At 51.4% G+C, this 54,128-nt stretch carries 65 protein-coding genes and 1 pseudogene (2 of these 66 running past the window's edge); 15 read left to right on the top strand and 51 right to left on the bottom strand.

The genetic code is table 11. The features are described from left to right. Positions 1-509, top strand: partial view of a universal stress protein UspE gene (uspE, locus tag L3068_RS10185; RefSeq protein ID WP_014883603.1) — the 3' portion only. The gene continues 442 nt to the left of window position 1, outside the view; 509 of the gene's 951 nt are visible here — the last part of the coding sequence; its start codon lies off the left edge, out of view; the stop codon is at positions 507-509. A 40-nt stretch (positions 510-549) separates the two neighbouring features. On the opposite strand, the gene L3068_RS10180 is transcribed toward uspE, so the two are convergent. The 3 genes from L3068_RS10180 to pntA form a co-directional block, all read right to left on the bottom strand. Then, positions 550-1,659 (bottom strand): mechanosensitive ion channel family protein, encoded by a 1,110-nt coding sequence (locus L3068_RS10180; RefSeq protein ID WP_045269495.1) that lies wholly within the window; start codon positions 1,657-1,659, stop codon positions 550-552. Between the two features lie 107 nt (positions 1,660-1,766). Then, positions 1,767-3,155 carry a Re/Si-specific NAD(P)(+) transhydrogenase subunit beta gene (gene pntB, locus L3068_RS10175; protein WP_023330269.1) on the bottom strand — a complete coding sequence of 463 codons (1,389 nt, stop codon included), beginning with the start codon at positions 3,153-3,155 and terminating at the stop codon, positions 1,767-1,769. A gap of 10 nt (positions 3,156-3,165) precedes the next feature. After that, positions 3,166-4,695: a Re/Si-specific NAD(P)(+) transhydrogenase subunit alpha gene (gene pntA, locus L3068_RS10170; RefSeq protein ID WP_023330268.1), complete on the bottom strand. Its 1,530-nt coding sequence runs from the start codon at positions 4,693-4,695 to the stop codon at positions 3,166-3,168. A gap of 535 nt (positions 4,696-5,230) precedes the next feature. Here pntA and ydgH point away from each other — a divergent pair. The 3 genes from ydgH (at position 5,231) to folM (ending at position 8,506) form a co-directional block, all read left to right on the top strand. Beyond that, positions 5,231-6,175: a DUF1471 family protein YdgH gene (gene ydgH, locus L3068_RS10165; protein WP_014883599.1), complete on the top strand. Its 945-nt coding sequence runs from the start codon at positions 5,231-5,233 to the stop codon at positions 6,173-6,175. Positions 6,176-6,360: 185 nt separating this feature from the next. Beyond that, complete coding sequence (locus L3068_RS10160) at positions 6,361-7,743, top strand: amino acid permease (RefSeq protein WP_023330267.1); 1,383 nt, start codon at positions 6,361-6,363, stop codon at positions 7,741-7,743. 40 nt (positions 7,744-7,783) lie between these two features. After that, positions 7,784-8,506: a dihydromonapterin reductase gene (gene folM / locus L3068_RS10155; RefSeq protein ID WP_117581871.1), complete on the top strand. Its 723-nt coding sequence runs from the start codon at positions 7,784-7,786 to the stop codon at positions 8,504-8,506. Here the strand turns inward: folM and L3068_RS10150 are convergent. After that, the gene (locus L3068_RS10150; protein ID WP_117581873.1) at positions 8,503-8,838 is read right to left on the bottom strand and encodes a GlpM family protein; all 336 of its coding nucleotides are present in this window, start codon (positions 8,836-8,838) and stop codon (positions 8,503-8,505) included. The two genes, folM and L3068_RS10150, sit on opposite strands and share 4 nt — an antisense overlap. Before the next feature lie 128 nt (positions 8,839-8,966). On the opposite strand from L3068_RS10150, the gene rstA reads away from it, so the two are divergent. The 4 genes from rstA to tus all read left to right on the top strand — a co-directional run bounded on the left by rstA (position 8,967) and on the right by tus (position 12,558). Beyond that, positions 8,967-9,683, top strand: a complete 717-nt coding sequence (gene rstA / locus L3068_RS10145) for a two-component system response regulator RstA (protein ID WP_032636775.1) — start codon at positions 8,967-8,969, stop codon at positions 9,681-9,683. A gap of 237 nt (positions 9,684-9,920) precedes the next feature. Continuing rightward, complete coding sequence (locus tag L3068_RS10140) at positions 9,921-10,181, top strand: hypothetical protein (protein WP_014883594.1); 261 nt, start codon at positions 9,921-9,923, stop codon at positions 10,179-10,181. 75 nt (positions 10,182-10,256) lie between these two features. Then, on the top strand, positions 10,257-11,555 hold the full coding sequence (gene rstB / locus L3068_RS10135; RefSeq protein ID WP_014883593.1) for a two-component system sensor histidine kinase RstB: 1,299 nt from the start codon (positions 10,257-10,259) through the stop codon (positions 11,553-11,555). Positions 11,556-11,628: 73 nt separating this feature from the next. Beyond that, a complete protein-coding gene (tus, locus tag L3068_RS10130) occupies positions 11,629-12,558 on the top strand; it encodes a DNA replication terminus site-binding protein (RefSeq protein ID WP_023330261.1) in 930 nt (309 codons plus the stop codon). Here tus and fumC read toward each other — a convergent pair whose 3' ends face one another. Both fumC and fumA read right to left on the bottom strand, forming a co-directional pair. Continuing rightward, positions 12,559-13,953, bottom strand: coding sequence for a class II fumarate hydratase (fumC, locus tag L3068_RS10125; protein WP_117581875.1), 1,395 nt, complete (start codon positions 13,951-13,953; stop codon positions 12,559-12,561). 139 nt (positions 13,954-14,092) lie between these two features. Then, a complete protein-coding gene (gene fumA, locus L3068_RS10120; protein WP_014883590.1) occupies positions 14,093-15,739 on the bottom strand; it encodes a class I fumarate hydratase FumA in 1,647 nt (548 codons plus the stop codon). A 199-nt stretch (positions 15,740-15,938) separates the two neighbouring features. Between fumA and manA the strand changes: the two genes are divergently transcribed. Further along, positions 15,939-17,114, top strand: a complete 1,176-nt coding sequence (manA, locus tag L3068_RS10115) for a mannose-6-phosphate isomerase (protein ID WP_014883589.1) — start codon at positions 15,939-15,941, stop codon at positions 17,112-17,114. A gap of 99 nt (positions 17,115-17,213) precedes the next feature. Then, complete coding sequence (locus L3068_RS10110; RefSeq protein ID WP_117581877.1) at positions 17,214-18,746, top strand: YdgA family protein; 1,533 nt, start codon at positions 17,214-17,216, stop codon at positions 18,744-18,746. A gap of 104 nt (positions 18,747-18,850) precedes the next feature. On the opposite strand, the gene L3068_RS10105 is transcribed toward L3068_RS10110, so the two are convergent. After that, positions 18,851-19,879: a Mal regulon transcriptional regulator MalI gene (locus L3068_RS10105; protein WP_014883587.1), complete on the bottom strand. Its 1,029-nt coding sequence runs from the start codon at positions 19,877-19,879 to the stop codon at positions 18,851-18,853. A gap of 177 nt (positions 19,880-20,056) precedes the next feature. Between L3068_RS10105 and L3068_RS10100 the strand changes: the two are divergent. Continuing rightward, positions 20,057-20,251: pseudogene (locus tag L3068_RS10100) on the top strand (PTS sugar transporter subunit IIBC); the annotation flags it as partial. A 139-nt stretch (positions 20,252-20,390) separates the two neighbouring features. Here the strand turns inward: L3068_RS10100 and L3068_RS10095 are convergent. Further along, the gene (locus tag L3068_RS10095; RefSeq protein ID WP_072056587.1) at positions 20,391-20,777 is read right to left on the bottom strand and encodes a HumD family translesion DNA polymerase; all 387 of its coding nucleotides are present in this window, start codon (positions 20,775-20,777) and stop codon (positions 20,391-20,393) included. Positions 20,778-20,890: 113 nt separating this feature from the next. On the opposite strand from L3068_RS10095, the gene L3068_RS10090 reads away from it, so the two are divergent. Genes L3068_RS10090 through L3068_RS10080 form a run of 3 tightly spaced genes read left to right on the top strand, consistent with a single transcriptional unit; the run spans position 20,891 to position 23,656 of the window. After that, the gene (locus tag L3068_RS10090) at positions 20,891-21,253 is read left to right on the top strand and encodes a GtrA family protein (protein WP_236904836.1); all 363 of its coding nucleotides are present in this window, start codon (positions 20,891-20,893) and stop codon (positions 21,251-21,253) included. Further along, complete coding sequence (locus tag L3068_RS10085) at positions 21,250-22,173, top strand: glycosyltransferase family 2 protein (RefSeq protein ID WP_047352435.1); 924 nt, start codon at positions 21,250-21,252, stop codon at positions 22,171-22,173. The genes L3068_RS10090 and L3068_RS10085 overlap by 4 nt, the downstream gene beginning before the upstream one ends. Before the next feature lie 40 nt (positions 22,174-22,213). Then, positions 22,214-23,656: a glycosyltransferase family protein gene (locus L3068_RS10080; RefSeq protein ID WP_236904835.1), complete on the top strand. Its 1,443-nt coding sequence runs from the start codon at positions 22,214-22,216 to the stop codon at positions 23,654-23,656. A 44-nt stretch (positions 23,657-23,700) separates the two neighbouring features. On the opposite strand, the gene L3068_RS10075 is transcribed toward L3068_RS10080, so the two are convergent. The 21 genes from L3068_RS10075 to L3068_RS09975 all read right to left on the bottom strand — a co-directional run bounded on the left by L3068_RS10075 (position 23,701) and on the right by L3068_RS09975 (position 39,353). Next, positions 23,701-26,178 carry a tail fiber/spike domain-containing protein gene (locus L3068_RS10075; protein WP_236904834.1) on the bottom strand — a complete coding sequence of 826 codons (2,478 nt, stop codon included), beginning with the start codon at positions 26,176-26,178 and terminating at the stop codon, positions 23,701-23,703. Beyond that, positions 26,179-26,835: a phage baseplate protein gene (locus L3068_RS10070; protein ID WP_236904833.1), complete on the bottom strand. Its 657-nt coding sequence runs from the start codon at positions 26,833-26,835 to the stop codon at positions 26,179-26,181. Then, positions 26,835-27,071 carry a phosphoglycolate phosphatase gene (locus L3068_RS10065; protein WP_236904832.1) on the bottom strand — a complete coding sequence of 79 codons (237 nt, stop codon included), beginning with the start codon at positions 27,069-27,071 and terminating at the stop codon, positions 26,835-26,837. Before L3068_RS10065 ends, L3068_RS10070 begins: the two co-directional genes overlap by 1 nt. Positions 27,072-27,079: 8 nt before the next feature. Further along, on the bottom strand, positions 27,080-27,835 hold the full coding sequence (locus L3068_RS10060; protein WP_236904831.1) for a hypothetical protein: 756 nt from the start codon (positions 27,833-27,835) through the stop codon (positions 27,080-27,082). Further along, the gene (locus L3068_RS10055) at positions 27,828-29,246 is read right to left on the bottom strand and encodes a baseplate J/gp47 family protein (protein WP_236904830.1); all 1,419 of its coding nucleotides are present in this window, start codon (positions 29,244-29,246) and stop codon (positions 27,828-27,830) included. Before L3068_RS10055 ends, L3068_RS10060 begins: the two co-directional genes overlap by 8 nt. A 64-nt stretch (positions 29,247-29,310) precedes the next feature. After that, on the bottom strand, positions 29,311-29,679 hold the full coding sequence (locus L3068_RS10050; protein WP_236904829.1) for a contractile injection system sheath initiator: 369 nt from the start codon (positions 29,677-29,679) through the stop codon (positions 29,311-29,313). A gap of 40 nt (positions 29,680-29,719) precedes the next feature. Further along, positions 29,720-29,956 carry a hypothetical protein gene (locus tag L3068_RS10045; protein ID WP_236904828.1) on the bottom strand — a complete coding sequence of 79 codons (237 nt, stop codon included), beginning with the start codon at positions 29,954-29,956 and terminating at the stop codon, positions 29,720-29,722. 9 nt (positions 29,957-29,965) lie between these two features. Next, positions 29,966-30,640 carry a Gp138 family membrane-puncturing spike protein gene (locus L3068_RS10040; RefSeq protein WP_236904827.1) on the bottom strand — a complete coding sequence of 225 codons (675 nt, stop codon included), beginning with the start codon at positions 30,638-30,640 and terminating at the stop codon, positions 29,966-29,968. Next, positions 30,640-31,575, bottom strand: coding sequence for a phage protein (locus L3068_RS10035; RefSeq protein ID WP_129328173.1), 936 nt, complete (start codon positions 31,573-31,575; stop codon positions 30,640-30,642). The genes L3068_RS10040 and L3068_RS10035 overlap by 1 nt, the downstream gene beginning before the upstream one ends. Next, on the bottom strand, positions 31,550-31,891 hold the full coding sequence (locus L3068_RS10030) for a phage baseplate plug family protein (protein ID WP_129328174.1): 342 nt from the start codon (positions 31,889-31,891) through the stop codon (positions 31,550-31,552). Before L3068_RS10030 ends, L3068_RS10035 begins: the two co-directional genes overlap by 26 nt. Next, complete coding sequence (locus tag L3068_RS10025) at positions 31,888-32,604, bottom strand: phage baseplate protein (RefSeq protein ID WP_236904826.1); 717 nt, start codon at positions 32,602-32,604, stop codon at positions 31,888-31,890. The genes L3068_RS10030 and L3068_RS10025 overlap by 4 nt, the downstream gene beginning before the upstream one ends. 1 nt (position 32,605) lies before the next feature. Continuing rightward, positions 32,606-34,177 carry a tape measure protein gene (locus L3068_RS10020; RefSeq protein ID WP_236904825.1) on the bottom strand — a complete coding sequence of 524 codons (1,572 nt, stop codon included), beginning with the start codon at positions 34,175-34,177 and terminating at the stop codon, positions 32,606-32,608. A gap of 161 nt (positions 34,178-34,338) precedes the next feature. Beyond that, positions 34,339-34,809 carry a phage tail assembly chaperone gene (locus tag L3068_RS10015; RefSeq protein ID WP_236904824.1) on the bottom strand — a complete coding sequence of 157 codons (471 nt, stop codon included), beginning with the start codon at positions 34,807-34,809 and terminating at the stop codon, positions 34,339-34,341. A gap of 2 nt (positions 34,810-34,811) precedes the next feature. Then, positions 34,812-35,258, bottom strand: a complete 447-nt coding sequence (locus L3068_RS10010; RefSeq protein ID WP_006809752.1) for a phage structural protein — start codon at positions 35,256-35,258, stop codon at positions 34,812-34,814. Between the two features lie 2 nt (positions 35,259-35,260). Continuing rightward, positions 35,261-36,601, bottom strand: a complete 1,341-nt coding sequence (locus tag L3068_RS10005) for a DUF3383 family protein (protein WP_236904823.1) — start codon at positions 36,599-36,601, stop codon at positions 35,261-35,263. A 19-nt stretch (positions 36,602-36,620) separates the two neighbouring features. After that, on the bottom strand, positions 36,621-37,160 hold the full coding sequence (locus L3068_RS10000) for a phage neck terminator protein (RefSeq protein ID WP_129328178.1): 540 nt from the start codon (positions 37,158-37,160) through the stop codon (positions 36,621-36,623). Next, a complete protein-coding gene (locus L3068_RS09995) occupies positions 37,153-37,500 on the bottom strand; it encodes a hypothetical protein (protein ID WP_236904822.1) in 348 nt (115 codons plus the stop codon). The genes L3068_RS10000 and L3068_RS09995 overlap by 8 nt, the downstream gene beginning before the upstream one ends. Continuing rightward, a complete protein-coding gene (locus L3068_RS09990) occupies positions 37,497-37,964 on the bottom strand; it encodes a phage virion morphogenesis protein (protein ID WP_233176671.1) in 468 nt (155 codons plus the stop codon). Before L3068_RS09990 ends, L3068_RS09995 begins: the two co-directional genes overlap by 4 nt. After that, positions 37,949-38,356 carry a DUF4054 domain-containing protein gene (locus tag L3068_RS09985; protein WP_129328181.1) on the bottom strand — a complete coding sequence of 136 codons (408 nt, stop codon included), beginning with the start codon at positions 38,354-38,356 and terminating at the stop codon, positions 37,949-37,951. The genes L3068_RS09990 and L3068_RS09985 overlap by 16 nt, the downstream gene beginning before the upstream one ends. Continuing rightward, positions 38,356-38,559 carry a hypothetical protein gene (locus L3068_RS09980; protein ID WP_129328182.1) on the bottom strand — a complete coding sequence of 68 codons (204 nt, stop codon included), beginning with the start codon at positions 38,557-38,559 and terminating at the stop codon, positions 38,356-38,358. The genes L3068_RS09985 and L3068_RS09980 overlap by 1 nt, the downstream gene beginning before the upstream one ends. Positions 38,560-38,591: 32 nt before the next feature. After that, positions 38,592-39,353, bottom strand: a complete 762-nt coding sequence (locus L3068_RS09975) for a DUF2184 domain-containing protein (RefSeq protein ID WP_236904821.1) — start codon at positions 39,351-39,353, stop codon at positions 38,592-38,594. 61 nt (positions 39,354-39,414) lie between these two features. On the opposite strand from L3068_RS09975, the gene L3068_RS09970 reads away from it, so the two are divergent. Next, a protein-coding gene (locus L3068_RS09970; RefSeq protein ID WP_094461488.1) for an IS3-like element IS911 family transposase occupies positions 39,415-40,583 on the top strand; the annotation gives its coding sequence in 2 pieces (ribosomal slippage) (positions 39,415-39,664 and positions 39,664-40,583; 1,170 coding nt in all). Here the strand turns inward: L3068_RS09970 and L3068_RS09965 are convergent. From L3068_RS09965 to L3068_RS09860, 22 genes are all read right to left on the bottom strand, one after another. Beyond that, on the bottom strand, positions 40,558-40,782 hold the full coding sequence (locus L3068_RS09965) for a hypothetical protein (RefSeq protein WP_236904820.1): 225 nt from the start codon (positions 40,780-40,782) through the stop codon (positions 40,558-40,560). The genes L3068_RS09970 and L3068_RS09965 overlap by 26 nt on opposite strands. A gap of 9 nt (positions 40,783-40,791) precedes the next feature. Beyond that, entirely contained in the window at positions 40,792-41,301 is a 510-nt protein-coding gene (locus tag L3068_RS09960; RefSeq protein WP_236904819.1) for a structural cement protein Gp24, read from the bottom strand. Further along, positions 41,301-42,401 (bottom strand): DUF2213 domain-containing protein, encoded by a 1,101-nt coding sequence (locus L3068_RS09955; protein ID WP_129328185.1) that lies wholly within the window; start codon positions 42,399-42,401, stop codon positions 41,301-41,303. The genes L3068_RS09960 and L3068_RS09955 overlap by 1 nt, the downstream gene beginning before the upstream one ends. Positions 42,402-42,413: 12 nt before the next feature. Continuing rightward, positions 42,414-43,220, bottom strand: coding sequence for a phage head morphogenesis protein (locus L3068_RS09950; protein WP_236904818.1), 807 nt, complete (start codon positions 43,218-43,220; stop codon positions 42,414-42,416). Continuing rightward, on the bottom strand, positions 43,213-44,469 hold the full coding sequence (locus L3068_RS09945) for a phage portal protein (RefSeq protein ID WP_236904817.1): 1,257 nt from the start codon (positions 44,467-44,469) through the stop codon (positions 43,213-43,215). The genes L3068_RS09950 and L3068_RS09945 overlap by 8 nt, the downstream gene beginning before the upstream one ends. Before the next feature lie 8 nt (positions 44,470-44,477). Beyond that, complete coding sequence (gene terL, locus L3068_RS09940) at positions 44,478-46,037, bottom strand: phage terminase large subunit (RefSeq protein WP_236904816.1); 1,560 nt, start codon at positions 46,035-46,037, stop codon at positions 44,478-44,480. After that, a complete protein-coding gene (locus tag L3068_RS09935) occupies positions 46,034-46,363 on the bottom strand; it encodes a hypothetical protein (RefSeq protein WP_236904815.1) in 330 nt (109 codons plus the stop codon). Before L3068_RS09935 ends, terL begins: the two co-directional genes overlap by 4 nt. A gap of 265 nt (positions 46,364-46,628) precedes the next feature. Continuing rightward, positions 46,629-47,150: a Rha family transcriptional regulator gene (locus L3068_RS09930; RefSeq protein WP_236904814.1), complete on the bottom strand. Its 522-nt coding sequence runs from the start codon at positions 47,148-47,150 to the stop codon at positions 46,629-46,631. Positions 47,151-47,400: 250 nt separating this feature from the next. Further along, positions 47,401-47,871, bottom strand: coding sequence for a lysis protein (locus L3068_RS09925; RefSeq protein WP_236904813.1), 471 nt, complete (start codon positions 47,869-47,871; stop codon positions 47,401-47,403). After that, entirely contained in the window at positions 47,868-48,311 is a 444-nt protein-coding gene (locus L3068_RS09920; protein WP_117581916.1) for a lysozyme, read from the bottom strand. Before L3068_RS09920 ends, L3068_RS09925 begins: the two co-directional genes overlap by 4 nt. Beyond that, on the bottom strand, positions 48,295-48,636 hold the full coding sequence (locus L3068_RS09915) for a phage holin, lambda family (protein WP_023311421.1): 342 nt from the start codon (positions 48,634-48,636) through the stop codon (positions 48,295-48,297). Before L3068_RS09915 ends, L3068_RS09920 begins: the two co-directional genes overlap by 17 nt. A 361-nt stretch (positions 48,637-48,997) precedes the next feature. After that, positions 48,998-49,807, bottom strand: coding sequence for an antitermination protein Q (locus tag L3068_RS09910; protein WP_236904812.1), 810 nt, complete (start codon positions 49,805-49,807; stop codon positions 48,998-49,000). Further along, positions 49,807-49,923, bottom strand: a complete 117-nt coding sequence (locus L3068_RS09905) for a PPVAKH motif-containing phage-derived small protein (RefSeq protein WP_236904811.1) — start codon at positions 49,921-49,923, stop codon at positions 49,807-49,809. Before L3068_RS09905 ends, L3068_RS09910 begins: the two co-directional genes overlap by 1 nt. Then, positions 49,920-50,117 (bottom strand): Lar family restriction alleviation protein, encoded by a 198-nt coding sequence (locus tag L3068_RS09900; RefSeq protein WP_236904810.1) that lies wholly within the window; start codon positions 50,115-50,117, stop codon positions 49,920-49,922. The genes L3068_RS09905 and L3068_RS09900 overlap by 4 nt, the downstream gene beginning before the upstream one ends. Next, positions 50,114-50,719 (bottom strand): recombination protein NinG, encoded by a 606-nt coding sequence (locus tag L3068_RS09895; protein ID WP_236904809.1) that lies wholly within the window; start codon positions 50,717-50,719, stop codon positions 50,114-50,116. The genes L3068_RS09900 and L3068_RS09895 overlap by 4 nt, the downstream gene beginning before the upstream one ends. After that, complete coding sequence (locus L3068_RS09890) at positions 50,712-51,380, bottom strand: serine/threonine protein phosphatase (protein ID WP_236904808.1); 669 nt, start codon at positions 51,378-51,380, stop codon at positions 50,712-50,714. The genes L3068_RS09895 and L3068_RS09890 overlap by 8 nt, the downstream gene beginning before the upstream one ends. Further along, complete coding sequence (locus tag L3068_RS09885) at positions 51,377-51,547, bottom strand: NinE family protein (RefSeq protein ID WP_236904807.1); 171 nt, start codon at positions 51,545-51,547, stop codon at positions 51,377-51,379. Before L3068_RS09885 ends, L3068_RS09890 begins: the two co-directional genes overlap by 4 nt. Continuing rightward, entirely contained in the window at positions 51,540-51,989 is a 450-nt protein-coding gene (locus L3068_RS09880) for a recombination protein NinB (RefSeq protein ID WP_236904806.1), read from the bottom strand. Before L3068_RS09880 ends, L3068_RS09885 begins: the two co-directional genes overlap by 8 nt. Before the next feature lie 160 nt (positions 51,990-52,149). Beyond that, positions 52,150-52,884, bottom strand: coding sequence for an HNH endonuclease (locus L3068_RS09875; RefSeq protein WP_236904805.1), 735 nt, complete (start codon positions 52,882-52,884; stop codon positions 52,150-52,152). Beyond that, complete coding sequence (locus L3068_RS09870) at positions 52,884-53,345, bottom strand: DUF551 domain-containing protein (protein ID WP_236904804.1); 462 nt, start codon at positions 53,343-53,345, stop codon at positions 52,884-52,886. The genes L3068_RS09875 and L3068_RS09870 overlap by 1 nt, the downstream gene beginning before the upstream one ends. Further along, complete coding sequence (locus L3068_RS09865) at positions 53,342-53,905, bottom strand: hypothetical protein (RefSeq protein WP_236904803.1); 564 nt, start codon at positions 53,903-53,905, stop codon at positions 53,342-53,344. Before L3068_RS09865 ends, L3068_RS09870 begins: the two co-directional genes overlap by 4 nt. Continuing rightward, positions 53,902-54,128, bottom strand: partial view of a hypothetical protein gene (locus tag L3068_RS09860; RefSeq protein WP_236904802.1) — the final stretch only. It continues 370 nt past the right edge of the window; only the last 227 of its 597 coding nucleotides appear in the window; its start codon lies beyond the right edge, outside the window — the gene reads right to left on this strand; its stop codon occupies positions 53,902-53,904. Before L3068_RS09860 ends, L3068_RS09865 begins: the two co-directional genes overlap by 4 nt.

Below are 54,128 nucleotides of genomic sequence, written 5' to 3'. Positions count from 1 at the left end.
AGCCGTGGCCGGAGGGCGGGAAAGCCGTGGTGGCAGTAAACCTCGCCAGCGAAGAGGATTATCATAATTCACTCAACGAGAAGCTGGTGAAGGAAACCATCCAGCTCGCTGACCAGGTCAATCACACTGAAGTGCATCTGGTGGGCGCCTATCCAGTCACCCCAATCAATATCGCCATTGAGTTGCCTGAATTTGACCCCAGCGTCTATAACGACGCCATTCGCGGCCAGCATTTGCTGGCCATGAAAGCGCTGCGCCAGAAGTTCAGCATTGACGAGAACATGACGCACGTAGAGAAAGGGCTGCCTGAAGAGGTGATCCCGGATTTAGCAGAACATTTGCAGGCCGGGATTGTGGTCCTGGGGACCATTGGCCGGACCGGTATTTCTGCCGCGTTCCTCGGCAATACCGCCGAACAGGTGATCGACCATCTGCGCTGTGACCTGCTGGTCATTAAGCCAGATGAGTTCCAGACGCCGATTGAGCTGGACGATCCGGAAGACGATTAATATAACCCTGTCAGCCCGCCGCTCCGGCGGGCTTTTTTTTTCAGCTCTCCATAACCGGCTTCGGCTGTTCACCCGCCTCATCCTGCATCCACGGCGCGTGCAATACCATGCTCGGCAGTGCCAGCTTAATCTCCTGAGCATTCAGCCCTTCAAGAATACGGATATTGATCTCCTGCTGGATATCCATATATTTGTTGTAATCCGCAGTATTGACGATATGAACGACTTCAAACGTCAGACGGTCGCGGTCAAATCCGAGGAAATGGGCACGATCGAATTTTGTTTCACCCACATCGGTGATGATTTGCCTGACCATATCCCCCACGTAGCGCAGCTTATCGGGCGGCGTGTCGCTGGCCACGCCAAAGGTAAAGACGATACGACGTGTCTGCATACGTTTGTAGTTGTGGAGCGTTTGCTGGAGCAAAATGGCGTTGCCACAGACGATCTGCTCCCCGCTCAGGCTGCGTATGCGGGTCGTTTTAAGGCCAATGTGCTCTACCGTCCCCGCCACGTCGTTGAACACCACAAAATCACCAATTTCAAACGGCTTATCAAAACCAATGGACAGGGAGGCAAACACGTCGCTCAGGATCGTTTGTACGGCGAGAGCGATGGCAATCCCCCCCACCCCAAGGCTGGCAACCAGAGCAGTGATGTTGACGCCCGCATTAGCAAGAATAGACAGCAGCATCACTGACCAGACAATGGCACGGAGAATAAGCCCCGTGATCACCAGCGTAACCGGGTTTTTATGACTTCCCGGTGCCAGCATGACGTGACGTAGCCACGACACAACGCCCTGATCCATCCACAGTGCCACCTGAATCGCGAAAACCAGGAACCAGGCATGGCTGACCGTGCCAAAAAGATGATCGGGTAAGTCAACAAAACGCAGGCTGAACAGAAGCGCTACGACAAAAAGCAGGATCCGACTCGTCCTGTTAAGCATATCGCTCAGGATAAAACGCATCCGGTTGGTGGTCGGGTGTTTGTCGCCCCAGGTGGTGATCCCTTTCTTAACGAACGCGATCAGGCGCGTCAGCAGCCAGTACACCAGCAGCGTGACAAAGACAACCGTGGCGACGCCTACCCAAAATGTCGGCGTCATCATCAACGCGATGATGTCGAAGCGGGACAGAAATTGCATTACACCTCCTCGTCTTACACAAAGGGTAAAGTATAGACAGAGGAGAAAAGCTGACCGCAGAAATAAGAAAACCGCCCCGAAGAGCGGTTTGTCAGGGTGAAGCGAAATTACAGTGCTTTCAGAATCGCATCCACGCTGGCTTTGGCGTCGCCAAACAGCATGTGGGTGTTCTCTTTGAAGAACAGCGGGTTCTGCACGCCAGCATAGCCGGTGTTCATAGAGCGTTTGAAGACAATCACGTTCTGCGCCTTCCATACTTCCAGAACCGGCATACCCGCGATTGGGCTGCGCGGATCGTCCTGCGCCGCCGGGTTAACGGTGTCGTTAGCGCCAATGACCAGCACGGTGTCGGTATCGGCGAAATCATCGTTGATCTCGTCCATCTCCAGCACGATGTCGTAAGGCACTTTCGCTTCCGCCAGCAGCACGTTCATGTGGCCTGGCAGACGTCCCGCCACCGGGTGAATACCAAAGCGAACCTTGATCCCACGCGCGCGCAGCTTCTCAGTAATTTCTGCGACCGGATACTGTGCCTGCGCCACCGCCATGCCATAGCCCGGGGTGATAATGACCGAGTGCGAGTTTTTCAGCATCTCTGCGGTATCTTCCGCGCTAATCTCACGGTGCTCACCCACTTCTTCATCAGAACCGGTAGAGGAGCCGTCAGAACCAAATCCCCCGGCGATAACGCTGATAAACGAACGGTTCATCGCCTTACACATGATGTAAGACAGGATCGCACCAGATGAACCCACCAGCGCACCGGTGACGATCAGCAGGTCGTTGCTCAGCATAAAGCCTGCCGCCGCCGCCGCCCAACCGGAGTAGGAGTTCAGCATGGAGACCACCACCGGCATATCCGCACCACCGATAGACGCCACCAGGTGCCAGCCAAATGCCAGCGCGATGAGGGTCATCACCAGTAATGCCAGCACCTGCAGGCCCACGCTTTCGGTACGCACGAAGATAACCATCAGTACAAACGATACCACCAGCGCCGCCAGGTTCAGCTTGTGACGGTTTGGCAGCATCAGCGGTTTAGACGAAATCTTACCGCGCAGTTTGCCGAACGCCACAATTGAGCCGGTGAAGGTCACCGCACCAATAAAGATGCCGAGGAACACTTCGGTCAGGTGAATGTTGACCAGAATCGGTTCCAGACCCGGTTCGTGATACAGGTAGCTGTTGAAGCCCACCAGCACGGCCGCCAGACCCACAAAGCTGTGCAGAATAGCAACCAGCTCCGGCATCTCGGTCATTTCAACGCGTTTCGCCAGGCGAATACCGATCGCGCCGCCGATAATCATCGCCACCAGGATCCACGCCACGTTGCCGGTGTCCGGCCCGAAGATGGTGGCGATCAGCGCAATCGCCATCCCGGCGATACCAAAGTTATTCCCCTGCTGAGACGTTTCGTGTTTGGAAAGCCCCGCCAGACTGAAAATAAACAGGATTGCAGCAACAATGTATGCGGCTGTGACTAATCCTCCAGACATATGCTACCCCTTAGCCTTTACGAAACATTTTCAGCATGCGCTGAGTCACGGTGAAACCACCGAAAATATTGATACTGGCGATCAGCACCGCAATAAAGCTCAGGAAGCTGATCCAGCCGCCGTGACCAATCTGCAGTAACGCCCCGACCACGATAATCCCGGAGATGGCGTTGGTTACCGACATCAGCGGCGTGTGCAACGCGTGGGAGACGTTCCACACCACGTAGTAACCGACCACGCAGGAGAGCGCGAAGACGGTAAAGTGGCCGAGGAACTCTTTCGGCGCGACGTCAGCCAGCCAGCCGAACAGGATAATGACCAGCGCCATGATGGCGTATTTACGCCATGGAGACGCCGGTTTAGCGGGTTCTTTTGGCTCTGGTGCCGCTTTCGGCGCGGCCTGAGGCTGAGCAGAAACCTGAATCGGCGGTGCCGGCCAGGTGATTTCACCATCACGGACAACGGTAACACCGCGCACCACGACATCGTCGAAATCAACGGTGACGTTTCCGTCTTTCTCTTTGCACAGCAGCTTCAGCAGGTTAACCAGGTTGGTGCCGTACAGCTGAGACGACTGCGTTGGCAGGCGGCCTGGCAGATCGGTATAGCCGATCACCTTCACGCCGTTGGCGGTGGTCGTCACCTGATTAGCAACGGTGTACTCACAGTTACCGCCGTTTTGCGCCGCCAGGTCGACAATCACGCTGCCCGGCTTCATGGAATCCACCATCTCACGGGTGATAAGCTTCGGCGCAGGTTTACCCGGAATCAGCGCGGTGGTCACAATAATGTCGACATCTTTCGCCTGAGCGGCGAAGAGTTCCATTTCGGCTTTGATAAAGGCTTCGGACATGACTTTCGCGTAACCGTCACCGCTGCCCGCTTCTTCCTTGAAGTCCAGCTCAAGGAATTCGGCACCCATACTCTGGACCTGTTCCTTCACCTCCGGACGGGTATCAAATGCGCGCACGATAGCGCCGAGGCTGTTTGCCGCACCGATTGCGGCAAGCCCTGCCACACCCGCACCAATCACCATGACTTTTGCCGGAGGGACTTTCCCCGCCGCGGTGATCTGACCGGTAAAGAAGCGTCCAAATTCGTGAGCCGCTTCCACAATCGCGCGATAACCCGCAATGTTAGCCATGGAGCTTAAGGCATCCAGCGACTGCGCGCGCGAAATACGCGGCACGGAGTCCATCGCCATCACGGTCACGCCACGTGCAGCCAGCTTCTCCATAAGCGCTGGATTTTGCGCAGGCCAGATGAAGCTCACCAGCGTGGTGCCCGGATTCAGCAGCGCAATCTCACTCTCTTCCGGTGCGTTAACCTTCAGAATAACCGGCGACTGCCAGACTTCAGCACCGTCCACCACTTCCGCACCCGCCTGGATAAAGGCCTCGTCATCGAAACTCGCCAGTTTGCCTGCGCCGCTTTCAACCGCGACGGTAAAACCCAGCTTAAGCAGTTGCTCCACCGTTTTCGGTGTTGCCGCTACGCGGGTTTCATTGGCTAACCGTTCTTTTGGTACCCCAATACGCATAGTTTTCCCTTCCATCGGTTTTTGATGATGGTTTGTCGATAAATGCCCGCGGTTTGTATCAATTTTCGCCATTCTCATAGCGATGAGAGATGATTAACCCCGGAAAATAAAACAGTAACAAACTGTCTATAACCTACTGAAAATAGCGCCCGTGATCTACCGCCAGAAAACACTATTTCTTACTTTATCTGTGAAAAATAAGCGATCGGCGTCACTGACAGTGATATTTACCTTAAATTCATCGCCAGAACCGATAAATAGCGCAAGCGAAGCGGTAAAAACATGATATAGCGCCATAAGAGAACAAGTTATTAACATTAAATTAACTTGTAAAAGTCATATGCTTTATCAGTTTTACTTGTCAAACGCCTATTTTTTCAACATATCACTAAATGTTATCGAATTCGTTAATTCAGTGAGCACAGGCAGTGAAAAATGGCGCAGACAGCGACGGGTTTTAAATGCCATAATCGGGGCCGTCTCAAATTAACAACAATACCAGTACATGGTTTGCGCAAGGCGAAGGATTATTTTTATGAAGCTTAAGAACACACTCCTGGCGTCCGCACTTCTCTGTGCGACCGCCCTGTCTGCGAATGCCGCAACAGAGTTAACGCCAGAGCAAGCGGCAGCGTTAAAACCTTTTGACCATACGGTCATTGTGGGTCGTTATAATTCTATTGGCGATGCCGTCGCCGCCGCATCAAAAGCCGCTGATAAAAACGGGGCGGCCTCGTTTTACGTTGTTGACCAGTCTGATTATGGCAACAGCGGCAACCAGCGCGTAACCATTGCGCTGTATAAAGACAATGCGCCAAAAGCAGACGCACCGAAAAACCGTGTGATTAACGGTATCGTTGAGCTGCCAAAAGATCAGGCGATTGAGCTGGAACCGTACGACACCGTTACCGTTCAGGGCTTCTATCGCAGCCAGCCTGAAGTGAACGATGCCATCACCAAAGCCGCGAAAGAGAAAGGGGCCTACTCGTTCTATATCGTGCGCCAGGTGGATGCTAACCAGGGCGGCAACCAGCGTATTACCGCATTCATCTATAAAGAAGATGCGAAGAAACGCGTTCTGCAGAGCCCGGATGCCATCCCTGCTGACTCCGAAGCGGGTCGCGCGGCGATAGCGAAAGGCGGCGAAGAAGCGAAGAAAGTTGAAATTCCAGGCGTAGCGACGACTGCGGCACCAAGCGCTGAAGTGGGCCGTTTCTTTGAAACGCAATCCACGAAAGGTGGCCGCTATTCCGTGACGCTGCCAGACGGCACCAAAATTGAAGAGCTGAACAAAGCCACTGCTGCACAGATGGTGCCGTTCGACAGCATCAAGTTTACCGGCAACTACGGCAACATGACGGAAGTCTCTTACCAGGTCGCGAAGCGTGCGGCGAAGAAAGGGGCGAAGTATTACCATATCACCCGCCAGTGGCAGGAACGTGGTAACAACGTGACCATCAGCGCCGATCTGTACAAGTAACAAAATCATTGACCAAAGGCGGCGCAATGCCGCCTTTTTTTGTTACTTTTTTCGAATTTCTGCCACACATCATTGCATGCTTTCGTGACACTCCGTAAAATCCCGCGCCTTAGTGTAATCCACCATTTTTATGCGCCGCAGCGAAATAATTATTCTGGATTGGGACTTTTCATAACAGGAAGCCAATGGAAAAGAAACTTGGCCTGAGTGCTCTGACTGCACTCGTTTTAAGCTCAATGCTGGGTGCGGGCGTATTCAGTTTACCGCAGAACATGGCTGCCGTCGCAAGCCCCGCCGCGTTACTCATCGGCTGGGGGATTACCGGCGTCGGGATATTGCTGCTGGCGTTCGCCATGCTGCTGCTCACCCGCATTCGCCCCGATCTGGACGGCGGTATTTTCACCTATGCGCGTGAAGGATTTGGCGAGCTGATCGGCTTCTGCTCCGCCTGGGGCTACTGGCTGTGCGCGGTGATCGCCAACGTCTCCTATCTGGTGATCGTTTTCTCAGCGCTCAGCTTCTTTACCGATACGCCTGAACTGCGTCTGTTTGGTGACGGCAATACCTGGCAATCAATTGTCGGTGCCTCGGTGCTGCTCTGGGTCGTTCACTGGCTGATTTTGCGCGGCGTCCAGACCGCCGCCAGCATCAACCTGGTGGCAACGCTGGCGAAACTGGTGCCGCTCGGCCTGTTTATCGTACTGGCCTTTATTGCGTTTCGTCTTGATGTGTTTACGCTTGATTTCAGCGGCATTGCGCTGGGCGTTCCGGTCTGGGAGCAGGTGAAAAACACGATGCTGATCACCCTGTGGGTATTCATCGGCGTTGAGGGGGCAGTCGTGGTCTCTGCCCGCGCGCGTAACAAACGTGATGTGGGCCGTGCCACGCTGCTGGCCGTCCTGGCGGCGCTGGGCGTGTATCTGCTGGTCACGCTGCTGTCGCTGGGCGTGGTGGCGCGTCCTGAACTGGCCGAAATGCGTAACCCGTCAATGGCCGGGCTGATGGTGAAAATGCTTGGCCCGTGGGGTGACGTTGTGATTGCCGCGGGATTGATCGTCTCCGTCTGTGGCGCGTACCTGAGCTGGACCATCATGGCGGCTGAAGTGCCGTTCCTGGCCGCGACGCACAAAGCGTTTCCACGCCTGTTTGCCCGTCAAAACCAAAATAATGCCCCTTCAGCGTCTCTCTGGCTGACCAATATTAGCGTTCAGGTCTGTCTGGTGCTGATCTGGCTCACAGGTTCAGACTATAACACCCTGCTGACCATCGCCTCAGAGATGATTCTGGTACCCTATTTCTTAGTGGGCGCGTATTTGTTAAAAATCGCCACGCGTCCGGCGCATTATATCGTGGGTATCGGGGCCTGTATTTACGGTCTGTGGTTGTTGTATGCTTCCGGGCCTATGCATCTGCTGCTGTCGGTAGTGCTGTATGCGCCGGGTCTGCTGGTGTTTATCTACGCCCGCCGCACGCATCAGCTGGAGAACGCGCTGAGACGGCGTGAGATGGCCTTAATCGGACTGTTACTGGTTGCTGCCGTTCCGGCAACCTGGATGTTAATGGGATAGCCCTCGTCTTTCCCATTGTTGAACTGTAAAGGAGAATACGATGGGAAATACACCGCTTCGCCCAATACTGATCACGGGTGGAGGCCGCCGTATCGGCCTCGCCCTCGCCCATCATTTTCTCAACCTTCGCCATCCGGTCATTGTCAGTTACCGTACGGAATACCCGTCAATTGAGGGTTTGCGCAAAGCCGGAGCCGTCTGTATTCAGGCCGATTTTTTCACTGATGAGGGCATTCTGGCCTTTGCGGAGAAGGTGAAAGCCACCACCACGGGGTTGCGCGCCGTGATCCATAACGCCAGCGCCTGGCGGGCCGAGAAACCCGGTACGTCACTCAGCGAAACGCTCTCCGCGATGCTGCAGATCCACGTCAATGCCCCTTATCTGCTTAACCACGCCCTGCAGGATCTGCTGCGTGGCCATGGTCATGCTGCGGGGGACATTATTCACTTCACCGACTATGTAGTGGAACGCGGCAGCGACAAGCACATCGCCTATGCGGCCAGTAAAGCCGCGCTGGATAACATGACGCGTTCGTTCGCCCGCAAGCTCGCGCCTGAGGTGAAGGTGAATGCCATCGCTCCGGCGATGATTTTATTTAATGAAAACGATGATGCGGAGTATCGCCAGCAGGCGCTCAATAAGTCGCTCATGAAAATAGCCCCAGGCGAGAAAGAGGTGATCGACCTTGTGGATTACCTGCTCACCAGTTGCTATGTCACCGGCAGAACCTTTGCCGTGGACGGCGGCCGCCCGTTACGCTAGTGAAAGCGGCTCCAGAAGAAAATTAACACCCAGGCGCTGAGCCCCCAGCAAACCACTGCCCCGCCCAGCGACAGGGGAAGCCGTAGAAAACCGGTGAAATACCATAACGAAAGCAGGTAGAGAAAATAGGGGATGATAGACCACATACCAAACACAATGGTGGTGCGTAGCGCCTCGGTTCCCCTTTCAGACGCCACAATATAATGGGCAATAAGCGCAAAGGTCGGGAACAGCGGGATCAGCCCGGCAATATAGTAGTTTTTGGTTTTTGCCAGAATGCCTATCAGTAACACCACCAGCGCTCCCAGCACCGCTTTGATCACCAGCCCCATACTTTTTCCTATAACAATCAAATAACAATATGAGCCAGAATAACGGAAGCGGCGTTAATTTTGAAAGATTAATGGAAGGTTAAGGTTCCGCGGTGTATGTTGGCTTTTTTCACGAAAACAGACGTTGTATGAATAAGATTGTTTATGTTGAAGACGAACCCGAAGTCGGGCAGTTGATCGCCGCCTATCTGGGCAAACATGATATGGACGTCATTGTTGAGCCTCGCGGCGATCGGGCCGAAGAGGTGGTCGTCCGTGAAAACCCGGACCTGGTGCTGCTGGATATCATGTTGCCTGGCAAAGACGGCATGACCCTCTGCCGCGACCTGCGCGCCCGCTGGGAAGGTCCTATCGTGTTGCTCACCTCTCTGGACAGCGATATGAACCATATCCTGTCGCTGGAGATGGGTGCCAACGATTACATTCTGAAAACCACACCGCCTGCCGTTTTGCTTGCCCGTCTGCGCCTGCATTTGCGCCAGCACGCGAGTGTCGAACGCGAATCGCCCGCCCCCTCTCTGACGCCGCACAAAGCGATGCGTTTTGGTACGCTGTCTATCGATCCGATCAACCGCCAGGTGCTGCTTTCCGGCGAGCTTATCGCCCTCTCCACCGCCGACTTTGACCTGCTGTGGGAACTGGCAACGCATGCCGGGCAAATCATGGACCGTGACGCGCTGCTGAAAAACCTGCGTGGCGTGAGCTATGACGGCATGGACCGCAGCGTCGACGTTGCGATTTCGCGCCTGCGCAAAAAGTTGCAGGATAATGCCACCGAGCCCTACCGCATTAAAACCGTGCGTAACAAAGGTTATCTCTTTGCCCCGCACGCCTGGGAAACCTGATTACGCTCACCGGCTAACCAAACATGCTCGAAATGAAGGCATTACACCGCGATGCCTTCTCTTTCTCGCGTTTAATTACCCGTTTGCGCAACAAATACTTGCTAAGCACGCTATCTAATCCATAATTAAAGTTCAATTGTCTCTTCTTCAGGCCGCACCGGCCCCGCTACCTGCTCACACCTGTTCCGCACATTCCCTCCCATGAAATCTTGAAATGAGGATTTAAGCCTATGAAATATGTATAGCTACCATGAAGTAGAAGCCATCAAAACCAATCTTGAATGGATTGTTAATCAGCTAACCTTTAAGCAATCCTCCCCCTCAGGTACCGACCTAAAAGCGCTCTTTGACCTGCTGGAACTGATTCAGTCTTACGAAATGCTCCTGGACTTAATCAGGGACTTCGGAACGGACGTGATTGATACGCACATTGCGGAAGGCCTGGCCGTCACGGAAAAACTCATCGCCAAGGTCAAAAGAAGTGCGCATGCAATGTAAGAAGCGTCACAGACATGAAAACAGGTGAGGTTTTTCATGTATATTCTGCCTATCGCGTTTTTCCGGTGAGATGGAATGAAAAAGCTGTTTGTGCAGTTTTATCTTTTACTGTTTGTCTGCTTCCTGGTCATGACCATGCTGGTCGGGCTGGTCTATAAATTTACCGCCGAACGTGCGGGCAGGCAGTCGCTGGACGATTTGATGAAAAGCTCGCTGTATCTGATGCGGAGCGAACTCAGAGAGATCCCGCCGCACGACTGGGCGAACACCCTCAAAGAACTCGATCTGAACCTGTCATTTGATTTACGCATCGAGCCATTAAAAGATTTCGAGTTAGATCCGCCCGCAATGCAGCGCCTGCGCGATGGCGATATCGTGGCGCTGGATGAGAAATACACCTTTATCCAGCGTATTCCGCGCAGCCATTATGTGCTGGCTGTCGGGCCGGTTCCTTATCTCTATTATCTTCACCAGATGCGCCTGCTGGACATGGCGTTGATGGCCTTTATCGCCATTTCGCTCGCGTTTCCGGTCTTTATCTGGATGCGTCCCCACTGGCAGGACATGCTGAAGCTGGAATCCGCCGCACAGCGTTTTGGCGAGGGACATTTCACCGAGCGCATTCACTTCGACAGCGGTTCCAGCTTTGAGCGGCTGGGCGTGGCCTTTAACCAGATGGCCGATAACATCAATGCCCTGATCGCCAGTAAAAAACAGCTAATCGACGGTATTGCCCACGAGCTGCGCACGCCACTGGTTCGCCTGCGTTATCGTCTGGAGATGAGCGAGAATCTGACAGAAGCGGAGTCACTCGCGCTAAACCGCGATATTGGTCAGCTTGAAGCGCTGATTGAAGAGCTGCTCACCTACGCGCGCCTCGACCGCCCACAAAACGAGCTGAACCTCAGTGCGCCAGATCTGCCCGCCTGGCTGCAAACCCATATTGATGATGTCCAGAGCGTGAACCCGCAACGCACGCTGTTGACGCGCGTCACACCCGGCGATTACGGCGCGCTCGATATGCGGCTGATGGAGCGCGTGCTTGATAACCTGCTGAACAACGCCATGCGCTACAGCGAAAGTACGCTACAGATTGGACTGGATTTGCAGGGTAACCAGGCAAGCCTGACAGTTGAAGACGATGGACCGGGAATTGCCCCGGAAGCACGAGAAACCGTATTTGAACCGTTTGTCCGCCTCGATCCCAGCCGCGATCGCGCCACCGGCGGGTGCGGACTGGGGCTGGCCATTGTTTACTCTATCGCGCAGGCCATGGGCGGCACGGTGCATTGTGAGGAGAGCGAACTCGGCGGCGCACGCTTCTGCTTTAACTGGCCGGTGTACCATAACATCGCCCTTCCCGTCCCTGTCTGACCTTAACCGCACGCTGGCCTGACCCGGCGTGCTGTGCTATATGACAAGTATGTTGTAACTAATGAGAGTGCTTATGGCAACCTACGATCTCATCGAACGGCTGAACAGCACGTTCCGCGAAATAGAACACGAATTGCTGACGCTGACCGCGCGTTTACAGACCTGCCGCCTGCTGGCCGCGCGCGTCTTTACCCTGCCCGATATCGCCAAAGGCGCGGAGCACGATCCGCTCGACGCCATTGAGGTGAAGCAGCATATCGGCAGCGCCGCGCTTGAGCTGGCCCTGAAGCACTACCGCCACCTTTTTATTCAGCAGCAGTCGGAACAGCGCAGCAGCAAGGCGGCCGTGCGCCTGCCGGGCGTGATCTGCCTGCAAACCGATGCCACCACGCGCGAGGCGCTGGAAAACCAGATTGCGCATATCAACGCCCTGAAAGCAACGTTTGAGAAGATAGTGACCGAAGAGTCCGGCCTCGCTCCGGCCGCCCGGTTTGAGTGGGTGCACCGCCAGCTTCCGGGATTAATTACCCTTAATGCCTACCGCACGCTGACCGCACTGCGTCACCCCGCCACGCTGCGCTTCGGCTGGGCGAATAAGCACATCATTAAAAACTTCACCCGGGATGAGGTGCTGGCGCAGCTGGAAAAAAGTCTTAAGGCACCGCGTACCGTTGCACCGTGGTCGCGTGAACAGTGGATTGAGCGTCTGGAGCAGGAGTATCACAGCATCGCCTCGTTACCGGCGGATACGCGCCTCAAAATTAAGCGTCCGGTAAAGGTGCAGCCTATCGCTCGCGTCTGGTATTCCGGTCAGCAAAAACAGGTACAATATGCCTGCCCGACGCCGCTGATTGCGCTTTATGATGCCGATCAGGGCGCCATCGTGCCGGATATTGGTGAGCTGCTGAATTACGACGCTGAAAATGTTCAGCACCGTTATCGGCCTCAGGCGCAGCCGCTACAGCTGATTATTCCGCGGCTGCACCTGTATGTGGCGGGATGATTATTTCAGACTGCCGACCATCGCTTCCGGGCGAACCCAGGCGTCAAATTCCGCCTCCGTTAGATAACCCAGCGCCAGAGCGGCAGCTTTCAGCGTTAGCCCCTCTTTGTGCGCCTTTTTGGCGATCTCGGCGGCCTTGTCGTAGCCGATATGGGTATTGAGTGCGGTGACCAGCATCAGAGACTCATTCAGCAGCTGGCTGATGCGCTCGCGGTTTGGCTCTATGCCCACCGCACAATGCTCGTTAAAGCTCTCCATCCCGTCGGCCAGCAGACGAACAGATTGCAGCACGTTATGAATCACCATCGGACGATAGACGTTTAGCTCGAAGTTGCCGGACGCGCCGCCCAGGTTAACGGCCACGTCGTTGCCCATCACCTGACAGCAGAGCATGGTCATGGCTTCGCACTGGGTCGGGTTGACTTTACCCGGCATGATAGAGCTGCCCGGCTCGTTTTCCGGAATGCTGATTTCACCGATACCGCAGCGCGGCCCTGAGGCCAGCCAGCGGACGTCGTTGGCAATTTTCATCAGCGAAGCCGCCAGACCTTTCAGCGCGCCGTGGGTGTGAACCAGCGCATCGCAGGTCGCCAGCGCTTCGAATTTATTGGGCGCCGTGACGAATGGCTGTCCGGTAATGGCCGCAAGCTCCTTCGCCACGCGCACCGCGTACTCAGGATGCGTATTTAACCCGGTACCGACCGCCGTGCCACCGAGCGCCAGCTCCGCCAGATGGGGCAAACTGTTCTCGATATGCTTCAGGTTATGTTCCAGCATCGCCACCCAGCCGGAAATCTCCTGACCGAGCGTCAGTGGCGTAGCGTCCTGAAGGTGAGTACGGCCAATTTTAACGATGTCGCGGAAGGCCTGCACTTTCTCGTTGAGCGTGGTTTTGAGTACGTTGAGCTGCGGAATAAGCTGCTCGCGGATCGCGATCACCGCCGCTACGTGCATCGCCGTCGGGAAGACGTCGTTGGAACTCTGGCTTTTGTTAACGTCATCGTTCGGGTGGATCTTACGCTCCATGCCGCGCACGCCGCCCAGCAGTTCACTTGCCCGATTCGCCAGCACTTCGTTCATGTTCATGTTGCTTTGGGTACCGGAACCGGTTTGCCAGATGGCGAGGGGAAATTCGTCGGGATGTTTACCGGCCAGCACTTCGTCGGCGGCATTAATGATCGCGGTGGCTTTATCTGCGCCCAGCAGGCCTAAATCCTGATTTACTTTTGCCGCTGCACGTTTGGTGAGTGCCAGCGCCTGAATCAGCGAGACGGGCATTTTTTCGGTCGAAATACGGAAGTGCTCCAGCGAACGCTGGGTTTGCGCGCCCCATAGCTTGTCAGCCGGAACCTCGATTGCGCCCATAGAGTCTTTCTCATGGCGTACCGTTGTCATTACTTTCTCCTTGATAACACTGTCGGGATTGCTCACATGCTTAAGAGATAAGTATTGATGACTTCTGAGAAACGATATGGCGCTTTGTGCGCTCTTCTTGGAGTCGGGTGGCGCTAACGCCACCCGACAAGGTTTTAACTTACTTCACACACGCTGAACACTGGGACGACTGGATTTGCTTGAAGAAGTCGTTACCTTTGTCATCCACCAGGATAAACGCCGGGAAATCTTCCACTTCAATTTTCCAGATGGCTTCCATACCCAGTTCCGGGTATTCCACGCATTCCAGGCTCTTGATGCTGCCCTGCGCAAGGACCGCCGCCGGGCCGCCGATGCTGCCCAGGTAAAAACCGCCATGCTTATGGCATGCGTCCGTTACCTGCTGGCTACGGTTGCCTTTTGCCAGCATGATCATGCTGCCGCCGTTGGCCTGCAGCTGGTCAACGTAGGAGTCCATACGGCCCGCCGTGGTAGGACCTAACGAGCCGGAAGCATAGCCTTCAGGCGTTTTGGCCGGTCCTGCGTAGTAGATCGGGTGATCTTTAATGTACTGCGGCAGCCCTTCACCGTTATCCAGACGCTCTTTCAGCTTCGCGTGCGCAATGTCACGACCGACGATAATCGTGCCGTTCAGAGAGAGGCGAGTCGACACCGGGTACTGAGAAAGCTGGGCCAGGATCTCTTTCATCGGACGGTTAAGGTCAACGCGAACCGCTTCCCCCTCACCCGCTTTACGCAGTTCTTCAGGGATGTATTTGCCTGGGTTGTTTTCCAGTTTTTCGATCCAGATGCCTTCGCGGTTGATCTTCGCCTTGATGTTGCGATCCGCAGAGCAGGAAACGCCCATGCCGACCGGGCAGGATGCCCCGTGACGCGGCAGACGGATCACGCGGACGTCGTGAGCAAAGTATTTACCGCCAAACTGTGCGCCGAGCCCCAGATTACGCGCTTCTTCCAGTAGCTCCTGCTCAAGCTGCACGTCGCGGAATGCCTGGCCGTGTTCATTACCTTCCGTTGGCAGACCGTCATAGTATTTGGTTGAGGCCAGTTTGACGGTTTTCAGCGTGCTCTCAGCCGAGGTACCGCCAATCACAAACGCGATGTGGTACGGCGGGCATGCAGCCGTACCGAGAGTACGCATTTTCTCGACCAGGTAGTTCTTCAGCTTGCCCGGGGTGAGCAGCGCTTTGGTTTCCTGGTAGAGATAGGTTTTGTTGGCCGAACCGCCGCCTTTGGCGATGCAGAGGAATTTGTACTCATCACCGTCGACGCTGTAGAGATCTATCTGTGCGGGCAGGTTGGTGCCGGTGTTGACCTCTTTGTACATATCCAGCGCCGCGTTTTGCGAGTAGCGCAGGTTATCTTCGGTATACGTGTTGTAAACACCGTGGGCCAGCGCCGCTTCATCACCGCCGCCGGTCCAGACGCGCTGGCCTTTTTTACCAACGATAATCGCCGTGCCGGTGTCCTGACAGGTTGGCAGAATGCCTTTCGCCGCGATATCGGAGTTACGCAGGAACTGCAGGGCAACGTATTTATCGTTCTCGCTGGCTTCCGGGTCGCTCAGAATATCGGCTACCTGCTGCTGATGCGCAGGACGGAGCATAAACGAGGCGTCGTGGAAAGCGTGCTGCGCCAGCAGCGTCAGCGCCTGCGGATCCACCTTAAGGATCTCTTGTCCTTCAAACTCAGAAACGGAGACGTGATCGCGGGTTAACAGGTAATACTCGGTCTGATCCTTACTGAGGGGGAAAGGATCCTGATAATGGAAGGGTTTATTCGACATTGTTCTCTCACTTACTGCTTCGGTCTGTTTATTCAGGGCAGATGTTCCGCTGCCCGGCTTAAAAGCGAGTCAGCTTATCCTACACAATTTTTTAACAAAAACTGAGACTAGTACGACTTTTTACATCCACAGGTTACTTCCATGTGGTTTATTGCTTTAATACCCGGAGTTAATTCCACAATTGAATCAGGGCTTGATAATGCAAAAACTCATTAACTCAGTGCAAAACTACGCCTGGGGAAGTAAAACTGCGTTAACGGATCTCTACGGTATCGCTAACCCAAACAATCTGCCGATGGCAGAGCTGTGGATGGGGGCACACCCGAAGAGCAGCTCAAAAATTGCAGACGCCAGCGGCCAGGTACGCAGCCTGCGTGACGTGATCGACGCCGATAAATCCGCGCTGTTGGGCGACAACGTTGCTCAGCGCTTCGGTGAACTGCCGTTCCTGTTTAAAGTCCTGTGTGCCGACCAGCCGCTCTCCATCCAGGTTCACCCGAACAAAAAAGCCTCTGAAATCGGCTTTGCGAAAGAGAACGCGGCGGGTATCCCGTTAGATGCTGCCGAGCGTAACTACAAAGATCCGAATCACAAGCCGGAACTGGTCTTTGCGCTGACCCCGTTCCTGGCGATGAACGCATTCCGCGAATTTTCCGAGATCGTTTCCCTGCTGCAACCGGTCGCGGGTGCTAACAAGGCTATCGCCCACTTCCTTGAAAACCCGAATGCCGACGCGCTGAGCCAGCTGTTTGCCAGCCTGCTGAATATGCAGGGTGAAGAGAAATCTCACGCGCTGGCGGTGCTGAAAGCGACGCTGGACAGCCAGCACGGTGAACCGTGGGAAACCATCCGTCTGATTTCCGCGTTCTACCCGGACGACAGCGGCCTGTTCTCTCCCCTGCTGCTGAACGTGGTGAAACTGAACCCGGGCGAAGCGATGTTCCTGTTCGCGGAAACCCCGCACGCCTACCTGCAGGGCGTGGCGCTGGAGGTGATGGCCAACTCCGATAACGTGCTGCGCGCGGGCCTGACGCCGAAATATATCGATATTCCTGAGCTGGTTGCCAACGTGAAGTTTGTGGCAAAACCGGCAGGTGAGCTGCTCACCCAGCCTGTCAAAACAGGTGCAGAGCTGGACTTCCCGATCCCGGTGGACGATTTTGCCTTCTCCCTGCACGACCTGAGCCCGACCGAAACCACCATTGCGCAGGAGAGTGCAGCAATCCTGTTCTGTGTCGAAGGCGAAGCCACGCTGCACAAAGGTGAACAGCGTCTGGTACTTAAGCCCGGTGAGTCAGCGTTCGTTGCAGCGAATGAGTCTCCGGTTAGCGTAAGCGGTACCGGTCGTCTGGCGCGCGTTTTCAATAAGCTTTAAGCACTTACTGAATTTTTTAACAACTCTTGCTAAGCTAGTTGCAGGCTTAATATCTCCGGGCGGTTTTTACCGCCTGGTTTCATTTTAGGGATAGTCGCAATGAAAAAATCGGTCGTAGCGGTTGGAGTGATTGTAGCGTTAGGCGTGGTCTGGACGGGTGCATCCTGGTTTACCGGGAAACAGCTGGAAGGCCGTCTGGCTGAGATGGTGGCACAGGCTAATGGAGAGATTAAGCGCAGCGCGCCGGAAGCAGGTCTGGAACTGAGCTATCAGAACTATCAGCGCGGCGTGTTCACCAGCCATATGCAACTGGTGGTGAAGCCAATGGCCGGTAATGAAAACGGCTGGCTGAAGCCAGGCCAGAGCGTGGTGCTGGATGAAGTGGTCAGCCACGGTCCGCTCCCGCTGGCACAGTTGAAATCGTTTAATCTGATACCGTCCATGGCATCAGTTCACACCGTGCTGGTGAATAACGACGTCACTAAACCGTTGTTTGACCTGGCAAAGAATGAATCCCCTTTCGACATTAACACCCGCATCAACTACTCCGGTGATACGAGTTCTGATATTGCTCTGAAAGCGCTGAACTATGAGAAAGAGAATGAGAAAGTCGCCTTCAGCGGCGGCAATTTCAAAGTCGACGCGGATCGGGATGGCAATGTCTTCTCCCTGACGGGTGAAGCGGAAAGCGGCCTGGTCAACGCCGTAAACGAATACAACCAAAAAGTTCAGCTCACCTTCAATAAGCTGAAGGCCGACGGCAACAGCCGTATGACCGATTTTAAAGAGCGTATCGGCGATCAGACGCTCTCCGTTGATAAGATTGCTATCGCGATTGAAGGTAAAGAGATGGCCGTGCTGGAAGGCATGGACGTTAACGGCAAATCCGACGTTTCCAAAGACGGGAAAAGCATCAACACCCAGCTGGACTACTCGCTGAAAAGCCTGAAGGTACAGAACCAGGATCTGGGCACCGGCAAACTCTCGCTGAAGATCGGCAATATCGACGGCCAGGCGTGGCATGAATTTAGCCAGAAATACAGCAAAGAGAGCCAGGCGTTGCTGACCAATACCGCCCTGCAACAGAACCCGGAAGCGTATCAGCAGCAGGCGATGGCGGTGCTGTTCAACAACCTGCCGATCCTGCTGAAAGGCGAGCCGGTGATCACCGTTGCACCTCTGAGCTGGAAAAACAGCAAAGGTGAAACCAACTTCAACCTGTCTCTGTTCCTGAAAGATCCGGCAACCGCAACGGGTGAACCGCAGACGCTGGCGCAGGAAGTGGATCGCAGCGTGAAGTCCCTCGACAGCAAGCTGACTATCCCGATGGATATGGCAACCGAGTTTATGACCCAGATTGCGAAGCTGGAAGGCTACGGCGACGAAGACGCCGGTAAACTGGCGAACCAGCAGGTGAAAGGCCTGGCGGCGATGGGCCAGATGTTCCGCATCACGAAGGTGGAAAACAATACTATCTCCACCAGCCTGCAGTACACCAACGGTCAGGTTACGCTCAACGGCGACAAAATGCCGCTGGAAGACTTCGTCGGCATGTTTGGTATGCCGACGCTGGGGATGCCGGGACCGGCTGAACCCGCAGCACCAGCCGAACCGGCGGCACCGCAGCAGTAAACGTCAAAACCCCTCTCATGAGGGGTTTTTTATTGCCGGGTGGCGCTGACGCTTACCCGGCCTACGATCGGGGGCCGTTGCCGCCGGGCGATGTGCAGAGGCGTTTATTTCACGGTGACCAGGCGCGCCGCCACAATCTGGTGCCCGGCCTGGACATCCGTATTCTCGATGCGCTGCATGATTCTGTCCGCCAGCGTATAACCCATCTCCCGCGCGGGGGTGGTGGCCCAGACGATCGGCAGGTCATCCAGCGCGTTTTCACCGACGTCGGCGAACGCCCCCAGCGAGACCTGGTGGCCAAAGAAGGTTTCCACCCCGCCCTCACCGCTCTGCCGCCCGGCGCGGATCAGGCCAAACCAGGCCCCCATAGCAATCACATCGTTGTAGCAAATCACGGCGCTGATCGTCGGGTTGCTTCGCAACAGCGCATTTATCGCTTCAGCCGCTTTCTTCTGGCTGGATTCACATTCAACAACCCATTCACTGTGGAACGGCAGACCGTATTTGATCAACGTCGCGCAGTAGCCGCCGACCCGTTCGGCGCGGGTCAGGGACGAACTTTTACCCCCCAGCCAGGCAATGCGCTGATGACCGCGACGAATAAGATGCTCGGTCAACATTTGCGCGGCCTGCATGTTATCCGGACGCAGCGTATCCGCTTCGTCCAGGTAGCTGGCGCGCGAAGCAAAGACCAGCGGCACGCCTTTTTCGGCGGCACGCTCGCACAGTTCGCTACCCACGCCCGACGCCCCGGCGACGATCACCCCGTCCACGCCCTGGTTGAGCAGCATATCCAGCCGGGAAAGGAGCTGATCGGCTTCGCGTCCGCCGTGCAGCAGAAAAACCATCCGCCCCTGCGCTTCAAGCGCCTCGGTTAACCCGGCGGTCAATTCTGCATAAAACGGAGACGTCAGATCCCGGACAATCAGGCCAATCACCCCGCTTTGCCCACCGCGCAGCGCCGACGCCTGGCGGTTACGCACAAAGCCTAATTGTTCAACCGCCTCGTTAACTCGCTGCCCGGTGGCAGGCGAGATGCGCCCTTTTCCGCTCAGCACCAGAGAAACGGTACTGACGGAGACCCCCGCCGCCAGCGCGACATCGTTGATGGTGATTTTTTTCGCTACAGCCATGTGTCGGCGTGACTCCCTGAAATGAGATCGGTAAAACGTTTTATCAATACGTTATCTTTATACTACCAGTCAAAGCCTGAGAATGTGATTTAGCGCGCACTAAACTTTGATAAAACGTTTTATCTTCTCGCAGCATTGAAGCAGATAAACTGATTTTAACAATAAAGGAGTCGTTTTATGACGGCGAAAGCAGCACAAAAAATATCGCTGTGGGAGTTTTTCCAGCAATTGGGTAAAACCTTTATGCTGCCTGTGGCACTCCTCTCGTTCTGTGGGATCATGCTCGGGATCGGTAGCTCACTGAGCAGTAAAGACGTCATTACCCTGATCCCGTTCCTCGGTACCCCCGTGCTGCAGGCGATCTTCATCTGGAGACTATTAAGTCTTTTAACGAAGTGGCTTGATGTTGGATTGATGTGCGGTAACTTCTGCTATGTTGCCGCGATACGATTTGTCATGTGCAATGAACTAACGTCGTTTCGCGGTAACTTTATGCCCCATACATGCCCCATCACATCACCGGACAATCATCAAACTCACCAGACCGCGCATCGTTGATGATGTACGTGATCACGCCAAAAATTGCATCAGGGCTCGTTCCGTCATCGTGCACCGGAATCTCTTCGCGCCTTCCTGTCTGCAAATCTTCCAGGTGAGGTCTTGGAGAATTTCGGTACCGCTTAATCCTCAGTTCACCCTCCATTCTGCAAACCAGAAGCGAACCGTCACATGGTGATAGCGATGCATCAACTACCAGAAGCGCACCGTTGAGAATGCCTTCCCGGTAATGCGTTGCGCCCGCTCTCATGAAGTAAGTAGCTGCTGGCCTGCTTATGATGCGCTTGTCGAGCGATATGCGCTCTTCAACGTAGTCTTGTGCCGGGCTCGGGAATCCCATAAACCACCTCCGATAGATACTGTATATTAATACAGTATTACCGATCGGCGGTGTCGATCAATAGCGTTTGTGGTGCTACACTTCAGACCTTTCCGAATTCACTGATTTCTATAATGTTAAAGTTATTCGCCAGGTACACATCGATAGGTGTCATCAACACGCTCATTCATTGGGTGGTATTTGCTATCTGCATGTATGCGTTTCACACAGGTCAGGCGCTTGGTAACTTCGCCGGGTTCGTTGTCGCTGTGTCATTCAGCTTCTTCGCAAATGCCAGATTTACGTTTAAGTCTTCTACCACGACCCTGCGATACATGCTGTATGTGGGGTTTATGGGTACGCTGAGCGCTGCGGTGGGATGGGCGGCAGATAAATCAGGCATGGCACCTGTTATCACGTTAATCGTATTCTCCGCAATCAGCCTTGTTTGCGGTTTCATCTATTCAAAATTCATTGTCTTTAGGGATGCGAAATGAAAATTTCTCTGGTCGTTCCTGTCTTCAACGAAGAAGACGCGATACCTATTTTTTATAAAACTGTTCGGGAATTTGAAGGACTTCAGCAACATGAAGTTGAGATAGTCTTCATAAATGACGGAAGCAAAGACGCGACAGAATCAATCATAAACACGCTGGCTATTGCCGATCCGCTTATTGTTCCTCTGTCTTTCACGCGCAACTTTGGCAAGGAATCAGCACTCTTTGCCGGCCTTGACCATGCGACTGGTGAAGCGGTTATCCCGATTGACGTTGACCTTCAGGACCCCATAGAAGTCATTCCGCACCTGATAGAGAAATGGCAGGCAGGCGCTGACATGGTCCTGGCCAAGCGATCGGATCGCTCCACAGATGGCCGCCTGAAACGCAAGACCGCTGAGTGGTTCTATAAGCTGCACAACAAAATAAGCAACCCACAGATTGAGGAAAACGTTGGCGATTTCCGCCTGATGTCTCGCGAGGTGGTCGAAAACATCAAGCTCATGCCTGAGAGAAACCTGTTCATGAAGGGTGTGCTGAGCTGGGTTGGCGGAATAACCGATGTGGTTGAATATTCTCGCGCAGAACGCGTAGCTGGCAGCACAAAGTTCAACGGCTGGAAGTTGTGGAATCTGGCACTTGAGGGGATAACAAGTTTCTCAACTTTCCCTCTTCGCATGTGGACTTATATTGGTCTGTTCGTTGCCGGTGCTTCTTTCCTGTACGGAGCGTGGATGATTCTTGATACCTTGGCATTTGGTAACCCAGTGCGCGGCTACCCTTCTCTATTGGTATCGATTTTATTTCTGGGTGGTGTGCAGCTTATCGGGATAGGCGTGCTTGGTGAGTATATTGGAAGGATTTACGTGGAAGTAAAAAACCGTCCGCGTTATGTACTGAAGGGTAGGAAAAATGTTTAGAGGCATAAGAATTAATAACACTATTGTGTTTGTAGTTTGCATGGCGTTACTCATCTTTATGAGAGAGTACTATATTTCTATTAAATCAGGTTTGCACGTTGATGAATCATTGTCAATTATATTATCCTCATATAAGTCAATAGGTTTCTCTACCATTGGTGATGGTTTTATTGGCGCTACTGGTGATGCTATAAGAAGGGAAATGTATGTTGTTAATGGGGGTATTTTAGATGCCATTAATGATGTTGGTAAATTATGGGTTAACAATAGAGACCTGCCTCATAGCAATATATACTATAGCCTTTTGCGACTATGGATGACACCACTTAAGGACTCGAACATATCCAACATTGTTGTATGGCTTGCGCAGATGAACATTATTTTCATGTGCATTTCATTTTACTTTTGTGTAAAACTGGTGCATAAGTTAACTGGAAATATTACACCTTCAATAATTTGCGCATTTATAGCATACACTTCGTATTTTGCGATATCTAATACCACATTTCTTAGGCCTTATCAATTCCAAGAAATGATGTTTGTAATCTTTACGTACTATACGTTATTGGTATTTGATACTACTGACATACAACGTAAGGGGATTGTTAAATATGCTGCAGTAACTTCCGTTACATTTTTAACTGGCTATTTTTCTGTATTTTATATTTTGCCAGTATCTTTGCTTATTTTGCTTAATCATAGATCCATATGCGGCCACAACCCGTTAAAAAAGATTTTATTATTTATTATTTTAGTTATTTCATTTTCATTTATAATTTACCCAAGATATTTCAATATAAACTATAGAACTACCGAGGCAGTTGGAAAGGTGTTTTCATTTAAGGAAAACATAGCCTCTTCGTTTAAGGTTTTCCATGATATCTCAATTTCATTGCCATTTATATATTTAATAGCTATATTGGGGTTGTTGTATTTAATTTACAAAACATACAGCGGATGTCGGCATAGTCTGTTTTCCATTTGGATTGTTTTATCCACATCGCTATTTGTTATATTATCAATTTATTTTGCACCTTACAAACTGGCCAGGTATGCATACCCATCAATTCCTATGTTTGCTTTGATATTTGCGTCATTCTATAGCTTTGCCGGAAAAATTAATGCCACTGCATCATTCACTATATTAACATTTGTGTCCATTTTCTCTGCTTCAATTAATGCAGATAGAAATAAGGTGGAAAACTTATTCCTTAGAGATAATTATGACTGCCAGAGTGTTCACAACAACAACAAAACATTAATTATCGTAAAGGTACCATTTAAATTCAACACACTGGCTACTTGCCTTGACAGTAATGTGGTATATAACGTGATACCATTAAAGGAGTTTGAGTCTGGTTTTGATACATCAAAATATACTACAATTTTATCTGATGAAAGGATTAATCTAAGAAACTACACCTTGCATGCAGAGCCAAATACAAGAGATAGCTATTACTTTGATGTTTACAGGTCAAATTAAATGACTTGTTGTGCCAGCCTCATTCATAGGCTGGCACAACATTGCTACAGTGTGCCAAGATACTTTACTGTAAAGTTGTTGTTGGCACTTATCTCTGCCACGTAATATTCCGTGGCGCTAAGAGAGGTTGTTGTGTTGAGGGTTATCTTCTTTGCTATTAGGTTTGTATTATTGCCATTCCATTGGATTGCTTGATCGGTTGTGATTCCGCTAGATATTCTATCACTTCCAACAACAACTTGAAACGTGTTGGCACTTCCTAGCCATCTAGCTTCATATATATCAGGAGATCTTGCGCAGCGTCCTTCTAGCCGTAAATTCATATTACCATACAGGTTTGCAGTTAAAATATTGCAAGGTGTGCCTGCTTGCAATTTTGAGTTGTCTATTTTGAACGTTACTCCACGATCATGAACACCAAATTTGTGTTGTGTCATGTTGTGACAGTCTCCAAACCCAAGCGCCACTGCACCTCCATAGTTTATCTGATTGGCGGCGTTTCCAAAGAAGAAACCATTTTCTAACCAGGCAAGTCCTGCGCCGGTGCTAAACTTGTGAGTCACGTTCTGTAAGTTTCTTACTTTGAACGAGCAGTCGTCGATTTTTCGCTGTCCAGTATATTCAAACGCTCGTCCCGAGCCAGTTGAACCAAGCAGAACATGGTTGACCAGGTCAAATTCTGCGCTGCCACCAATAATGATTTTAGAGTTTGCTTTTGCGCCAATAAACAGACTGTTGCTGTTATTGCCGTTAAGATCCCTCACCAGTCCATCAGCAGTAAGATACTGGCCACCGTGGATGTTTAAGGTTGCATTATCTGCACCAATACCAATTGTGGTTAGCGTGTAAACGTCTTTATTTCCAGTTCTGTCAAGTTGAAGCGCCCTGACGTCAACGCTGACGTTATCTAGCAGTGCTTCTTGCGCCATTTCTGAAATACATACATACGTGTTAAATGGTACCGTAACACCTTGTAAGTATTTTATATTACAGTCTTTCGCGCGAACCTGGCGCAGGCGTCCAGCAGTTGACCCGTTGATTAGCTTATCATTCAGGACAATTGATATGTGATTTCTGAAAGTTAGATCTATTGCGCTCAATGCTTCGTTGCAGAAATCAGGATTTCTTCCAAACTCAATATCAACGTTTGAAAGTTGCATATCAGTCATGACATCACCAGGGTAAAGACCAAGATACTGATGGTCAAACGATGTCTGAAACATGATGTTGTCTGCAATCAGCACGTCTTTCATGGTGATGTTGCCAATGCCACCATGTTTATCAACTCCTTTCCTGTAGTTCTCGTAGTATGCACCGCCCTGAATAATAATATCAGAACAATACTGGCTAAAAGTAATGCCATAACCTGTTGCGGTTACGCCCTTATTGCCATTACGGTAGCCATAGCAGTTAAAAATTCTGGATTTTTTAATCCCACGTAGCCAGAAGCCACTACCGGTATTGTAACGCCCGGTGCAGTCATACATTTCAAGTTCCGTAACGCCTGGTGAAGTCTCAGATATACCATCGATGCTAAGGCAGCGATAGTTACCGTGTTCAGTGGTTACTGAACGCAACACAACTTTTTTTGCCTGCTTGATGTGAGCAAACCAAATCGTGCCGTTGTAAATCGCCCAGTTACTTGGGTCACTGGATGGAGTGCCGTTAACAAAGCCTGTTTTAGTTGTACATTTCAGCGTTATGTTCTGAAACTCTACGTGGTCAAAACCAACTTCAAAACGCAGAAGTTCTTTTGCGTTATCACCCTGTTCAGTGTTACCGGTCCCGGTGTTGTCCTCTTTAATATAGTCAAGGATCGTAACGCCTTCACCCTCACCAGAAATGATGATTTTCTTGTAAGGTAGCGTTGTTGGGTCAAGAATGATTTTGTCACCACTGAATCCGTAGTGGCCGGCAGGGATATGGATTCTCAAAACATTATTTTTAATGATGCCGTTTGTCAATGCATTCAGCAGCATTGGTGTATTGTCTGTGGCTGTAATTCTTGATGCATCATTTCCATCATATAGTGGCGCACCAGTGTAGTCTGGAATGCCACCAAAGTTATAAATAAAATTATTGAATAAAGCGCGGTCAATCTTTTCCGTTAAGATTAAATCTCCAACTTGCACCCATTTACCAGCACCAATCCCGCCAGTAGAATCCGGTGTGGATGCTGCTGGCACATCCTTTGGAAGTGTTCCGCTCCAGTAGTACCAGGCTTTGCTCTCCTCATCCCAGATAAAGTCAGTGCGAGAAGCTAAAGACCCACCCGCGCTAAAAGAAAGTGAGCCGTTTATATATCCAGATAACTTGTCGTTTACTTCATCTACTGATGGAACATTAAGATTTGCTCTGGCCTGATCTGAATCTACAAGGTCTGAAAGGTTATTTTTAGATCGTAGGAAGTGTGTTACTTGAATTTTCTGGTCTGTACTGTTTTGATTCACCAGAAGTTGTGCTGTGTCGATTGTATCTGTAGCTGCCGGAAGTTCAGTTAACTTTACTTTTTGTTCTGCCATTTATGCTGTCCTGTACCAAGCCGCTAATTTTACGTAGGCATTAGTTAAGCTCAACGGAGTGCCACTACCAACGCTGTCGGTGTCTCCTTTGATATCATGCTCGTGAGCTCCGATGCTTACACTGTGCTGGTGATTTCCTGCCGACTCAGTATTTCTGCTTTCGTTTTTTGTGCCGGAACCAGACTTCATGACATCCCCTCCAGGGTCAGAATCAGAAGAATTGCCATTTCTTCGGTATGCAAACGCATGGACATGCGACCCTGTGCTACTTGTCGACTTTGAGCCATAATCAAACGATTCTGTTTTTACATTTATTGGATGTTTGTGTGGTGGCAGATTTGAAGATGTAATTTCGACAGTATCTGAACCGCCCTGTTGTAAAACATCAGTTCCAGTGCTATTTGCAAGGCGTATAGTTTTTCCCATTCCCGGTATTCTGGCCCACGTAGAACCAGACCAAATTGCGTTTGGGTTAGTATCGTTAGCGAACCATTCAACTTTTCCTACCGGATATCTGATGTTGAAAATTGCGGATGCAAGCACCTCTAATGTTATTGAGCGGTCATTTCCGGCCTGGTTGATATGCATCAGGTCTGAGGGCTCGGCGTCAGCGGCAGAGGGTAAATCAGTCAGATATTTGAGAAGGATGTCAGCCATTACGCCCCCTCAAGTTCAGTCACGCGAGCCTTAAGGTCAGATATTTGCGTGTATAAATCGTTAAGTAGGGTATTGAGATGATTAGCAGCAAGTTTGCTCCCCGCTGAGATAGAGCCGTCTGGCATGCGTACAGGTGGAACGAAGCCGCTTGCAAGAATTTCATCAGGAATTGGTTCTTTGTTCTTCTGCCCATCAGCATATGTAACGTCAGTTGCTGCAAATGATGTGATAGCCATTTAATTTCTCACTTAGGCATAGCGCCGCATAGCATCGTCCCGGTAACGCCATAGTCACGGGAGAAGATAAGTAGATAGTCGTCGTCAGCGACGCCGAGGTATGAGCCGTTTACTTCCAGAACACCTGATACGGAACCTGCTGCATCAAGGTAGGAGCCAGCAATAAATACAGAGCCACGGTTAAGGCCAAGGGCGGTGTCGGTATCTACCTGCATTGCGGTATTTACGCCGACCTGTAACGACTGCCCTGAATTGGTGTATATCCCAGCAAGGGAAAAGCCGTTTAGCCCGTAATCGTGCGTTGAATAGGCTCTGACGCCAGCTATAGATGCGCGATCAACAATGGCGTTGATGTTTGTAGGAACATAAGGGCCGGTGGCGTGTACGCTAAAGGCAGCAGGGTGCAACTCAACAAGTTCAACATCAGTGCTTGATGTAGTAGTTGCCGTTACGACCATAACGTTATCTGGCGTTCCGCTAAATGCAGTCGCCAGTTTCGCCTGCATGATTGCCCGTCGATAATCATCGTCAGACATTCCATCGCGATCCACATCAACGTACTGACCAAATCTGTCCAGCTCTATGCCGTGGGCGTTGTAGATGCTTTGCGTCAGATAGATGTATTTGGCGCGAGCTTCAATTTCAGGATGGAGTATGCCAACAGCAGCAAAGAGATCGGGAACCTGACCGCCTTTTTTAAGCCAGTCAGTAGTCCTCTGTCGTATCAGCGCAAGGAAATCGATATCAATCCATTCATCAGACACCTGTGACCTCCACATTGGCAGCGGAGAACGAAGCAAAGGAGTTTTCAGCAACGGAAATGTTACTTTCGGCAAACGTAGTTCCGTCCGTACTGACCGTGATGGTCATTTTCCCGATGCCGGTTGTATTGGCGTAGATGTAACCATAGATGCGCTGGGTAATAACGTCATCACCAAGGCCAAGCGTCGCACCGTAAGCAACAACACCTTGCTTGATAGCGTCCACAACAGCAGCTGGTAACGGCTCCTCTGTATCCAGAAGAACAACGTCAACTTTGACGTAAATATCCACTTCTGTAGGTCTTGAGAAGTTCACGATATGAGGTCTCTCGTACCGGTCATATACAGTGATCGCAATTGAACCGTAGGTTGCTATTCCCGCTCCTTTGTACTTCCAGATAGCGTCAGCAATATCCTGCTCAAGACCGCCAGAAACGATAGTATGTATGGCCTTTGGTGGAATGCTGTCCACTGTCGCCATGGTGTCGTTTTCAATGACTTTGGCTAAGGTTACGCCGCTGACTTCCGTAATCAGGCGAGTCTCAATTGCTGGAATGGTTGCCGCACCGCCAGATGACGACCTGCTCTGATATAAACGTTGGCGGTAATCTGTGTCTGATTCACGATCGGAACCGGTAGCCCCCTGAACAAGGTTATTAACTCCAGTCCATCCGGTTATCGCACTTACAGGATTGTTTAGTCCGCCAACAGGAACGACTATCGGACCTGCTTCAGTAGCCTCAAAGATTGCCGGTGAGCCAATCAGCTGCCAGGCCAGGCCAGCACTAAGCGAAACTGCGTAGCCTTCAATGAGGTTTTCGGAAGTCAGCCTTATTACTGAGCCGTTTGCTGTGGCTGAATACTGGCTTGTTGAATCAACCACCGCAGCAAGCCCTGTAGCAATGGAGTTTACGGTATCCCCTGTGACCTTTGTATAGGTATGGTCAACGCCAGCAATCCGTACTGTGTAGGAGGTTTGAGTGTTGTTAGACACCCTCACCTCTCCGTCCAGAAGCGTAGAGCGTGAGATGGTGTAATCTGCCGTCTGTCTAAACTGGTAGTTACCGAACGACGCGAGAGAACCAGCAGGAACAAGTCGTGATTCAGAGCCATAAATAACGGCGTTCACTTTTGTCTTGGTTTTGCCATGCCGGGTAATCCCACCCATCCAGTCGCCAAGAGCATCAAGGGCGAATCCCTCAGCAGAAGCAAGAAACCGGCTAGCCCACAATTCCTCTTCAGTTTCAAAGTGAATTGCGTTTTGCTCAGCTTCAATTCCGATCCACTGACCCGTGGTCGAATCAGCCTCTCTGTTAATCGGTCCGACGACCGTCTCCATTGCATCACCGATTTCCTGAACCATCTCCGGTAATGTCGGCTTATCAAAGCCTGTCGCAGTAATGTAATCAGCCATATGCACCTTATTTCTGGCATAAAAAAGCCCCGCACATTGGCGTGGCATATTGAAGGGGTATTTATCAGGGGTACTGCACCAACCCGTACTCAGTGTTGGCTGTAAACTCGATGCTTAGCTTTCTCTCGGCACGGTCAAAGTTGTATGTGAATTCCACAATTCCGGTAACACCCTCTACAGCCAGGATTTCTGTACGGATGGCTGATAGCGCACCATTAAGCGTTACCTGCTTACCTAGAATATCCTGTAGGTAAGGCGTTCCAAATTGGCTATCAAGGAACCACTCCCCTCGCCACAGGTTAAGCCTGAACTCCACCTGTTGCCTGACGCGCTCAGCGCCATCTACGTACTGAAGAAGGCCGTTAGTGAAAACGACTTTGTTATCTGTAAGTCTGAAATCTATCATCTTGGGCCTTATAATAAAAAAGCCCATATCTATGGGCTCATTCCTAGCTCAATTGCGAGATTATTTCTCAGTCATCAAGGAGTCCAGCCTTTGGTGCAGGCTGGTTTTTACCTTTGTATATCCGTGATAATTCAGTTATCTCCTCATCCATTGAGCCTACACGGGAGCAGACCTTTTCCAGAAGGGAGATAATCTGCTTCTGATTGTCAATGTGCTCCTGGATTTTCCAGTACCAAAGGTTGAATTTCCTGAATACGATGAAAAGAACTATAAGAACTACCAGAATAATCAGCGCGTTTTCCATGTTGCCCCGTTAGTTAATAGGCTCTCCAGTGGTTCCACCACTATCGCCAGGATGTTTGTGAGTGCCTATTTTAATACCATTTATAACCACGTCACCAATTACCTGCATCGTCCCTGTAATGGTAGCCACCGATGTTTCACCACCTGATCCAGTCATGCCGCCCTGGTAGGTAAATAGCTGCTCAACGGTCATTCTTCCTTTAACGGTATGGAGTGGGGTTGTCTCTTCAACACCACCTGGCGCGTTTATAGTCATTTTCCCGTTGGCATCAATAGCAATAAAGGCATCGCCAAAATACATCCTCACGTCATCGTTGCCAGGAACAGCGTCGCTGTAACCAGCCCCTGGAATAACGTATGAGTCGATGATGTCGAATCGCCTTGTGTCGTCACTACCATCGGTTGCCTGCTGGCAAACCACCAAAAGGCATTTATCACCAGCCTGGACGGGGCCTTTCAATCCAGCCTGACCATTTGCAAACTGCGGCCACACCATGCGTAAATCGCTGAGCACAGGATAGGCGTTGGTATCGCCATCTGCGTATATTTTCTCTCCATCAGGCTTTACCGTTACCTTCCCGCCTGAATAACTCACCACGGTACATGGAAGTGCCGTGTTTACAGAGTCCATTTCCGAACTGACAAGCCGTCTGAGCGCTTCTACTACATCACTGTTATCAGCCATCAGATAAACCTCAATAGCGCTTCCACGCTCCATTCCTGCCCGTGCGTATCTCCGGTGTAATGTGCTTCTTCAACCCTGAAGAACTCTCCATCAATTCCGCGAGATTTAAGCTGAACATAAGCGCCTGGATAAATGGCAGGGTTGAGGAGGGACTTCACCCGGTAGCCCTGCACTTCAAGAGTTACACGGTCTTTGAGCTTTGCTGTAGGGTCTTCGACATCCACAACCGTCCTGACGATGCCTTTCTGACCGTATTTGATGCCCTGCTTGGCTGCCGTCTTCTCGGTCATGGTTTTTGCTTCACGACGGGGATATCCGATCATGCCAGTGTCTTTCGACAGCACGACAGCCGTGTCTGCATAAACGCCACCCTTTTTGATAATCTGTATTTCGCTATCCTGAGCACTCCACTCCAGCCCGAGATAATTACAGACCCTGTCCATGGCATCGCGAACCCTTCCGTTATAGGCATATCCGCCGACGTACTGCTTATCCTGAACCTTGCTGATGCTCTTCTTGATTGGCAGTCCGAAGTTCTTCGCCACCCCATCCAGCACTGTCATTGCTGACGTATTTGGAGGGAAGGAAACGCTAATCTTGGCGTCGCGTAAAGGTATGACACTGTCCCTTAACTCCATTTCCGTGATGATGTCAGGACCATCCTGATATGTCAGACTACGGCATGTGGTGCCTGTGAAGATGGTGATAGCGCCGATATCATTGAGGTAGCCGGCCTTGATGATGACCACGTTATTTACGGTCTCCATCAGAGTGATTGTTGTGGGTGCGGCGTTGTAGATTTTGAGTGATGCTTCGTTGGCGGTTTTGCTGGCTGTTTTGGTGATGTCGAACTCGAATCGCAGGTCTTTAATGCTTACTGCCTCACCCTGAGGCTGACCTACAATTATTTCACCCGTTCGCAGAAACAAACTCATCTATTTCTTCCTTAGTGGCATACACCAACAGGTGATCGCCTCCAATCGAATCGATATCAGGACGAACCTTTTCACCATACGTACGGATGAAATAGATATCGCCGGCGAAGTTATCGAAACTGAAGTTCTTTAGAAGCGGGTAATTCTGTACAAGCTTAACTCCAGTTATGATCGGCAATGACTCACGGTCATAGATACCAAGCGACCAGAAGCCAAAGCGCTCATTCCATCGCAGGCGAAGCGTAACCGGTGTATCGTCGAAAACAGCTTGCAATGTCTGGTCAGTAAATCCAGCCTGAAAATTTAGTGGGGTCATGGGGTAACATTACCTATGATGTTGCCGAGATATTCCTGAAGTTTACCGCCCGAGCCGGATAACCCATCCAAAGCCTGACTCAGAATTGAACCCGTATTCTTGCCAACGTTTTTTGTTGGCGTAGCCCGGTTAGCCGTAGCTGGGTCTGATGAGTTTGATGTTCCTGCTTTAGCAGTAGCGCCATTACTGGTCGCATCCGTTTTCCTGACGCCTATACCAGGAGGAACCTCTGTCGTAGCTGTGCTGACGATATTTGCCTGAACAGCATCTATCGTAAAGTTTACCGCATCACCATCATCCACCCTTCTGGGAATGTTAATTCCCTGAATCAGCATATTTTCGTAGGTGTAATTTTTGGTGTAGATGGTTACCAGTTCGTTTGAAAGATAGAGCGAGTCAAGCAGCTTGATCGCTGTGTTAACCCTGTCTTCCCCGTCGAAGCCGCTATCCAGAGCGTTTGCTGCCTGAGTTAATACCCCCGTCACCGGCGCGTTGCTTATCATGCCGGCAACGGTAATCTTTTTCGGCTGACGGATAATGTGATCCGATATTGGCGACCCGTTTTCTACGGGATTCATTGTTACATCTCGCGACCATTCATGTGTTTCCTGGTCCAGCGTGTCGAACTCAAGATTGCCGACGCCCGGGTCGTTGAGTCTGAAGGAGCTGTCGCCTGCCGAGTTCCAGAGGAAGCCAAGCACATCAGTTGCCATGCTAACCTCCAGTGTTGAAGTTTAATGTGTTACCCAGCGCATTCCATCCGTAGTCACTGAATGCTGACTTGGCGCTATCCTGGAGAAATTTAACCTGCTCGTCAGACGTTCCGGCAGGCACTGAGATATTGCCGATGTTGACGTCTATCTTAGGACCAGACACTGCTGATGGCGGTGGCAGTGAAAGAGATTGATAGCTCGGGAGTAGAGTATTTCCACCTTTTGCATCCTGGTTGAAACCTCTGACCCCTGCAAGCGTATCTGACCACATCCTGGGGATATCAAAAGCACCGTTTGTTTGTGCATTTCCCCACGAAGCCCACTTACCTAAATCCTCAACAAGCCACCCTGCCTTTTCCTTCAGCCATGGCGCAAATTTTGTTGTTCCTAACTGATCTCCCCATTCCTGAACTTTGTCCTGACTGGAGTTGAAGAAGTTGGCGAGACTGTTGAGAACGTTCAACGCCCACACAGCCATGTCCTTCATGTCTGTAAGGGCCACTTTTAAAGAGTTGATTGAATCGGTGTACTCAGAAACCGGTCCTATCATGTCTCCCAGAAGCGATTTATTGCCATTGAGCCAGGAATTAATGTCCTCACCAACAAGGAACAAAGCAGCAAGTGCAGCTATCACCAAAAATACAGGGCTTGTCAGTGCGGTAAATGCTGCTGATAGGAGATAAACAGAACCTACAAGGCCTGCTGCACCAAGGGCTACGCCAAGCAGTTTTACGGCGTTCTCTGCGCCACCAAGAGCATCGATAACTGAGTCCAGTGCATACTCTATTTTATCAGCCATCCACAGGAACTTATTTGCCACCCATGTCACAGCTCCGCTGCTGCGGTTAAGCCTGTTGATAAACATCGACCATCTGTTATTTACCAGAACAAGCGCCTGGCCAATAGTCATAGGCATTTGTTTAAACTGGTCGACAAATTGCGGAATGACTTTAATCAACCCCTCAGCAAGCATTTTCCCCGTAACCTTACCGGTAGATATGAAAGCCTTAAGGTTATTGTTCGCCCCTGGAATGGCTTTACCAAGCGCTCTGAACAGGTCAGGAGCCACATCGATAAGCGTGTTCATCTCTTCCATCTGGACAGTTGGAGAACCAATTGCCTGACCAAGCTGGAAGAAAGCCTGTCCCTGCGCAACAGCTGTTGAGCCTGAAGCAGCAAGCGCTATGGATACTGCATCGGTAAGCTGTAATACCTGTTCCTGATCTTTATAGAAGTCCTGAGTGGCGTTACCAGCTTTGATGTAAAATGATGCGTACTCTTCAATGCCCTGCCTGGCTGCAATTGCCCTTTGAGCCACAGCGTCGAATGCTTCTGCGCCGGTAGTGATGGTCTGCGGCAGCATGCCAATGCGAGCCTCCAGAGACTGCATCTCGTCAGCAGTTTTGGCAATGTTTGAGATGGTTACAGCACCGAATACCGTAGCAAGCACACCGCCAAGCGCATTGAATGACTGAATGGTTTTATCGACCTTTCCGTCTACTCTGTCCAGTCCTCGACCTACATTATCTGAGCCAGTAAGACCGAGACGGATCAGAAATTCTCGAATAACCATTTACTTCTCCATTGGCGTGTTCAGATAGTCGGTCATCTCTATGAGGGCGTTAAGCTTGAGCAGGTCTTCGCATGTGATAAGGCCTGACTTCACCTCTGCAACCGTACACATATTTCTCATTATCGGACGCCATACCCATAGCTCTGTTTCAACATCTTCCCTTAACTTTCCTGGGTCGCGCTTTTCGCCAGTGACTGAACCCGATTTGCCAGCTCTTCTGGGCTTAACCCAAACAGGGTGAGAACTTTCGTAAAAAAAGGGGTGAAGTTGAGCTTCAGCACTTCCCAACACAGCTCGAAGAAGTCGAACAGCGTGTCTACGGTGAACACAAGGTTCATTGCGTTAGGGCTGTCGATTTTCTTCTCATCAGTAACGCTGAATGTTGATGAATCTCGCAGGATAGGGATTATGACCTCCTCCAGCGTCTTTTCATCAATACCAGAAAGCAACTGAATGGCATTTGCATCTCCGCCTGAAGCCAGGCCTTTATCAAGCAGCGTTTTCAGTTTTACTAAGTGCTTTGCCGCAGCGAAGGCGTTCATTTTGGCGGCTTTAAACTCTTTGTCACCGATATGGAAGGTAGCGAATTCATGAGACATATGGACCTCAAAAAAACCGCCCGAAGGCGGCATTGTTAAACGTTGTTACCACCGAGGGAGAATTTCAGGTCAGCACATTCAAAGGTGTAAATGCGTTCACCAACCTCGTTAGTTGAGAAAGCCACGTCGCCGAGCTGATAAAGCCAAGCCTGGCCTGCTGCAATAACAGTACGACCAGAGAAATCAGTTACTGATACCGGATAAACCGCCTTGCCGTCCTGCGTTAATGAATCAAGGTTCATCAGTGCAGATAGTTCGTCGTTTGCCGCGGATGTCTGCAAAAGATGAAGCTCGATCTGCCCACGCTTATCCGTTACTCGCGCGCGACCTACTGAGCCATCGAGGCCAGCGCGTGATTCATAGAAGTTGGCGTTCTTACGAGCCGTAATGGAGTCTCCATCACTGAAGCCGGTTAATAGCAGCGGGCCGATAGTGACAAATACTTCTGAGCCGTCATAAGAGCCAGTTAATTCAGCAGCCATAATTAGCCCTCGTAGCTATAGGTGAGTGAGCCGGTGATTTCGACCACCTGGATTGCGCCAGCCAGAAGCGCCACAAACTCGATATAGAGAGTGCGGGTAGCTTTGATATCAGCAGATACGTCGGCTGCATTAGGGTAAGTGATACGGAAGCCAGGGATTGTGTTGCCTTCGCTGTCACGCTCGTCAGGAGCGATGCCGCCTGCCTGTTGACCCTGAATAAGTGAACCGTTCAGGTTGTTGACGATGAGGGCAATGCCTCCATTGGTGTAAGGCACCTTCTTCTGGCGGATCATCAGAGAAGCCATGTTCTTCTGAATTGTGTCTACAAGCCAGTCACGGAATCGCACAACATCAATCCATTCGCCAGATGCAACCTTGCCTTTGTTAATCAGATAGGTGCTTTCTGCGTACTGTTCGTAGGCGTTGGCGTTCTTCTGGAAGATGTAGCTCTGCTCTGTGTCGCTGAACTTGCTCGGCGTGATAGCTGCCAGTGTTTTAAGTGCCCACGTTTCGCCACCGGGCGCTATGGTGAAGCATCGACCCATCCATGCCATTTCAGGGTACTCAGTAGCGGCTGCCTTGTGAGCAATCAGAGCTGTACGCAGATATTGAAGGTCCTGCAACTGCGATGCGATATCGTCATCAGCAGACGTCCAGATATCAGCAGTATCGCTGCATGCGAAGAAGAGTTTCGTTTGCGTCTCAGCCCATGCCGCTGCACCCTGAATTAGCGCGTCACCACGTTCTACCAGAGCAAATCCGTACCAGCCCGGGTCTTCCTGCTGAATGGCGTTAAGATCCGCTTCTAATCCGTCTGCTGAGCCTGCGGTTGCGATTGACAGGTTGGTCACTGGCTTAACGATGGTTGCTGTCTCAGGAACTTTCACTACCAAGTGCAGTCCTTCAGCATCAGCGGTGCTGGTAAACAACGCATCAACTACAGATTGTGCCGCAAGCGCTGTTTTCAGACCGGTATATACATCAGAAGCATCATCGCCACTCGCTGCGGTGTACGTTACGGTAGTGCCATTCACGCTGAATGCGAAAATGTTGCCCGTTGTGATCGTCGCGTTTGTTACTGTCAGGTCTACAGAAACGGCGTTTCGTCGACCTACCCATGCCTGATTTGGGCGTGGCGTCTGACTGAATACTGCTGAAAGCGCTTTGAGCGTCTGCGGGTCAAGTCCGTCTTGCTGCGCTGCGCTGTAGCTTGAATATTTACGGATTCGCTCACTGAATGCCGTTGTCGGCGAAACTGCAAGTGGAATGCCGAATGACGCCTTCGCGATACTCGCTGTGTCCAGCGAAATATTCACGTTGGCAATCTGGCTTAGATTTGCCATTGATGAAACTCCGTGTTGATTAGTCGGATGTGACGGCGATAGTGAGGTGTGTTTCTATCCCGCCGATGTCGCCTGTCGCATCAACGGTTTCTATGAGCCCTACGTTATCCGTGTACTTGCCGGTGTAGCGGAATGTAAGGTCTACATTCGCCATCGCTTCGAAGTTTGCTTCATCTCGCAGAGCTGTAAGGTCGTTAACCTGGTCACTGTTTGCGATAACGAATTTTTCTCTGCGCATCAGGTAGCGTGATGTGGTTTTACGGATGTTATTAATCAGATCGTCGCAATACTCTCGTGCGCTTCCGCCGTACACATTAACCATCACCGTTCCTTCTCTAACGCCGTGTGACGGCATTACACCTTCGTCGTCTACTTCGCCATGCTCATCCCTGCCAATGGTCGTACGCGTTGATACACGAAGCGTGGCATAAGGCAGAGGAATCCGGGAGTTATTCTGATTGGCGTAAGCGAGAGGTACGGGTAATAGCTGGGACAAAACACGGTAAGCGGCAGACTCTACAGCATCAGGAACGAAATTCGACACTGTGGTTTCAGCCATCGCGTTTCCTTACCACATAATATTTATAGTGGGGTATGATTCCGTTTTGCCATGGTTCACGGTGCTTAACTTCGTAGTTAAAACCATCAATAACGACAAGTGCAGGCTGAGCCATGGGGAAATCATCAGTAATCTGAAGCTTAGTGTCGCTGTACAGCCGGCGATAATCAGTTAATCTCCTCCCTTCCTCCAGGCTTTCAATCTCCTGCGTATCTTTTATGCTTTGCACGCTGAAGTAAGCGGTTGACTCCGTCATTACCCCATCTAAAATCACGCCGTTAACCAAAGTCGACGGCGATGGAGTATATACCTGATAAGGCCTGCGAAACGGATTGCTCATTGTGACCTTCCGTAATCATGAATGGCGAAGGTGACTGAATTAAGCATTACGCCAGTGTCTATAAGCGGCTTTGATGAACCCTTCAACGCTATCGTAACCGGAGAGTTTGGAGTCCAGGCACCTCCAGAGATGCTCTTCTTGACGCCATCCACCATAAATACGCCAGCCGCATTCAGAAACTGAGAAAAGGTAGCTCTACCGAGGAGAATTTGCGTTACTCCATTTGTAGCGAACCTTTCCAGCCGAGAGACTGATGTGTCGAAGTATGTGCGCATGAATGGTCGTGATGGGATTGTCCTCGTACCGAATTCGTTCCATGCTGCGTATTCAGCGACAAGCACTCCATCATTGACTTCACCCTTCTGGATTCCGACAACCACCTCTTTGCTTCCGGCAGCCTTGATCTCTCGCCTTAACCTTTCCCATTGCCGCTTGTTGTCTGTAATTTTTACTGACACAAGCATCCCCCCACGACTCCGCGAGTCATAATCGAGAATCCTGCCCCTCTCTTCTTGCGGAGCAGTTGCAGCAGGTTTCCGTATGTAGTCCCACTGAGGTAACTGGAATCACCTGATACGTTGCCATAAGTGATTGCCAGATCACCTTCCTTGCGTGAGAGGATGCGACCAGATGATGTGGAACCGTTATCAGAGTAACCGCCAGGCGATGCCATGATATGGGCCGCCATTAGAGCCAGAGCTACGTTATAGGCGTCTCCGTACTCGTCTTCGCAGACAAACAGTGATGCAAGTTCGATGTACCCTTGAACAACCTCATCAGGAACAGCCGCAAATTCAGGCGCTAGCTTGCGGAAGATTTCCAGAGGCGTAAGTCCTTCAAATGCGGCAATGTTCATTACTTCTTGTCCTTATCTTTTTTCTCTACCTGACTGGCGGTTACGGCTTCATCTTTATCAGCGAGTCGCAGCTCACCTTTGGTAATGGATGCCTGCACCGTTTTATTGTCCTTCCAGGAGTCTTCCACTTCGGCAGTCTGGCCTGGTGCCAGCTTCTGGCCGGCGATGTAATACAGTCGTGCTGATGCGTTGGTAATCTTCATTGGTAGTCCTTAAGAAAAGAGGCCGAAGCCTCTTAAATGCCTTTGATGAGATGCAGGGTCAGCGGCAGGTAAACCTGTACGCCGGTAGCGCGGCTGTGGCATGGAATATTGAACGCCAGGTTGTTAGCCTGAGGTGGCAGTTGTTCGAACGGCTGCGGGATTTCCATGGATGCGTTATCAGCGTTACGTTCCATTACCAGAGCGGCCTTAGTGCCTGCGCCATCGATGTCTTCCAGCTCGTTAACACGAATCCACTGCATACCCGGATACTGGGTGTTGAAGTAGGTCATGTAAGACGTATTGGTGTTTGGCATCGGCTTGGACAGGATTTTAAAGGCGCTTGGCGGCAGTGCGATCACGTTCGCAGAGTGCAAGCCTTTAGTTACCGTTTCGATTGCTGATACTGCATCTTCCAGTTCACCAGAAGCGATCTCGCCAGTAGTCCAGCCAGCAGATGTGGTTACTGGAATATTTGGATGCTCAAGAACGCCGACGATCTGATAATCATCATCGCCGTAGAACGCCAGGTCATTAACCTTCACGTCGTGCGCTCGACGGGCAGCGTTAGCCAGACGAGTTGGCAGATTCTTACCGGTTGCCTGTGATGCTCGGATTTCCATCAGGCTGTATTCGTAGAAGTTACCCAGGCTGAACACCTTCCCGGTTTCTTCACGATAGTTAACGCCGACATTTGGCAGGTCGTCAGAGTAGTCAGCGATGATACGCGCCATGCCTACTGCATCCCATACGCCGTAAGTGAACGTTTTGGCGTATGAAGGGATTTGAAGTGGCACACTGAATTTGGCCACCTGAACAGAGGTGATATGCTCACCTCAGAACAACACAGGTGCTCCAATGAAAAAAAGAAATTTCAGCGCAGAGTTTAAACGCGAATCCGCTCAACTGGTTGTTGACCAGAACTACACGGTGGCAGATGCCGCCAAAGCTATGGATGTTGGCCTTTCCACAATGACAAGATGGGTCAAACAACTGCGTGATGAGCGTCAGGGCAAAACACCAAAAGCCTCTCCGATAACACCAGAACAAATCGAAATACGTGAGCTGAGGAAAAAGCTACAACGCATTGAAATGGAGAATGAAATATTAAAAAAGGCTACCGCGCTCTTGATGTCAGACTCCCTGAACAGTTCTCGATAATCGGGAAACTCAGAGCGCATTATCCTGTGGTCACACTCTGCCATGTGTTCGGGGTTCATCGCAGCAGCTACAGATACTGGAAAAACCGTCCTGAAAAACCAGACGGCAGACGGGCTGTATTACGCAGTCAGGTACTTGAGCTACATGGCATCAGCCACGGTTCGGCCGGAGCAAGAAGCATCGCCACAATGGCAACCCGGAGAGGCTACCAGATGGGACGCTGGCTTGCTGGCAGGCTCATGAAAGAGCTGGGGCTGGTCAGCTGTCAGCAGCCGACTCACCGGTATAAACGTGGTGGTCATGAACATGTTGCTATCCCTAACTACCTTGAACGGCAGTTCGCCGTGACCGAGCCAAATCAGGTGTGGTGCGGTGATGTGACCTATATCTGGACGGGTAAGCGCTGGGCGTACCTCGCCGTTGTTCTCGACCTGTTCGCAAGAAAACCAGTGGGCTGGGCCATGTCGTTCTCGCCGGACAGCAGGCTCACCATGAAAGCGCTGGAAATGGCATGGGAAACCCGTGGTAAGCCCGGCGGGGTGATGTTCCACAGCGATCAGGGCAGTCATTATACGAGCAGGCAGTTCCGGCAGTTATTGTGGCGATACCAGATCAGGCAGAGTATGAGCCGGCGCGGAAATTGCTGGGATAACAGCCCAATGGAACGCTTCTTCAGAAGTCTGAAGAACGAATGGATACCGGTGGTGGGTTACGTAAGCTTCAGCGAGGCAGCTCACGCCATAACGGATTATATCGTTGGATATTACAGCGCACTAAGACCGCACGAATATAACGGTGGGTTACCCCCAAACGAATCGGAAAATCGATACTGGAAAAACTCTAACTCGGTGGCCAGTTTTTGTTGACCACTTCAATTTCTGATGTCACTGGGAAGAGAGTGGTCGCAGTCAGTGCAGGGTATTCGACTTCGTAAACCTTGGTCTTAACGTAGTCCAGTTCACGAGCCAGGAAGATTGACTCCCCTTCATCCAGTCGGATGCCGTTAGCCGCCGCGCCGTGTTCAATAGCGAACAGGTCCGCTTCGTCGTAATTCATCTGTTCCATTATTGTTCCTTATGCGGTTGGCTGTGTGGTCTGGTTGCGGATTTGAACTTCAGCCAGGTTAACTGTTGCGCCAGCGCTGTTTTTGAAAGTGGTAAACTTACCAGTAAACACCCAGCCAAGAGCCAGAGATCCGCCGATCGCTGCTACCTTGCCAGCGTCTGCACCAGAGGTCAGAACGTTAACACCTGTACCCATGGTTGGTGCTGCTGATAAGGTGGTTACAGCCCAGATTCGGCCCCACGTCATCACGTTGACGGCATCACCGTCTTCATACTGACCGGTTACGCAGCCGTAGTGGCTGAAGCGGCAGATACCCATCAGGTTTGCTGCATCGCCAGCCGCAGATACTTGCTTAACTACGCGCTTGTCGTTAGCCACTGATACGCGAGCCACCACATAGCCAGGCTTGATAGCGCCTTGTGCTGCGTTGCAACCATCTGTGATTTGATGGGTTGAATCTGAACGCATGCCGGGCATTGCGATCTGCATGTCGTTATCGTAGGAAGTCTGAACAGGCATTATGCTGTCTCCTTTTTGCCGTGCAGGCGGTCGAGGTATTTTTTGCGAGCAGCGGCAGAGCCTTTAGGTTCAGCGGAGTCATCGCGGGTTTGGGCTTTGTCCTGATTGACGATTTTGCGCTGCTGCTCCATAGGCGCTGACTCAATCGCCATGTCGAAAGCGACGTTGATATAGGTGTCATCTTTGCCGTCGAGCTTGATGGATGGCTTCAGCTTGGCTACAACCGCTTTCTTGACGGCAATATCATCCAGGCCATCACATTTGATGCCGTGCTTCTCTGCTTTTGCTTCGAGTTCGGTGCGAGCTTTAATGGTTTTCTCTGCATCTTCGCGAGCCTGCTTCAGCTTGTTTTCAAACTCTGCTGCGTCAGCTTTCAGAGTGTCGCGCTCTGCTGTGATGGTGGAGATGGTTGTTTGCGCTTCGGACAGCTTGGTATTAGCGTCCTCTGCATCCTGTTTAAGGGCGTTGAACGCCACGACGACTTCAGGAGAAGCATCGTACTCAAGCCCGTTGTCGAGTCGCAATTTCTGCATTGTTTTACCTTTTGGTTGGTTGTCGTCATCGTCTAAGGTGATTTCTTCATCACCGTCGAGATTCAGTATTGCTACATCACCGGCCCGGGCTTTAGATACGAGCGCGAGATGATTGATGCGGATGTTTCGCTGCACGGCGTCATATGGCTGACCGTTCCATTGGCCTGGAGTCTCATCGAGGTCGAGTCGGTAGCCGAGGGATAGTTGCTTTGTCCTGCCGCTGGTTGCTGAGTTAATGGCGTTCTCGTCATAGACCATGATTGGCACTTTGACGTTTTCACCATCCTGTCTGCCTGGCTCAAGCATGGTTCCGACCATGTGCTTTTTAGCGTTGCGGGAATTAACCGCCCCCGGGTGACCGATAGTGATCGGCTTGCCTTTGAAGCTAGCCAGTGAGTCAGCGTTGAATACTTCTTCAGGTGGGCGTAGCTCACGACGCACTGAGCCATCTGGATTTCGGTATAACTGGATACCAACGCGACCTACTACCGGTACGTCCTCCAGATAGCCATCCTCGTTTACGGACGCACGGAGTTCTCCCACATCGAAGCGAGATACTGTTTTCATGTTTTGCCTTATTTATTCGCCGATATCGAAAACTGAACCAGACCAGTCGGGCTCTGCATAACATCGACAGCGGACAGGTTGCCCCGGATGTCCATCAGTCGGTGGGTTGCTCCACTTGTATGAATTACCTTCTCGCGCTCTGTGCTCAGGCCTTTCGCGTTCATCAAGCACACCGCGCCATTTGTATCCAGTTATCCAGGCATCGGCCTGACGCTGCTTTGTGAGCGCTGAATTGGCCTTTCCTATCTGGTCAACTGCAATCAGCTTTGCGCGCCTCTCAGTGACGCCATAGCGCTCCTGAATCTGCTTTTTGATAGTGTCAGCACTTGATCCGTTCATTACACCGCGCTGGATGATGCCTTCCATGTCCGCCAGTTCGTCAGCAGGTATGGATTTAATCAGCCTGGTGTTCTCTGATACCCATAACTCCTGCATCTCTCTCAGCCATGGCTCTGCGCGATAAGCGTCAACACCAAGCGCACCTGATGAGACTGGAGCAGTTGTCTGGCCGGCAATAACAGCCTGCGATGGCGGGATGTCATAGCCAGTTCCACCCTTCACGACCAGCCGCCATTGCTTGTCGTTAAACTGACTCGTTAGCGCGAAGAATGTCGGCAGCCGTTCAATTACTGGCTGAAAGATGCGGTTGCCAGCATTGCGGAGATAGGCCAGCACAGCCGACATATCGTCCTGCCAGCCATCGAAACGGATATCGCCGTATGCTGAGTTTATTTCTCTGTTGAACTGCCTGGTGGCTTTTACAAGCGCGTTGGTGTAGTCACGTTCTATGCCATAGGGATGAAGCCAGACTTTAGCCATTGCTCATCTCCGGATAGACGTAGCCTCCACGTTTTTTCAGTGTGGCGACACCTTCATCGTTGCTCACCCATCCAAGCTGCGAATAGCGCTCATCAGCCTGTGACCACTGGTTAGCCGTCTCTGCCTGCTCTTTCTCTGTTGGTACTGAGAGAGGATTGAATTTAATCGTCCATGTTTTATCAGTGGTGAGGAAGTTGACCACCTTTTCTATTGCAGGTCTCGCCTCATCCTTCTGCTTGCGGCCAATCAGCTGCTTCCATGACTCAGGAACGGTGGTTTTATCCGCGCCCTGACCTGATGGCGTTTTGGTGAACAGGATTTGCTCATCAATTCCGGTCAGCGCTGATATGCGTAACTGTTTGCGGTCCTGTACATCGACTACCCCTTCCAGAGAGCCATTAAGCAGCTCGTACTTCTCAGTGCTCGCGTCCACGCCGATGGTATTGCCGTTGCTGCGAGTCATGTCGACCATATTGAGACGAGCCTGAACAGCATCGCGTCCTTCACCATCTTTGCACAGGTCAGCCAGGTCAGCGGCAGACCAGACGCCCTGCTGTTTGCGCTCAAGAAGGCTTGTAGCGTGTGCGTGGCTCATGCCGTAATCAGTCAGCGCCTGATAAACACCCTGCAAGCATGAAGCGCCCCACCCCTGATTCTGATGACGAATCTGGTTAGGCAGTCGCTCTCCGTCGAACACATGGCATCTGCTGGCGTGAACGTAGTAAGGCGTTCCTGAGATAGGGTTGATCTGGTACTGAGTTATCTCTCCGTACGTTGCGCTTTCAGGGTTAGTATCGCGCAGGAAAGGCTGCACCTGATATCGGTCATAAACACGGACAAACTCAAGTTCACCCTCGCCTATTGGTGACTGAAGGTCTCCGCCATCATTAACGCCGAATAGCATCAACGAGCCGCCATATAAGCGAGCCCATGCCACTGCGTCAGTAAACTGCTGAGTGAGGTTGAGCTCATCCCAGCGAGACCTGATCTCCGGCTCATTGTTTGCGCCGTCTACGGTGAAGCCGGCACGAAACATTTCGTCTGCTACCACGTCGATGATGCGACGACCTAAACCGTCTCCGAGATAGATGCTGTCGAGCGTTGCTTTGGTTAGCAGGTGCGCTGTACGGATACGGCTGTATGCTGACCTGTCTCCACCTGTGCCGAGGTTCATGAACACATTTTGATAGCTGTCCATGTTCATCTTCTTGTCGATTTTCTTTTGCTGCCTGTTATTGCGTTTAGCCATGTGAGTTCTCAGCTTGCAAGCGCCTTTAGTCTGCGTAGGGCATCACTGCCAAGGAGTAATTCCTCAGTCACGGCGTCGATAAGGTTATCCACGATGTCGTCGTGGTCGTGAGTGTCGTCGTAGGTGAAAGCACTGTGCTCAGCGATAAACTCTGAGGAGAATGAAGCGTCAGCTGGAAGGTAGACACGCTGAGCTTTGACTACCGGCAAAACGTCCATTGCCCGGGTAACTTTGTCTTTGTTTCGCTGTAGAGCGGTTATCTTGATGGGAAGTTTCTTCTCAAGGTTCTGAATAAGAGCCGTGCCACTGGATTTATCTTCAACGTAGATTTTTCTCAGCGTTCCGGCTTCCCGATTCTTACGCCACGCCTGAGAGATAAACGCTTTGAAGTTTGTTTCCAGCTCTGGTGCCTTCCACTTGCCGCGCTCCATGTGGATGAGATAGAGGTCGTCTTTGTACACACCCCACTCGCACAGTACCGACCAGTCGTTATGGTTAGCCGTCTTCTGCGCTGTATCTGCGGTAGTGAATCGGTATTCGAAGCGTTCAGGCTCTGGCTTATCACCGTCAGGTCCGTATGTCTGCCACCAGGAACCATCAAATACGTTGCCGCCTAGCTTGATAGGCTTCTGCATGCCCTGAGACATGAACGTGTATTCATCCGTATCCCATTGGCGACACAGATCACCAACATATTCGTTGGCAGGCCAATATGACCAGTAGCCTCGCATCTTTTCGCTGTCTTTGACGTCATTCCAGCAATGCTCCTGAATCCATTCTGGTAAAGAATCGATATAGGCTTCATCAATGAGCGCAGGGATGATGACGTGCTCGAAGTCGATACCCATTGCTCCAGACAGCATGAATGCACTGCTGTCGTCTGTGTGCAGCCGCTGCTGAATGGCGACGATTGGTGTCGGGTTATCTTTTGACTTATTGGCACGACGAGAGCGGATGGTGTTGGTTAATGTCTGCTGTGCCTTTTTGCGCTTCACCTCTGAGAAAACATCAAGAGGCTTGTCGAAGTCATCAAGGTTTATCCACCCTGAAAATCCCGGCATCTGATAACCGCCACGCGATCCGGTAATCTGACCGCTTGCTGCGCGGCTTACTACTTCGGCTTTAACCTTGCCGTCATCGTTCAGCAACTGCCATTCGTCAGCCTGATTAACGCCCAGCGAGTGAGGCCATAGCGTCTGAAACTCAGCTGACGTGATGATTTCTCGGCTTCTGCGGCTGTTACGCTTTGTCAGTGTGTCGCTGAAGGAGATGTTGAGGTTTCTTACCTTCTGGCAGTTCAGCATTGTCCACACTGGCGCATGGATGCTTAACATCTCGGTTTTCCCACTGCCTGGAGGAACGTTGAAGACAACATTACGGCGTTTGCCGGCAACGATATCTTCAATCACCTGCGCAATGTATCGGTGATGCCAGTTAACTGACCACTTCTCACCCTGCAACAACTGAAAGAATATGCGGTTAAAGGCCAGAAATGAGCGCTCGGACAGGACTTTGATGGCTTGGCGTTCTGCTTCGCTCAAATCTTCCCATTCGAGTATTTGGCTCATAGTTTGCTCAATATGCTGTTAAGCGCCTTTTCGTCTACGGCTACGTTATGGTTGTGCTCAATTGGCCCGCCACCGCTACCTGAATGTTCCATTGGCTGAGTGGCTTTACCGTAGGCGCGATCCATTATTTCTTTTGCTGCTGATACCTTTGCTGCGGCAGGTGCTTCGTCGTCACGTAGTATTTTCACTAACGCCTTAACCGCTTCCTCGCCGTAGGTCTGGGCAATTAGTTTGACGTCTGCAGTCACCTTGTTTGGTGTTCCTTTTTGGCGGCCACCAGTCTTTTGGGTTCCTGCTGGCCTACCTGGTTGCTTCTTAGTAGGCATTTCTATGTCCTTCTAAAATAGAAATTGTCATTATCGAAGCCCCTCGTAAGGAGCTTCTGTAATAACTCTGCTTCGTCTACCGCAGCGCAGATTAGCTGTCATGTGCGTAAACCCGGCGCCATAGATTAAGCGGGTAAATCGCGGTATGACCTGTTATTGATTAACACCATCCACTCGCACGGAGGGAGACCGCTTAGGCGGCGTGGTCTTCGTTAAGATGGTGAGACAGCGACAGGACGACGCGGGAGAAAATTATTAGAGGTAGTTAGCTACCAATGAGGAGTTCTGGCTGAGTGACCTGCATGATGTGTTCATGCTCCAATGCCAAAACGCGCTTCTCTTTCTTCCGCTCGTTCATCAACCGGCTGCCTATCGTGCCTTTCAGCTTTGAGCGCGTTTCTTTGATGGCGTAGCGATGCTGCAATTCTTCACCCATCGCCATGCGCCGGTTTAGCTGCTCGGCCATCCAGTTGAAGGCATTGATGTAACACTCCTTCACTGCGGCAGCTGTTTTGCCAGTGAATCCCATCACTAGCATCATGCATCCGTCGCGGGTGATGTTATACATAGGCTGAACATCGCCATTTTTATCAATGAAATCAATGGGCGCAAAATTGCGCTGGGTGAAGTCATCGGAGCATTTCAGGTTACGTATGGCACGCAAAACGTCTTTGTGTCGCTTGCCAAAGTAATCCGCCACCTTGAGTGATGTGGTGATTATCTTGTTGTCGAGGGTCGTGACCATTTCGCGGAAGTCGAAGGCCGGAATAACTGACGGATTATTCATAGCGTCTTTACCTTTTAGAAAGTGAGCCTGTCTCACAGAAAAGCCGCCCGAGAGAGGTCGCCACCTATAACGGCATTTCTCAGGCTCGCTTACTGAAAGGCTCTCGTTGATGTGCGCGTGAGATGCGCATGAAAAAGCCCCGCTATTGCGAGGCTTGGTTATTCATGTGGTAACGGATGCATGACCCCGGCATTGCAGTGTGGAATGCGTAGGCGGTCTTTCGCCATACGAATACATGCTCACCTCCGTATTATTTCAGGCACTGAGTCCGAACGTATTCCTGCAGGCCGGTCAGTTGCTTTGTGACGGCGGCGATCCCGTCTCTGAGACGCCAATAATTGAGTTCAGCATCTGCTGTAAGTCGAGGGCTTGAGCCATCAACCAGGCCGGAGGATCCGGTGGTTTCGTCTTTGGAGCAGGTGGCGGCGATTTGCAGCCGACGCTTACCAGCGACAACATCAGCACGAAGCCTGTTATTCTCAGCATTCGCATCTGCTAATTCCTTCGTGTATTTGGCATCCAGTGCAGCGACATCACGCTGGCGGGTCTGCATGTCTTTAATGGTGGCGTTAGCCATGCTGAGTTTCTCAGTGGCTTTATCGCGCTGGTCTTTGTAGGTGATAGCATTGTCTCGGTATCGGTTGACGAAGAACGTCAACACACCAATTAGGACCACTACCAGCAATTGCATCCAGTAACGCTTAACCAGCGCGCTAATCATGACAGGAACAGAGCGCGCTCCGCCTCGCGCCGACGGGCCAGGCCATTCAGGACTTTACCACCAGCTTTATTCCAGCGCAGGAACTCATCAGCTGCGCCAGCGTAATCACTGGCGTTGAGTTTTCGCAGGAGCGTAGATGTTGACAAAGACCGGGCACCGAGATTGTAAGTGAAAGACACCAGAGCATCGAATTGCCCCTGAGTCAGATCGACTTTAACCAGGCGGGACACGTCACTTTCGTAGCTGACTAGTCCTGTCTTCAGCAGGCGTTCTGCCGTTTCCTGCTTAATCGTCATCCCGGCGCGGATTGGTTTCCCGTCGACAGGCAGAGTCCAGCCATAGCCGATCGTCCAGACGCCAACGCTGTCCTGGTACGCGGTAAGCCTGCAGCCTTCGAATTGCTTGATCAGGGCAATGCCTTTATCACTGGTTTGCATCACCGCCTCCAAACCGAGAATTAAACACCCGGGAAGCCATAACCTTCACTTGCTCTACGCCAACAAAACCGAGTGCGCCGCCTATAGCAATCGACAGGGACTGCGGAAGGTTGAAGTAATCAAGAGCTGACACAGCAGTAAGGGTCAGAGCTCCACAGATTGCCCCCTCAAGGAGCATTTTCTTCCAGCCGCCACCGCCGTAAGCGATTCGCAATGCGGCCATGGCAACCGATAGCAATACGGCACCCATCGGCGTTTCGCCACGCCACCAACTGTGGAGTAGTTCGATAAACTCCGTCCAGGAGTGGGGATCGTTATGCATTTTCATAGTCTCTAACCTCCGGCTTAAAAGCGGGGGCTGTGTGTTTGAAAGGGGTAAGGCCCTCGGGACGATTTAACAAGTAGGCGTGTCGATGATGGTTCCCGGAGCCTGAAATAAAAAAGCCCGCGACAGGCTGGCAATGTGAGGGTAAGGCAATGTCGGCTCTCTGGCCGAAGGGTCCCAGGTAGTGGGTTCTGTGTGCGGCGTACCGCAAATAAAAAAGCCCAAGGCGTTAACCTCGGGCTTGAATTTTTTTGGCTTCGGAACGACTGAACGGATTCCCAGCGTTAGAGATGAATCTATCCAGTTTTTCCGCGAAATGCAATACCTATTTCCTATATATTTTCAACATTAGGGAAAATTATTTTCATCTCGTTACTTTTGAGAGAATGGCATCAGCCATAGACTCCTGCTTATGGCATTCGGCGACAAGTTCCTCAAAGAGCGGCTGAAGTTGGTCATAGGCCGCCGTTTTCTTTATCTCCGCAACAGTATTAATTCCCTCTATCACCGTTGAGAACTTCAGTCTGGCGTAACCTCTTCCACCGCAGCGGTCACAGGCTTTCATCACCGGAACGCCCTGGCGATCGCTTTCTGCCTTGTCCAACACCTTACCTTTGCCATGGCAGCGACACGAATTGCTGATAACGCCTTTTCCGTTACACGGCTTGCATTTAACCCGCACCACTTCCCGCGCTTCCGTCCAGCTCTCCCAGTCGCTTGGGCGAACGGCACGCGACATTTTCGACCAGTAAGGCGGTTTCCCCCATGGGTATGAGACCTTGTTGGTAAACACTTGCGCCTCTGTAAATCCGCCACCATCACAGCAATCACATTTTCTAGTGCTGGCAGCACTTCTTGAATAATCCTGGTATGCAAAAGCGCAGAGAACCTTAAGCACGCCTGACCGAGCTGATTCATCGAGTTCCGACAGTGCTCTGAATTTACCTGATAACTTACGTGCCTGCTCATAGAGTCTCTCCAGTGCTATATCTGGGCTGCTAATGCCGATTTTCGACAGGTAAAGATTGAAACCAAAGCCGCACTTATGGCCAGCAAGACCAAGAGCAGCCATAACGTCAGTTCCGGTCAGGCTGTCCGATGCGGTTGCCCGGGGAGAGTCACTGAACATCGGTGATTTAGGCGCAAAGTATTTAGCGATTGATTCGAGGTTCATTACGCGGCTTCCTTCTGTGGCTGAGTGGTTTTGGTCTGGCTGTGCTTTGCTACTGGCGGCAGGTTGGCGCGCATAACGCTTTCGGCCTGGTATCTGGCTATCTGGTCGCGGGTCATGCTGGCCTCCGGTTCCATGCGCGGATTGCATCTCGCTTAGTTGGGTAGGTGTCTGTTATCGGCTTAATCAGGCATGGCTTGTTCACGCATCCCGCATAGACACCATCACCATCAGATGCTAATTCCGCTTCACCGCCGCAGAATGGGCAGTTGAGCAGCGATGCCCAGTGCGGAAGTTTGAGGTCGTAAATCATGCTGCCTCCTGCTGTTTGAGGGCGCGAAGTTTCGCCCTGGCATCGGCGCGGATGCCGTCCAGTTCTTCGCGGGTGTAACGGTGGGTTTCGTTATTGGATTCCAGCGCCTGCACTTTCTCTTCGCCGATCAACTCAACCAGAGCAGCGCGATAGGCCTCGATATTTCCTGATTTGTGAACGTTACAGGCGGGGCACTGGACCCATATATTTTCGTCAGTGAAGCGCAACTGAGGGGCTGCGGCCGTAGTGCGGTAATGCCCAGCATGCCAGACAGGCGCCGATTTAGTGCCACACGAAATGCAGCCATGACCGGCGGCCAGAAGCAGATCACGGCGGTAATCGTTAACCACGCGCTGAGTCATTCGCACCCAGTGGCTGAGAGGCTTAACTGCCCGGCGTCGTTCTGCGTGACTCCGGCGCGATTCCTGTTCCTTCCGGCGCTCATCCTTGATGCGCTTGGCCGCCTCTTTCACCTTCTGCTTAGCTCGCAGCTCCAGCGCGTAGATAGCGCCGTGAGCCGGGCAGCACCAACGGACGTTGTCGTACTGCGGGGTAAACTTCTCTCCGCATACCTTGCACTTGCGGCGGGCTGGCTTACGCATGGGCACCACCCTGTACCTGCACCATTGTGAGGTTTCCGCAGAACACGGCACCGGTATCGATATACATCTGGTTGGCGTATTTGACGGGTTCGCGCGCCGGAGTGTGGCCGAAGATAAACAGGTCGGCACCAGTGATTTCTTTCGCCAGGCCATCGTGAGAGTCACTGATGCGATCGCGATTCCAGATGACCATTTCCTCTGGAACCGGCTTGTTGAATTCGTATTCGTTGTGCGGGTAGTCAGCGTGGCAGATAACGATTTTACGTTCAGCGGTAACCAGCTCGATGACGAGTGGCAGCTCAGTTGCTTTGTGAACCAGAGCCTTAGCCAGCACTTCTTTGTCATAGTCGAGATTGAAGAACCAACCGCCACCATTTACCAGCCAGTGATTGACGTTCCCATACTCCGATAGCCCATCAATCATCATCTGCTCATGGTTTCCTCGCACAGCCCGGAACCACGGCATAGTAATCAACTCCAGGCACTCGACGTTTTCCGCGCCGCGGTCAACAAGGTCACCAACCGAGATCAGCAAATCACGCGCCGGGTCGAACGAAGCTTTTTCGAGCTCACTCATCAGCAGCGTGTAGCACCCATGCAGATCGCCCACGACGAAGATATTGCGCCAGTCAGCGCCATTAATGCGTTGATACATGCTCATGCAGATTTTCTCCTCGCCGCGAGACGCAGCCATTTCTGATCCACCAGGCTGGCGGTGTTGTCTTTCAGGGTCGGGATGTCGGACGGCTTAATCGCGGGCTTACGCTGGCGGCGCGCCGGAACGTTGAAGATGTGATTTGTGATGACGCGTGCGAGAGTATTAGCCACGGGAAGCCCTCCACTCTTGCGCCCAGGCGATGCGCTTACTGGATGCCTTGGAGAACTTCACGCCGCGTTCGGTACCGAACCAGTAAATCGCCTCGATAACGTCGACCATGTAGCGCTTGCTGGATTTGGATGTGCGGACGCCGAAATAAACGCGGCCGCCGTTGATGCCCGGCGCAGATTTCTGTTCCTGGTCTTGAGTCTGGTTTACCAGAACGGTGATGAGGTCCTTCCATTCTTCGCGGGTCAGCTTTTCTCCGTGCCAGACAACCTGGTCAGACAGGTCTTTCAGCAGCGGCCACATCAGACGGTTTTGCTTGTCGGTGCGGGTCTCTTCACGGGCCTCGACAACCATCGGCGAGCGAGGGTTTACCGGCAAGGTGCGAATGTACGCGATGAGATTGTCTTTAACGGTGTCGTTAACGATGCAGTAGTGCTGTTTCATGCACCACCTCCGAGAGGTAACGCAGAATGCAGAAAATCGCAGGTGCATTTCTGCATCTGTGACAAGGTGAGGAGTTCAGATTGTGGTCGCATTTAAGTCCCCTTAAATGCGCAGAAGTCACCGCCGGGTGTTCAGACCGGCGGCAATTGATATTGTATAATCAGATTCCGTGGTTTGCGAATTCTTTGTGCACTTTATCCCTGAGCCTAACCGCAGCTTCTTGCGCAGAGGTAAAGTCACTGAACCGACCTCCATAGAACCTCTCTCCATTAAACGTCACCGCTACTTCCCATTTTTTCTCGCTTTCGCGGTAGGAGACATTTTTAGCTCCAGACGTATTCGTCTTCCTGAGGCCTATATTAGCGATGTTCTGCTCATGCGTTGCCTCCCTCAGATTTTCTATCCTGTTATTTCTGGTATTGCCGTCAATGTGATCAATTTCCGCTGGCATATATCCATGGTGGATCAAGAAAATTATCCGATGGCCAAGATAATTCTTCTTCTGCAGCATTACCTGCAAATATCCCCTGCTGTTGATAACACCAGCTTTTTCCCCTTCCAGAACATTACCCCTGGACACCTTCCAGAACAGTTCTCCATTACGGTATTCAAAAATCTCCCTGGCTGTGTCCGGAGTTAACTCCCATTTTGTTTTCGGCGCCGTTTTATTTGAAAGTATTCGAAGTTCTTCTGGAACCACACAAATGCTACGGTGCATGTTTTTTGTTGTTTTAAGGTATCCTTTTTTAATCAGTACATTAACAAAGTTATTTGCTCCTGCGTGGACTATGCCTCCTGCACCAATGGCAATTTCTGCAACAGTAGGTGATACGCCATTCTCGGCTATATAGTTAACTATGAAATCAAACACATCCCGCTGTCTATGCGTCAACATCACTTCACCTCCTGCTGCGGTGCTGCTGGCAGAGGCATCCAGTGGGTTGGCTCGCAATAACAGTCGAATCCGTGATAATACTCACGCCCACCCTTGTATGTTGCCGTTTTTACTGGCGGGTCATTTGACTCACTGGCACGAGGCCGGAAAACTATGACCTTGCTTCCCTCCTCAGGCATCCGCTCACTGCAAGCCACCCAACCATCCGGAATCAACGGAGAGTTGAGAGAATCTCGCTCTGCCTGAATCTTCGCGGCGTCGATTTCACCCAGGCTGCGAATGACTGCCAGCCCATCGCGCAGCGTCGGAATATTTTCCGGAATATTTTGTTGTGCGTTTTGTTGTCGATTTGCAGCTCGCTCAGCCTTCAACGACAGAGCAAGATACTGCTCCATCGACGTTTTGGCTCCGGCAATAATCTCGTCAAGCACATCATCAGTCAGGTCTTTATCTGTCATCATCGCAGTATATCCTTCACGCCAATTAACCCCTTCCGGCTCAAGTAGTCCATTGCATCGCTTTGTAACTTGCTGTCAGGACTGGCTTTTCTCAGTGAGTGGGCTAAACGCTTAATCCACATGACCAATTCGTCCATTTTTTTGGTGTCCTCATTAGTGAGGGCACCATCGGCACCCTGAAGCATGGCGGCGCGGCAGGCGTTCCAGATATCCCACGCGAAGTCTTTCATCTCGTCATCCTGCGTGAGAGGATGGGTGGACGATGACCAGATTTCCTCAAAATCGCTGTATCCAGATGGCAAAGCTACCGGCGCTGGCGGCGCGGTGCGATACAGAAGCACATCACCCATTTCTTTTCTGGATGCCGGCCATACGTCTGCATCGGAGCCAGATTTCAGATAATCAAGATTGGACTGGTCGATTACGCACACAGGCTCCGCTTCGAGCGATGCCAGCGCAATACGCGCCAGTTCATTCAGGATTGCCACATCAGCGTGACCGAGGGTGTAACCAGCTTTCAAATCGGCAACTGCTTGGACGGCATGTTTGTCGATGTTGCTCATTGGGCGGCCTCCTTGCGGATCGAGTTGATGTATGCTTTGAACGCGTCGGCATCATCGCGACTGGTCCCCGCATGATTATCGCCAACAGTCCATGTTGCCTTGGCTAATCCACCAGGGAATCGAAAGTAAACCGTGATGTCTTTCTTGTACCCGATGTAGGCCGTGACATCGGTAATGCCTGGAAACTTTTCCTTCGCTTTCGCAATGGCTGCTTGCTCTGCCT

It is taken from the genome of Enterobacter cloacae complex sp. ECL414 (assembly GCF_021869685.1).
Taxonomy (GTDB): domain Bacteria; phylum Pseudomonadota; class Gammaproteobacteria; order Enterobacterales; family Enterobacteriaceae; genus Enterobacter; species Enterobacter kobei.
Note: the sequence above shows the minus strand (reverse complement) of the source record. Positions and strands in the feature narration are given on the sequence as shown.

What these genes read in the sequence shown, in the direction of transcription:
- L3068_RS10180 (WP_045269495.1), bottom strand. Translation starts at nt 1,659, where the DNA reads ATGCAATTTCTGTCCCGCTTCGACATCATCGCGTTGATGATGACGCCG.
- pntB (WP_023330269.1), bottom strand. Translation starts at nt 3,155, where the DNA reads ATGTCTGGAGGATTAGTCACAGCCGCATACATTGTTGCTGCAATCCTG.
- pntA (WP_023330268.1), bottom strand. Translation starts at nt 4,695, where the DNA reads ATGCGTATTGGGGTACCAAAAGAACGGTTAGCCAATGAAACCCGCGTA.
- ydgH (WP_014883599.1), top strand. Translation starts at nt 5,231, where the DNA reads ATGAAGCTTAAGAACACACTCCTGGCGTCCGCACTTCTCTGTGCGACC.
- L3068_RS10160 (WP_023330267.1), top strand. Translation starts at nt 6,361, where the DNA reads ATGGAAAAGAAACTTGGCCTGAGTGCTCTGACTGCACTCGTTTTAAGC.
- folM (WP_117581871.1), top strand. Translation starts at nt 7,784, where the DNA reads ATGGGAAATACACCGCTTCGCCCAATACTGATCACGGGTGGAGGCCGC.
- L3068_RS10150 (WP_117581873.1), bottom strand. Translation starts at nt 8,838, where the DNA reads ATGGGGCTGGTGATCAAAGCGGTGCTGGGAGCGCTGGTGGTGTTACTG.
- rstA (WP_032636775.1), top strand. Translation starts at nt 8,967, where the DNA reads ATGAATAAGATTGTTTATGTTGAAGACGAACCCGAAGTCGGGCAGTTG.
- L3068_RS10140 (WP_014883594.1), top strand. Translation starts at nt 9,921, where the DNA reads ATGTATAGCTACCATGAAGTAGAAGCCATCAAAACCAATCTTGAATGG.
- rstB (WP_014883593.1), top strand. Translation starts at nt 10,257, where the DNA reads ATGAAAAAGCTGTTTGTGCAGTTTTATCTTTTACTGTTTGTCTGCTTC.
- tus (WP_023330261.1), top strand. Translation starts at nt 11,629, where the DNA reads ATGGCAACCTACGATCTCATCGAACGGCTGAACAGCACGTTCCGCGAA.
- fumC (WP_117581875.1), bottom strand. Translation starts at nt 13,953, where the DNA reads ATGACAACGGTACGCCATGAGAAAGACTCTATGGGCGCAATCGAGGTT.
- fumA (WP_014883590.1), bottom strand. Translation starts at nt 15,739, where the DNA reads ATGTCGAATAAACCCTTCCATTATCAGGATCCTTTCCCCCTCAGTAAG.
- manA (WP_014883589.1), top strand. Translation starts at nt 15,939, where the DNA reads ATGCAAAAACTCATTAACTCAGTGCAAAACTACGCCTGGGGAAGTAAA.
- L3068_RS10110 (WP_117581877.1), top strand. Translation starts at nt 17,214, where the DNA reads ATGAAAAAATCGGTCGTAGCGGTTGGAGTGATTGTAGCGTTAGGCGTG.
- L3068_RS10105 (WP_014883587.1), bottom strand. Translation starts at nt 19,879, where the DNA reads ATGGCTGTAGCGAAAAAAATCACCATCAACGATGTCGCGCTGGCGGCG.
- L3068_RS10095 (WP_072056587.1), bottom strand. Translation starts at nt 20,777, where the DNA reads ATGGGATTCCCGAGCCCGGCACAAGACTACGTTGAAGAGCGCATATCG.
- L3068_RS10090 (WP_236904836.1), top strand. Translation starts at nt 20,891, where the DNA reads ATGTTAAAGTTATTCGCCAGGTACACATCGATAGGTGTCATCAACACG.
- L3068_RS10085 (WP_047352435.1), top strand. Translation starts at nt 21,250, where the DNA reads ATGAAAATTTCTCTGGTCGTTCCTGTCTTCAACGAAGAAGACGCGATA.
- L3068_RS10080 (WP_236904835.1), top strand. Translation starts at nt 22,214, where the DNA reads ATGGCGTTACTCATCTTTATGAGAGAGTACTATATTTCTATTAAATCA.
- L3068_RS10075 (WP_236904834.1), bottom strand. Translation starts at nt 26,178, where the DNA reads ATGGCAGAACAAAAAGTAAAGTTAACTGAACTTCCGGCAGCTACAGAT.
- L3068_RS10070 (WP_236904833.1), bottom strand. Translation starts at nt 26,835, where the DNA reads ATGGCTGACATCCTTCTCAAATATCTGACTGATTTACCCTCTGCCGCT.
- L3068_RS10065 (WP_236904832.1), bottom strand. Translation starts at nt 27,071, where the DNA reads ATGGCTATCACATCATTTGCAGCAACTGACGTTACATATGCTGATGGG.
- L3068_RS10055 (WP_236904830.1), bottom strand. Translation starts at nt 29,246, where the DNA reads ATGGCTGATTACATTACTGCGACAGGCTTTGATAAGCCGACATTACCG.
- L3068_RS10050 (WP_236904829.1), bottom strand. Translation starts at nt 29,679, where the DNA reads ATGGGCTTTTTTATTATAAGGCCCAAGATGATAGATTTCAGACTTACA.
- L3068_RS10045 (WP_236904828.1), bottom strand. Translation starts at nt 29,956, where the DNA reads ATGGAAAACGCGCTGATTATTCTGGTAGTTCTTATAGTTCTTTTCATC.
- L3068_RS10040 (WP_236904827.1), bottom strand. Translation starts at nt 30,640, where the DNA reads ATGGCTGATAACAGTGATGTAGTAGAAGCGCTCAGACGGCTTGTCAGT.
- L3068_RS10035 (WP_129328173.1), bottom strand. Translation starts at nt 31,575, where the DNA reads ATGAGTTTGTTTCTGCGAACGGGTGAAATAATTGTAGGTCAGCCTCAG.
- L3068_RS10030 (WP_129328174.1), bottom strand. Translation starts at nt 31,891, where the DNA reads ATGACCCCACTAAATTTTCAGGCTGGATTTACTGACCAGACATTGCAA.
- L3068_RS10025 (WP_236904826.1), bottom strand. Translation starts at nt 32,604, where the DNA reads ATGGCAACTGATGTGCTTGGCTTCCTCTGGAACTCGGCAGGCGACAGC.
- L3068_RS10020 (WP_236904825.1), bottom strand. Translation starts at nt 34,177, where the DNA reads ATGGTTATTCGAGAATTTCTGATCCGTCTCGGTCTTACTGGCTCAGAT.
- L3068_RS10015 (WP_236904824.1), bottom strand. Translation starts at nt 34,809, where the DNA reads ATGCCGCCTTCGGGCGGTTTTTTTGAGGTCCATATGTCTCATGAATTC.
- L3068_RS10010 (WP_006809752.1), bottom strand. Translation starts at nt 35,258, where the DNA reads ATGGCTGCTGAATTAACTGGCTCTTATGACGGCTCAGAAGTATTTGTC.
- L3068_RS10005 (WP_236904823.1), bottom strand. Translation starts at nt 36,601, where the DNA reads ATGGCAAATCTAAGCCAGATTGCCAACGTGAATATTTCGCTGGACACA.
- L3068_RS10000 (WP_129328178.1), bottom strand. Translation starts at nt 37,160, where the DNA reads ATGGCTGAAACCACAGTGTCGAATTTCGTTCCTGATGCTGTAGAGTCT.
- L3068_RS09995 (WP_236904822.1), bottom strand. Translation starts at nt 37,500, where the DNA reads ATGAGCAATCCGTTTCGCAGGCCTTATCAGGTATATACTCCATCGCCG.
- L3068_RS09990 (WP_233176671.1), bottom strand. Translation starts at nt 37,964, where the DNA reads ATGCTTGTGTCAGTAAAAATTACAGACAACAAGCGGCAATGGGAAAGG.
- L3068_RS09985 (WP_129328181.1), bottom strand. Translation starts at nt 38,356, where the DNA reads ATGAACATTGCCGCATTTGAAGGACTTACGCCTCTGGAAATCTTCCGC.
- L3068_RS09980 (WP_129328182.1), bottom strand. Translation starts at nt 38,559, where the DNA reads ATGAAGATTACCAACGCATCAGCACGACTGTATTACATCGCCGGCCAG.
- L3068_RS09965 (WP_236904820.1), bottom strand. Translation starts at nt 40,782, where the DNA reads ATGGAACAGATGAATTACGACGAAGCGGACCTGTTCGCTATTGAACAC.
- L3068_RS09960 (WP_236904819.1), bottom strand. Translation starts at nt 41,301, where the DNA reads ATGCCTGTTCAGACTTCCTACGATAACGACATGCAGATCGCAATGCCC.
- L3068_RS09955 (WP_129328185.1), bottom strand. Translation starts at nt 42,401, where the DNA reads ATGAAAACAGTATCTCGCTTCGATGTGGGAGAACTCCGTGCGTCCGTA.
- L3068_RS09950 (WP_236904818.1), bottom strand. Translation starts at nt 43,220, where the DNA reads ATGGCTAAAGTCTGGCTTCATCCCTATGGCATAGAACGTGACTACACC.
- L3068_RS09945 (WP_236904817.1), bottom strand. Translation starts at nt 44,469, where the DNA reads ATGGCTAAACGCAATAACAGGCAGCAAAAGAAAATCGACAAGAAGATG.
- terL (WP_236904816.1), bottom strand. Translation starts at nt 46,037, where the DNA reads ATGAGCCAAATACTCGAATGGGAAGATTTGAGCGAAGCAGAACGCCAA.
- L3068_RS09935 (WP_236904815.1), bottom strand. Translation starts at nt 46,363, where the DNA reads ATGCCTACTAAGAAGCAACCAGGTAGGCCAGCAGGAACCCAAAAGACT.
- L3068_RS09930 (WP_236904814.1), bottom strand. Translation starts at nt 47,150, where the DNA reads ATGAATAATCCGTCAGTTATTCCGGCCTTCGACTTCCGCGAAATGGTC.
- L3068_RS09925 (WP_236904813.1), bottom strand. Translation starts at nt 47,871, where the DNA reads ATGATTAGCGCGCTGGTTAAGCGTTACTGGATGCAATTGCTGGTAGTG.
- L3068_RS09915 (WP_023311421.1), bottom strand. Translation starts at nt 48,636, where the DNA reads ATGAAAATGCATAACGATCCCCACTCCTGGACGGAGTTTATCGAACTA.
- L3068_RS09910 (WP_236904812.1), bottom strand. Translation starts at nt 49,807, where the DNA reads ATGAACCTCGAATCAATCGCTAAATACTTTGCGCCTAAATCACCGATG.
- L3068_RS09905 (WP_236904811.1), bottom strand. Translation starts at nt 49,923, where the DNA reads ATGACCCGCGACCAGATAGCCAGATACCAGGCCGAAAGCGTTATGCGC.
- L3068_RS09900 (WP_236904810.1), bottom strand. Translation starts at nt 50,117, where the DNA reads ATGATTTACGACCTCAAACTTCCGCACTGGGCATCGCTGCTCAACTGC.
- L3068_RS09895 (WP_236904809.1), bottom strand. Translation starts at nt 50,719, where the DNA reads ATGCGTAAGCCAGCCCGCCGCAAGTGCAAGGTATGCGGAGAGAAGTTT.
- L3068_RS09890 (WP_236904808.1), bottom strand. Translation starts at nt 51,380, where the DNA reads ATGAGCATGTATCAACGCATTAATGGCGCTGACTGGCGCAATATCTTC.
- L3068_RS09880 (WP_236904806.1), bottom strand. Translation starts at nt 51,989, where the DNA reads ATGAAACAGCACTACTGCATCGTTAACGACACCGTTAAAGACAATCTC.
- L3068_RS09875 (WP_236904805.1), bottom strand. Translation starts at nt 52,884, where the DNA reads ATGTTGACGCATAGACAGCGGGATGTGTTTGATTTCATAGTTAACTAT.
- L3068_RS09870 (WP_236904804.1), bottom strand. Translation starts at nt 53,345, where the DNA reads ATGATGACAGATAAAGACCTGACTGATGATGTGCTTGACGAGATTATT.
- L3068_RS09865 (WP_236904803.1), bottom strand. Translation starts at nt 53,905, where the DNA reads ATGAGCAACATCGACAAACATGCCGTCCAAGCAGTTGCCGATTTGAAA.